This is a genomic window from Palleronia caenipelagi, from assembly GCF_007004065.1.
In the GTDB taxonomy this organism is placed as follows: Bacteria; Pseudomonadota; Alphaproteobacteria; order Rhodobacterales; family Rhodobacteraceae; genus Palleronia; species Palleronia caenipelagi.
Genome location: NZ_VFSV01000013.1, coordinates 1 through 56,578 on the forward strand (window position 1 = coordinate 1; position 56,578 = coordinate 56,578).

Consider the following 56,578-nt stretch of genomic DNA (forward strand, 5'->3'; position numbering starts at 1 on the left):
TCGAGCGCCTCAACAAGGAGGTCAAACGCCGCGCCGATGTCGTCGGGTTCGGGCCCTCCTTCGAACCGATGGCAGTCCGGCCCTCACTCCCGAACGAAGCCTCAATCATTCGCCTGATCGGTGCTGTGCTGTTCGAGCAGAACGACGAATGGCAGACCGCCAGCCGCTACATGCAGGTCGAAGCCTTCACCCAGATCGACCACGAGCAGACCGATCCCATTCTCAGCATCACGACACAAGCCACCTGATCATGACCTCAGGCCACCCGACCAATTACAACACCTTGACGGACGTGACCCGGCGGGCGGGAACGGAGAAGCGGTTACGTACGTCTGAGTGGCAGGACACATATCGTTGTGAGCCTCCCGGAGATCGAGATCCCTGCATGCATCGCTCTCGTTTGCGGAACGGCAAATGGCTGTTTTCGGCACGATTGTTCAGACCTTTGTGGGACCGGTGCTTGAGACCGGGCGCCACATCGCGTTTCGCAGCGCCGTACGATCTCAATTTGTCCGTCACGATCCGCCGGGGAATTCCGTAGCGCTTGATCAGCGACTTCAGAAGCCGTTTCGCAGCCCGTTTGTCACGTCTGGATTGCAAGAGCTCGTCCAGAACCATCCCATCCTGATCCACAGCGCGCCAGAGCCATAACACACGACCCGAGATCTCCACACGGACTTCGTCCAGATGCCAAATGTCGCCCGGGTGCGCCTGGCGGCGGCGTAGATTTCGGGCGATGCCGGGACCGAACTTCACCATCCAGCGTCGGACGGTCTCGTATGAAACGTCGATCCCGCGCTCGAGCAGCATCTCCCCCGGCTTCGCGCAGGCTCAGATTGAAACGGACGTAGAGCCAGACCGCGTGGCCGATGATTTCGGGAGGAAAGCGGTGGCGTTTGTAGCTGATAGGCGATGTCGACATCCGGGCCGACCATGCCGATCTCGGCAAGTTCGCAAACCTGAAACGGTTAATGTGACAACACCGCTGCGGCACCTGTCTGAGACGACCGTTGCACGCTGTATCGCAGAGGGTCTGGTCAGCGGCCAACGACTGGCGGTTGATGCGAGCCTGATCGAGGGCGAGGAAGATATGCGGCCAATCCAGTGGATTGGTCGCCTGACGAACGCGAACAAACAGAACTCGACACCGAAGGAGGATTGGGACCCATCGACCCTTGATCCAGCCGACGCGCCACGCGCTGTGCGGGAATATCTCGAAACGCTTGATGGTGAGCGCGGAAACGCCATCGGTCTGAGTGATCGAGCGAACGCGTTCGGCGCTGCCAGCGAGGTCCAGCCCAAGTTCACCTCTCACTCCGATCCTGCCAGCCAATGGACAGCAGCCCGCAAAGGGCCCGGCTTTCTTCAGCTATTCCAACAATTACCTGATCGATACCGATCATGGTGTGATCGTCGACGTTGAGGGTGCAGCGGCTCAGAAACCGATCCAGTGAATCGGTTTCCCGCTGCACGATCCATCCGGCAAGCCGAGGTCGGCTCCACAAAGACCATGTTGGACCGGGTGAAGGGCAAATTCGACATCGTTCCGGACTGGGTCATCGCCAACACCGCCTATGGCTCCGGGCCGATGCTGGGCTGGCTCGTTGACCGCAAGATCGACCCGTACATCCCGGTGATCGACCAGGCCGCCCGCCCCGACGGGACATGGGTCAGAACCGACTTCGAGTGGGATCCGGAGAACGACCAGTACATCTGTCCTGAGGGTCAGGAGCTGAAGCAATTCCGCCGCAACTATTCCGATCCGAACCGGCGACCGACGGGCAAGGGCACCGCCCGCTACCGCGCACTAAAAGACGTCTGTCAGGCGTGCCCCTCGAAAGCCAGATGCTGCCCGAACGCCGATGCCAGACAGATCACCCGTGAAGAGCATGAAGACGCCCGCCAGGTCGCCCGGGATCTGGCCGAGACCGACGACTATGCCATCGCGATGAAGCTGCGAAAGAAGGTCGAGATGCTCTTTGCCCACCTCAAACGCATCCTCGGGCTGGGACGACTTCGCTTACGCGGCCCATGCGGCGCGAGCGACGAATTCCTCCTCGCCGCAACCGCCCAGAACCTCCGCAAACTCGCAAAGATCTTTCCCGCACCGCAGCAAATGCGAGAAGCCTGATCAGAAAGGCATTCGCGCTCACTTCAGAGCCCCACTTGCTGCGCTCGCAATACGTTGTTTTTCCGCAGAATCGGCGGTAAACATCCCCAGCCGAGCCGATGAGCTGATCGGGGCGCTGATCAGCCTGCTCGCGGTCGATATCTTCAAGCTGGTGCTGCTGCCGGTCATGCTGATCGGTGGTCTGTGGATGGTGGCCCGCCGCGCGGGACGCGCGACGGGCTAAACGGACTCACCCGCTGGTCGCGGGTGAGACATTATCCTTGGCGCATCAGGGATAGGACAGCCCTGTGGCCTTTTCGGCGGTCTCCCAGAGGCGGGCGGCCACGTCATCCTTATGCGCGGCATCATCGATGACGCCCCGGGCGGGCCAGCCGCCCATCTCACCGGGACCGTCGGGGCCGAAATAGGCGCCTTGCTCCGTGTCAGCGGTGGCGGCGAGCAGGGTCGGGAGCGCGCCCTGCCAGGTGTCCATGAAGGTCAGGCTGGCGAGCATTTCCGGCGGGACGTGGCGTTGCAGCTCTGTCATCGTGAAACCCGGATGGCAGCCGACCGACAACAGGTCGAGCCCCTTCGCGTCAGCGCGGCGGCCGAGTTCGAGGGCGAACATCAGGTTGGCGAGCTTACTCTGGTAGTATTCGCGGCGGGGATCGTAGGGCTTTTCCAGTCGCAGATTGTCAAAGTCGATCTCGGCGCCGCGATGGGCGATGCTCGACAGGGTTACAACCCGTGCGCCGGGTGTGGCTGTCAGCAAGTCAAAAAGATGCCCCGTCAGCGCAAAATGGGAGAGCGCATTCACGCCGAACTGGCTTTCATAGCCCTGCGCCGTGGTGGCCGGGGGGCACATCATCACGCCGGCATTGTTGATCAGCAGGTCGAGAGTCTGCGTCTCCGTGGCGTAGCGGCGGGCGAAATCGGCCACCCGATCGAGATCGGCGAGATCGAAAACGGCACCTGCAACCTGCCCGTCAGGCGCAGCTTTGCGGATAGTCTCGACGGCAGAGGCCACCTTGGCTTCATCGCGGCCGGTCAGGGTCACGGAGGCACCTGCGCGGGTCAGGGCCAGTGCGGTGACATAGCCAATGCCGGATGTGCCCCCGGTTATCAGGACGGTTTTGCCGGACTGATCGAACAGATGCGCGTCGGTCCAGTCGGTGAGGGTGGTGTACATGAGGGCGCCTTTCGGAGGGGAGCAAAAAGAAAACCACCCGCCGGAGGGGCGGGTGGTTCCCTATGTCAGGTCAGGCTGATCTTATTCGGAGACCAGGCCGGCCTCCATGTAGTACTTCTTGGCGCCGGGGTGCAGCGGGGCCGAGAGACCGTCATTGGCCATTTCTTCCTTCGACAGGTTGGCGAAGGCGGGGTGCAGGCCCTTGAACTGGTCGAAGTTCTCGAACACGGCCTTGACCAGCACGTAGACGACGTCTTCAGACACGTCGGCGGAGGTCACGAGGGTGGCGCCCACACCGAAGGTCTTGGTGTCGTTGTCGTTGCCGCGATACATGCCGCCGGGGACGGTGGCGGTGCGGTAGTAGTCGTTCTCGTCCACGAGCTTCTGGCTGGCGGCGTTGTCGACGGTCACCAGAACCGAGTCACAGGCGGTGGTGGCTTCCTGGATGGAGCCCGACGGGTGGCCGACGGAGTAGACCATGGCGTCGATGTTGTTGTCGCAGAGCGCCTGGGACTGCTCGGCGGCCTGCAGCTCGGAGGCCTGAGCGAAGCTGTCGGCGGTCCAGCCCATCTCGGCCATCAGGCGGTCCATGATGGCGCGCTGACCGGAGCCGGGGTTGCCGATGTTTACGCGCTTGCCCTCGAGGTCGTCGAAGGTGCTGATGCCAGCATCGGCGCGAGCCACGACGGTGAAGGGCTCGGGGTGGATCGAGAAGACGGCACGCAGATTCTCATCCGCGCCCTGCTCGGCAAAGGAGCCTTCGCCGTTGGTCGCCTGATACTGCACGTCAGACTGGGCTACGCCGAACTCCAGCTCGCCGCCGCGGATGGCGTTGGCGTTGTACACGGAGCCGCCGGTGGACTCGACGGAGCAGCGGACACCATGCTCTTTGCGGTCACGGTTCACGAGACGGCAGATCGCGCCACCCGTGGGGTAGTACACGCCGGTCACGCCGCCGGTGCCGATGGTGATGAAGGTCTGGTTATCCTGAGCCATAACCGGAGCGGCCATGGTGGCGGCGACGGCGATCGCGGAAATGCGGGTGATAAAAGACATGGATTCTCCCTAAGTGTGATCGGGCCGTTGAAGCGGTCCCTGATGGTGGCGGACCATGGCGCAAGTCGCGCGAGGGAACAAGCGGATGGTAGCGCTAGCGCTGGTGGGGTGGCGGGTTTTCGACTACTGGGGCAGGAGGCCTACTTCGCGGAAGTAGCGCTCAGCGCCGGGATGGAGCGGGGCTGTGAGACTGGCGGTTGCCATTTGCTGTGGGTCGAGATCGATAAAGGCGGTGTGCATCCGCTGCATAGTGTCGAGCCGGGTAAAGACTGATTTCACCAGGTCATAGACCACTTTCTCAGGAACATCTGCCCGCGTGACCAGCGTCGCGTCGATCCCAAACGTGGTCTGGTCGTCATCATTGCCACGATAAACGCCACCGGGAATGGTCACGAGATTATAAAGAGGGTTGCGGTCCACCAGCTTGCGCACACCGTCGTTGTCCACGCGGACGATGCGTGAGGCGCAGTCGGAGGTGGCATCGACGATGGCAGCCGAGGGGTGGCCGACCATGTAGACCATGGCATCAATTTCACCGGCGCAAAGCGCAGCAGGTTGGTCGGCGGCCTGAATTCCGGGCATGGCGGCAAAATCATCCGCACCCCAACCCATGGCGTCGAGCAGAATCTCGGTGGTCGCGCGCTGACCGGAACCGCGTGCTCCTGCGTTCAGACGGAGATATTTCAGGTCATCGAAGCTCTCATACGGCGTGTTTTCCCGCACGACGACCGTGTAGAATTCCGGATGCAGCGAAAACACGGCACGCAGGTCGGTCATTGGCCCTGGCGCTTCAAAGATCGACGTTCCGTTATAGGCGTGGGCCTGCCAGTCGGCCTGCACGACCGCAAAGTCCAGATCGCCGCGATCAAGGTCCTGAAGGTTTGTTACCGATCCGGTGGTGGATGTGACGGAGCATCGGGTCCGGTGTCGCGGGCGGTCCATGTTGACGAGCTGGCAGATGGCGCCACCTGCCGGGAAGTAGATCCCGGCCACGCCACCCGTGCCGATCAGGATGGAGGTCGAGCCTTGTGCCTGCGCCAGACCGGCGAAGCACAGGAGAAAGAGTGCGAGAAGACGTCCCATGGTGCTGGCCTTTGTTATTGGATTTAAGCGATTTGCGTCAGATTGACGACCTATCCCCGGCTGGGCAAGGTGAAACGGCTGCGATATTTCGACCGCAGATTTGCTTTCAGGCGGCATGTCTGGGTGAAAACTCGGGCTGCGGCGTCGATGGCCCGTTACATCCTTGTCATGTTGCTTTAAGGATACCAACGCTCAGCTTTGGGCTGTAAAGACACGACATTGGTTACAGGTTTCACCCGCATTATGCTCGACACGTCTTCCACTGACATGGCCGGATCGTCGCTTGACGAAGTGATCGCCTGCCCGGAATGCGACGCGCTTTATCATGCGCGGATGCCGGAGGAGGGCGCGCGGCTGGTGTGCAAACGTTGCCATCACGTCCTCATAGCGCCCCAGAAGGACGCCTATCTGCACGTGGTTTCGCTGGCGCTGACGACGCTGTTCCTCATGGGAGGCGCGATCTACTTTCCGTTTCTCGGGATCAGCGCGGCGGGGTTCGAGAACAAGACCTCGGTGCTGAAGACCGTGATGGCATTCCTCGATGAGGGCTTCACCGTGGCGCTCTCGATCTTTGTGGCGGCGTTCATTATTATGATCCCGGCGATCCGGTCCATCCTCGTGATCTATGTGATCCTGCCTTTGATGATGGGCCGGAAACCCGCCCCTTATGCGCGGACGGCCTTCCGGGTGAGCGAGGACCTCCGCCCATGGTCCATGGCAGAAATCTTTATCATCGGCTGCGCGGTGGCGCTGGTGAAAATTGTCGCTTACGGCAAAGTGGAGATCGGGCCGGCCTTTTGGCTCTTTATTGTTCTGGTGATCGTGACGGTCCTACAGGACATCAGTATGGACAGGTGGAGCATATGGAAAGCTCTGGAACGCAGAAGCTGATCACCGCCCGCGAGGCGGGGCTGGTGTCCTGCACCCGGTGCAGCAAGGTCTGGCCCATGGAGCATAAGACCTGCGGTCGGTGTGGCGGCAAGCTCGTCTCGCGCGATATGATGTCGCTGCAGCGGGTCTGGGCGTGGATGGCTGTCGGACTGATGTGTTATATCCCGGCCAATGTTTTCCCAATGCTGAACACGCAGGTTCTGGGCAAGACGTCGGGCAATACGATCATCGGTGGCGCCATCACGCTGGCCCATCACGGCGGCTACTTCGTCGCGCTGGTGATTCTGCTCGCTTCGGTGGCCATTCCGGTGGGAAAATTCATCGCGGTGGCCTATCTGGCCGTGTCCGTGCGGCGGCCGGACATGCTGCGCAATGAGCAGCGGCACAAGCTTTACCACTTTGTGGAATTCATTGGCCGGTGGTCCATGATCGACGTGTTCGTCGTCATCATCACATCGGCTCTCATCCAGTTCAGCGTCGCGGTGACCGTGCGACCCGGCATTGCGGCGATCACCTTCGCATTGTCGGTGATCTTCACGATGTTCGCCGCGATGAGTTTTGATCCGCGGATGATTTGGGACAATGACGGCCGTGGATGGCCGGAGACGGGGAATGACAGGAATGAGTGATCAGGATCAGACGACGGGCGAGGCTCTCGCCGCAGAAGCGGACATGCAGGAGGCCGATAAGCGCACGTTGCGCGACCGGATCTCACCCGTCTGGGCTTTGCCGATCCTCGCGCTGGTGATTTCCATCGGCATTTTCTGGAAAGCGGAGAGCGATCAGGGGCCGCGGATCGAAGTGATCTTTGCCGACGGGGCTGGTGTAAAGCCGGACGGAACCAAGTTGCGGTTCCGCGATGTGGATGTGGGCGTCGTCGAGGACGTTGAGTTCTCCGATGACCTGAGCCACGTGATCGTCGGCATCCGGGTTGACAAGAAAGTGGGCCCCTATGTGGACGACGGAGCGGAATTCTGGATCGTCCGCCCTGAGGTTTCGGCCCAAGGCGTTTCGGGCCTGGAGACAGTCCTGTCCGGGGTGTACTTGATGGGCAGTTGGGACGGCGAGATTGGAGAAAAGCAGCGCAAGTTCGAGGGTCTCGACCGCGCGCCGCTGATGACCAATGATGACGAGGGCATCACCTTCCGGATCCGCAGCAATGACGTGTCGGGCCTGTCTGAGAACGCTCCGATCCTCTATCGCGGCATCACCGTTGGCAAGATCGGCAACCTGCATCTGGGGTCGGATGGGGTTTCCGTCTTTGCCGATGCGTTTGTCCGGACGCCGGAATCCCGGCTGATCAATACGGCGACGCGGTTCTGGAATACCTCCGGCTTCGATTTTTCCTTCGGGGCGAGCGGGGCGCGGCTGAACGTCAGCTCGCTCGCATCGCTGGTCACGGGCGGCATCACCTTTGAGACGACGGTATCGGGCGGACAGGAATTGCCCGAAGACGCGGTGTTCCGCCTCTACAGTGACGAAGAAGATGCGCGGTCCTCCGTGTTTGAAGCGGATTCCGACGGCCAGCCGGCGCTGTTCACGGTCGTGTTTGAGGATTCCGTTCCGGGCCTCGAAGTCGGTGCTGACGTGGAGTTCAGTGGCATCGTGGTGGGACGGGTCTCTGGACTCACCGGTGTCCTCGACGAGGACCGGTTCGGCGACCGGGGCGTGCGGCTGCTGACGACACTGGAAATCCAGCCGGGTAAGATGGGCCTCGACCCCAACGCCACCCCCGAAGAAGTGCTCGACTTCATGAAGTTTGCCGTTCAGGCGGGTCTGCGGGCTCAGCTCCAGTCTGCATCGCTGCTGGGCGGTTTGCAGGTCGCGCTGGTGCAGCTGGATGGTGCCGATGAGCGTGAGTTGGATACCACGGCGGAGCCCTATCCCGCGATTCCTTCCGTTGCCGCCGATCTTTCTGATTTTGCCGATACGGCCGAGGGTGTGTTCAACCGTGTGAACAACCTGCCAATCGAAGAACTACTCGACAGCGCCATCCTCGTGATGCAGTCGGCCAACCGTTTGCTGAACGAAGACGGGGTGCGTGAGACGCCGAACGAGGTGCTGGCGCTCCTCGGCGACGTCCGGTCTTTTGTGAATTCCGAAGGCATTCAGGCGATTCCGGATCAGGCCAGTGCCACGATGGGAGCTTTGGCCGAGACGGCTCAGCAGTTGCAACAGGTGGTTACGCAGCTGGATGAGGCCGGCGCCGTGCAGGCTCTGATCGACGCGCTGGAGTCTGCTGAGGAGGCCGCCGACTCAGTCTACGAGACGATGGAGGATGGTCCGGAAACGCTTGAGGCGATCGACACCGCGCTCGCCAGCGCTGACGAGTTGATCAAATCGCTGGACGGTTTGACCAACGATGTACGCGGCATGGCCATCGGCGATGTCGTGGACAGCACGAACCAGCTGATCATCTCGCTCGATGAACTGGTCAGTGAGCCTTCGGTCAGAGCGCTGCCGGGCAATATCGATCTGGCTCTTCAGGATCTGCGGAGCGTGTTCACCCGTCTGACCGAGCAGAACGGGACGCTCGATCAGGCCAACCGTCTGATGGCCGAGGGGTCGGATGCGGTGGACGAAGTCATGGCCTCGCTGACGCCGGTGCTCGAAGACGCACGGCAGGCGGCGCAATCCGTTTCTGAGGCGGCCAATGTGGCGCCCGAAGTCGCGGACCGGGCCAAGCGTGTGGCCGACCGGATTGAGGCGTTGGTCAATGATGTCTCCGACCTGCCGATCCAGCAGATTGGTGAACGGACCTCCAGCCTGCTGGCGAGCCTCGACGATTTGATCTCCTCGCCCGACACCCAGCGGGTGCCGGGTGCGCTGTCTGATGCGCTGAGTGAAGTGCAGCGAACTCTCATTCAGGTGCAGGAGGGCGGCCTCGTCGAAAACGCCAATGCCACTATGGCGTCTGTGCGGCGTGGTGCCGACCAATTGCCGCGCCTCCTGAACGACGTGAGCGTTCTGCTGACCCAGAGCGGCGTGGTGATCGAAGGCTACGATGCCAACGGAGCCGTGGGCGCGCGTCTGCAGTCCACGCTCCGCGAGGTGCAGGAAGCCGCTCAATCCATCGATTCGCTCGCGCGTCAGCTTGAGCGGTCCCCCAATTCCCTTCTGTTTGGACGTTGATCATGCTGAGACCTCTGCTTATCGCCTCAACCCTCGGATTTCTGGCCGCCTGCGGTGGGACCCCGTTGCGCTATGACGTGCCGGTGACTTCCGCGCAGGGTCGGATCCCGGTCTCCGTCGGCTCGGTGGAAGTGCGCGACGTGTCGCTGCCCCTCTACGCCGAGCAGGAAGTGATCTATTACGAGGACGAAACCGGCGCGGTGGTCGGCGACGATAACCTGCTCTGGGCCGACGACCCCCAGCGCCACTTCACCGAAAGTCTGGCGCAGGGCCTCGCGTCGCGCACCTCGGCGCGGGTCGCCGCGGAGCCCTGGCCGTTTTATGACCGTCCGGCGGCTCGTCTTGATGTCCGGATCAGTAAGGCACTGCCCTCCCGCGATGGCCAGTACCGTGTGTCCGGCCAATATTTCGTGAGTTCGTCCGAAGGCACGACGCCGGAACGGGCGCGGCGGTTCGACCTCGCGGCACCTTATCAGCCGGGAAATGTGGCCTCCATCGCGGCGGCCAAGTCGCAGATCATCGGCGAGCTTGTTGCGCTCATCGCGCGCGACGGGCTCTGACAGTAGGGGCTGACCTGAGCGGTCAGCCCAGCTCGGTCCGCCGCGGCGGGTTCGCGCCCGCGCGGGACACCGTCACCGCTGCCGCCTTTGCCCCCAGTTCCAATGCTGCGCGCAAGGTATCCTCAGAGACCCTACCGATGGCGCTTTTCGTCAGCGCACCCGCCTCGTGCAGCGCGGTCAGTATGCCCGCATTGAACGTGTCACCGGCCCCAACCGTATCGATCACCTCGACCTTCTGCGAGGCGACGCTGACCTCCAGCCCCGAGCGGGTGAAGCCCGTGGCGCCCTCGGACCCGCGCGTCAGGCAGATGATGGACGGCCCGCGTTCAAGGAGCGCCCGCGCGCCGTCATCGGCGCTCATGCCGGGAGTGAGCCAGGCCAGATCTTCGTCGGAGACTTTCACGATGTCGCAACGCTCCAGCATCCGGGTGATCCTTGCCATGTAGGCGTCGCGGTCGCGGATGAAATCGGGCCGGATGTTCGGATCCAGCATCATCGGCATGGCGGGCGCCAGCCGTTCTGAGAGCGCATCATAGGTGTCCGCAGCGGGTTCCACCGCGAGGGAGATGCCGCCGAAGAAACACGCGCTTGCGTCCATGGCGTCCGGCAGATCCGCGGTGGAGATCATGCGTCCGGCGGTGTTCTCGTCGTAAAACGCATAGCGCGCGTGGCCGTTGGTCAGGGTGACAAAGGCCAGCGTCGTGGGGCGGTCGGAGCGCGCCGCGTGGGAGAGATCGACCCCGTCCGCCTCCAGCCGGTCGGCGATCTGCTGGCCGAAGAGATCGGTGGAGATGCCGGAGAAGAACCCGCTGGGCGCGCCGAGCCGCGCCAGCGCCACCGCCGTGTTCAGCACCGCGCCACCCACATGGGGGGCAAAAGTGTCTTCTCCCGCGCTGGTCTTGCGTGGCAGCATGTCGATCAGGGCTTCGCCCGCACAGAGGATCATCGCGCTCTCCTTGGTCTCGGGCGCGCTGCGGCTCCCGTTATCGCTATCGGTTATTGAGGTACAGCCAGCCCAAGGCAACGGCAATCCCGAGCAGCACCAGCCCCGCAATTTTCCAGCGGGACCACGGACGTTCGCCGGTGACGCGCCCCGTTTGGCCGTTCACCACCACCTGATAGGTCTTGCCGCGAAAGCTGAAGGCCGCGAGCCAGATCGGCAAGAGCACGTGCTTGAACGTCACGCCTCCGATCTCGGTCTCCAGCGCCGATATCCTCTGCCGGTCCCCGCCGATATCCATCCGCACGTCCCGGGCGATGACCTTGTCCATCCGGACCTGCGCGTGTTGCCGCCCCTCCGGCAGGTCGATCCGGTAGCCTTCGGCGCTGAACCCTGCGAGGAAATCCGGCGTGTAGGGCGTCAGGTCCGACAGATCCCACGGCTCCAGTTTTTGCGTGGTCTCGGCGGGCAGGGAGGGGGAGGCGCAGACGAGCACATCGTCGAAATCCCGCGCCACCCGACCCGAGACCGGACGCCAGCGCACCTCGCTTTCGGTCCGGCTCTGTCCGTCTGCGCCCCGCACCGTCCGATGATAAACGGTGCCGCGCTGTCCACGATATTGGGTGCGGGTGCGCGCGTCGAAGGTCCAGTAGGGCAGGTAGACTCCCTGCATCTTCCGACCTTTGCGGGCGAATTTCGCCAAGCCCCCGGGGGCCAGCCAGAGGGAGCCCAACCAGTCCGTCATCGCTTTGCGCGCCGTTTCTTCGGCGAGGGCAAATGGCAGGACGGCGGCGGGTTTGATATGGCGGTGGGTGCCCGTATCGCTGACCACGGGTGTGGCGCAGAACGGGCATTCGGTTGCGTGCTGCGCCTCGTCAAAGGCGACCTCGGCCCCGCAATTGGTGCAGCGGGAAACCTGCGTGACCTCGATTTCCGCTTGAGGCAGGCGATTGGCAATCGCCGTTTCGAAATCGAGCTCGCGGATCGCGCTGGGGGCGGCCTCGGGGGTCAGGTGCTCCCGATGGCCGCAAAAGTCACAGGAGAGGTCGCCCGACCCCGGATCGAACCGCAGATCGGCACCGCATTGGGGGCAGGGAAAGCGCTGGTCCGTGGTCATCTCTTCGCGCGGGTTGCCTTAGTCTTCGGGACGCATCATGCGCAGGAGCGTGCCGTCTTTTTTCACATATTGGTGGTACAAAGCCAGAGCCGCGTGGCCGAGGATCAGCACAACGAGGATCTTGACGCCGACCTCGTGCCCTTCCTGAGCTGCGCCGATATTGCCGAACCACGCCGCCATACCGCCGATCGGAACCCCGATCATCAGCACGTAGAGCGCGATATGGCCCCAGTCGCGCGCCTTGGCGACCGCATCCGACGTGCCGGGCACGGCATCCGGGTGGCCGGTGCGCAGGCGGATGACGAGGCGGATGACCACCAGCGCCAGCACGGTCATCCCCAGTGCGGCATGGAGCGGCACAGTGGGCACCTCGCCCCCCTCAGCGCGGGTTTTCAGGAGTTTGCCCATCCCCTCGCCAAAGAACCATGTCAGCAGGATCGTTGCCGCGACCAGCCAGTGCATGGCGATCTGGGCGGTGGTGTAGCCGGTACGTTGGGACATGGGGAAACTCCTGAGACTGAAAAGGGCTTACGGGGCCGGTGGTGGCGGGGGCATAACGGTAAAAAGCCGCGCCAGCTCGTTGAGTTCCCCGGCCTGTGTCCATCCGTCGAGCCCGGCGCTCCACACCAACGTGTCGCGGGTCAGCTCGCCGCTGGCGGCCATGCGCCCGAGGCGGGCGGTGGAGTAAGGGCCATGGCTCTGGCCGCTCTCGGCGATATGCCAAACCCGTTCGGGCTGCGGCGGAGGGGGCGGCGGAGCAGCGGTCTGCACCGGCATCTGTCCGGGGCGTGGCCCCCAGGGTCCCGGAGCCATACCGCCCATGGCCATGCCAATCCCGGCGCCAAAGCCCGTCCCCATTGCGTTGCCCGCAGCCGATCCGGCCTGCGTCAGCGCTTCGGCCGCCTGAAACTGGGTGTAGCGGTTCAGGTCGCCCACAACGCCCATGGATGTGCGCTTATCCAGCGCTTTCTCCACGTCCTCGGGCAGGGAGATGTTCTCAACGTAAAGCTCGGGCAGGGTGAGGCCGTATCCCGCAATCGTCGCGCTGATTTCGCGCGCGACCACGGCGCCGAGCTGGTCGGTATTGGCCGCCATATCGAGCACCGGGATGCCCGCCTGCGCCACGGCACGGGAGAACTCCTGCACGATCACGTTGCGGATCTGAAAGGAGATCTCATCGGCGGTGAACTCCCCGTCGGTCCCGACGATCTCGGTCAGGAACAGGGCGGGGTCGGTGACCTTGACCGCATAGGTGCCGTAAGCGCGGATGCGGGTCGGGCCGAACTCGGGGTCGCGGAGGATCACCGGGTTCTTCGTGCCCCATTTCAGATCCGTGAACCGGGTTGTGTTGACGAAGTAGATCTCGGATTTGAACGGCGACCGAAAGCCGTGATCCCAATGCTGCAGTGAGGTCAGGATCGGCAGGTTGTTGGTTTCCAGCAGGTAAAGTCCGGGGGTAAAGACATCGGCGATCTGGCCTTCGTGGACGAAAACTGCGGCCTGACCCTCGCGGACCGTGAGCTTGGCGCCGTATTTGATCTCGTGCCCTTCGCGCTCAAACCGCCAAACCATCCGGTCCTGCCGGTCATCGACCCAGTGAATGACGTCAATGAACTGGCCCGAAAGAAAATCGAGAATACCCATGTCGTGCCTCCGATCCGATGCACCCGGAGGCTAGGTCCTTGGCCCGGTCGCGGCAAGAGGATTAACCCCCGGGACCTCGCCGGAGCAGGTAGGTGTCCATGATCCAGCCATGCCGCGCCCGTTCGGCCTCGCGCGTGGCGAGGATATCCGGCGTTGTGCCGGGCAGTGGGCCCGCGTGCAGGACTTCCTCTTCCATACCCAGATAGGCGCCCCACCAGATCCACAGATCATCCTGCGGCAGGGTTTGGAAGCTGCACTCCCCGTCGAGCATCACGGCGACCGTCTCCGCGCCTTCGGGCCAGCCCTCATCGCGTAGTCGTCGGCCGGTGGTGATGGTGACGGGGCCATTTACCCGGTTCAGGGGGATGGCGTGGGCGGCAGTGAGGGCCTGTAGCGCGGTGATGCCAGGGATGACGCGGACCTGCGGCGCGGGGTCGAGCCGTGCAGCAATGCGGAGGGTCGAATCGTAAAGAGATGGATCCCCCCAGACCAGCAGCGCCACGGGGCTTTCGGAGCCCTCAAGAGCGGCGGACCAGCGGCGGGCGATCTCGTCATGCCAAAGTTCGACCCGCGTGGCGTAATCAAAAGCGGGGTCACGGGTCGGATAGTCGAAGGTGACGATCCGCGCCGCCGTCCCGCTGGCCTCGATGATCCGCTCGCGCAAATGTGCGAGGTCTTCCTTGCCCGCACCTTTTTGCGGCAGGAGAATGGTCCGTACACCGCGCAGGGACTCCATCCCGTCGAGGGTCACATGCCCCAGCGCGCCCATGCCGATGCCGATCAGCCGCAGTTCCATCAAAGGTCGTCCCCGGCGAGAGGGCCGTAGAGAATCAGCGCAGGTGCGGTGCCGATCTCCGCTGCGAGGTGGTCCGCCAGTCCGGCCACCGTGGATCGGTGGATGTGTTGGTCCGGGGTGCTGACGGCTTCGGCCAGAATGGCGGGGTGATTGGCGGGCAGGCCGCGGGCAATGAGGGCTTCGGCCAGTTTGGGAAAGGTCCGCTTGCCCATGAAAACCACTGTTGTCGCACCCGGATCTGCGAGGGCCGCAAGGTCGAGATCGGAGGGCAGGGTGCCTTTGGCGTCGTGCCCGGTGACGAACTGTACCCGCCGCGCCGTCAGGCGCCGGGTCAGTGGAATGCCCGCCGCCGCGGCTGCCGCGATGGCGGAGGGGACGCCGGGGATGATCTCGTAGCTGAGCCCGGCTTCGCGCAGGGCGATCAGCTCTTCCTCCAACCGCCCGAAGAGGCCGCTATCGCCGGACTTCAACCGCACGACCCGCCCACCCTGCCGGGCGTAATCGACCAGAAGACGGCTGACATGGTCCTGTTTCGGCGAGGGGCGCCCGGCGCGCTTGCCCACTGCGACCAGCTCAGCCCCGGGGCGCACATGGCTGAGGATCGGGCCCGAAGACAGGTCGTCGAACAGCACCACATCGGCGCGGCGCAGGCGGTCTGCGGCTTTCAACGTCAAAAGCTCAGGGTCGCCGGGACCCGAGCCGACAAAACTCACCGGCGAGGTCATCAGTTTGGATCTGTCCCAGTGGGGGGCATCGGCGCGCTCCTTGCGGTCTGCGGACTCTTTGGCATTGACGGGTGGAGAGGTGCAACCGGAACTGCGAAGACAACGACCGTTATCCAACCGCCTCAGTCGTGAGCGCCTCAATCTCGACTTCCAGCCGCGTCCGGCTCTGCTCCCAGAGCGCCAGCAGATGACGGCGTTCCTCAGGCGTGGGGTCTTCGCCTTCGAGAGCTTTCGTTTCCATCTCGTTCAGCTTTTGCCGCATCGCAGTGAGGCCAAAGGAGGCCGCCGAGCCAGCAAGGCGATGGGAGTCCTGTTGAATATCTCTGAGGGACAGCCGGCCTTCGGTCAGGGCCTGCGTGAAGCAATCATTTTCCTCGACGAACTTATCCATCAGACGCGGCAGAGTCGTTGGCGGAAGCGAGCTGACCAGAGAGGCGAGGCGGGTCTGCTCGATCAGCTCCGGGAGGCGTGGCTCCACGGGCGCGCGGCGAATCTTGCCGCGAGACGCGCCCAGTGCCCAGACCAGATCTTCTCGATCAAGGGGCTTTGTCACACAGTCCGTCATGCCAGCAGCCAGGTACCGTTCTCTGTGCTCGGGCAGTGCATGCGCCGTGACCGCGATAATCGGAACGTCCGTATTTGGGCCGCTGCCCGCGCGGATCTGGCGGGTCGCTTCATGGCCGTTCAGGCCGGGCATGGCGATGTCCATGAGGATCGCATCAAACCGGGCCTCTTCGGCAAAGGCCACAGCTTCGTTACCGTCGGTGGCTTCGACTACTTCATGCCCCATCTCCATGAGCAGTTCGCGTAGGACGAGACGGTTGATATCGTTGTCATCTGCAACCAACACGGTCATCTGTCGGGATTGCGCGTCCGGGTCAATCTCTGCCGTTTCCCTGTCACACTCCAACGGCAGGAGAGGAATGGTGATCGAGAACGTGCTGCCTTCGCCGGGGGTGCTGTCCACATGGATCTGCCCTTTGAGCAGATAGGTCATGCGGCGGGCGATCCCGAGGCCCAGACCCGTGCCGATCTGAGGCTGTTGTTCCTTACCCGCGATTGTTTCGAAATCTTCGAAGATCCTGTCCTGATCTTCGGGACTGATGCCGATCCCTGCGTCATGGACGCGCAACTCCAGCCGACCTGCCGGGGTAGGGTCGGGATGAAAAAGGGCCTCGATCTGAATCTGTCCGTTCTCGGTGAACTTTATCGCGTTGCCGATCAGGTTCAGCATGATTTGCGACAGCCTGCGCGGGTCGGTGCAGATGCGTGGCACTGGTTGTCCAACCCAGCGCCAACTCAGGTGGTTCCCCGCCTCCCGCGCGAGACCGTCGGTTGCTTCAACGAGATCGTTTAGCAATGCCGTCGGATCGAAATTTCGGGGTGTGATGGAGATCTTGCCAGCTTCGAAGCTTGACAGATCCAAGACGTCATTCACCAGATTTTTCAGATGGTTGGCGGAAACAGCGGATGCTGACAGCAATTCGGACTGTCGGGACGACAGGTCTGAGTTCTTGAGCAGGTTCAACGTCCCGATCAAACCGTTGAGCGGGGTCCGCATTTCGTGGCTCATCATGGCGACGAAATTCGATTTCGCCTGTTGCCCGGCGAGGGCCTCGTCTCTTGCGTCGCGTAATTCCTGTTCGGCCGCTTTCCGGGCGGTGATATCCCGGATGAACAGCACGTAGCTGTTACTGTGGCCATCCACACCGAGATCAATCGAAATCTCGACGGGGACCTCTTTGCCCTTGGCTGTGACGGCGACGAGCTCCACCTGCCCCCCGCCGCGCCCTTCGCGCTGACGATTAGAGGCGTCTGTCAGGCGGCGTCGAATGTCTTTGGGGTCATGGGACGGAAAGAGACGTTTGACCAGATCTGCCGGAGCTCCGGGCCGCTCGCCCAGATGAAAGGTCTCTTCCGCAACCCTGTTCAATGTCAGGACCCTGAACCTGGTATCGGTCATCACCACCGCATCGCGGGAGGTCTCGACGATCGTGGTCATGCGCTCATGGGCTTCGTGGAGCCGGCGTCCACGGTTGTGGCTGATCCGGTCGGTGCGCCAAAGCCAGATGCCGAGCCCCGCCATGATGACGAAAAACAACAGGATCGCCCCGAGCAGGGCGGTGAGAAGCCGTCTTTCATGCAGGCGCTTGCTATCGGCATTTGAGGTCCGCGTCATGACCCCGTCGAACACCATCTCATGGATGAGGTCCGTAAAACCGGCGAGAGAGGTTTCGAGCCGCGGCAGCGACGCCCGCAACGCCGCATCCGGCGCATCGATATCATCGACAATGCTTTCCAGAAACTGTTTGGTCTGTGTCAGTGCGACATGAAAACGCTGGGTTTCGCGCATGAATGCGTAAGCGTCGGCCTCACAGAGCAGGTCGATTCGGCTGTAGAACACGTCGAACCATGTCCGGACATCGCTCAGCGATCCTTCGCCCTTGCTGGCCCGGGTGACGGCCAGCTGGAAGCGCAAAAACTCCAGTTCGGACTGGGAGAGGGACCAACTAACGCTGTCGTCTGGCGCAATCGACAGCCGCTCCATCTCCTGCCGTGCGGATGGCAGAAGTGAGGCCAGGACCAATGTCACCACGAAAAAGAGGATCGACAGGTGAAAAGCCGCCGGACGGTAGTTCCGGAGAGCATGTCGCGCCGAATGTGTCAGACCCCGCCCCCCTTTTTATCTGGACGCCGCTATTCGCCGGCCCTGATCTCCGCCAGCTGCCAGACACTCCGTGCGTATGTAACTTTTGTTTTGAACTGCGGAAACTCGTCATAAGGATAGATGATCCACAAAGGCCCCTTGCGTCGGAGCGGCATGGGTTTCCCGTTCTGCAAATAGGCGATGATCGGCCCGGGACCGGCCCAATCGGAGGCGGGGATGTCGATCTTGTAGTCGTTGACGGCGTAAGCCCGCACCGACTCCACGTCTGCACCAACCGCGTTCAGCAAATCGTTCAAAAGGACGCCGGTAAAGGTCTGTTCTCCGTTGGTCCAGATCGTGCGCGTGACGATTTCTTCGGCACCTAGAGCCTGTAGCATGTCGAAATCGAACTCGGCCGTCTGACCGTCTTCCGAGTTCGTCACGTCAATGTCGCCAGTGACCCGCAGAATCACGTCACCCATCGGAGTCGGCAATTCCATGCCGGGTTCACCTTTGCTGTCAGAGCCAGCAAAAACAAACAGGGTAGAAAACGTTAACAATGTAAACGTGACTATTGAGTAAGCAACAACTCTGATCATTTTCCATCCTACGGCTAATGGCACCTCGACCCCAATGCATACCATACAGGAGAAAGTGCATACCGGCAAAGCTTCTCAGCTAAAGGTAGACTTGAGGACAGGTCCCTATCCTTAGGGGTAGGAGTTTCCTGCTGCCAGACCGCCGTTTTCATTCCCGCTTAAAAAGATCATTTTATTAATATGATTTCTAAATGGTTGTATTTTGCAAAATTGTCCGCAATGTCTTCACCGTTTCGGTTAGTTTGGTGCATCAGCGGCTTCAGCAGCACAGCGCCCGACAGGGAAGAGGGAGCAGGATGCGTATTCTTATAGCAGACGACCACGGTCTACTCATCGATATCTTCAGTCAATATCTGGAAGGCACGGGCGAATTCACTGTGGAGAGCGCTGCGGATCTGGGCGGAGCTCTGGTAAAGGTCCGGACCTCCGGGCCGTTCGATCTTGTTCTGCTAGACTTTTCCATGCCGGGCATGCGCGGCCTTGAGGGCTTGCGGCGAATTCTTAAGCTTGAGCAGGGGCCTCGGGTCGCAATTATCTCCGGAACGATCAGCGCCAGCGTTGCACGGGAAGCCCTGTCTCAGGGGGCTGTGGGTATCATTCCAAAGGATATATCGGCGGAAGAATTCATCATGGCCGTGCGAAATATGGTAAATGGCAACCGATACTGGCCGCGCTCTCTCGGGGCTGAGGGTGACAAGGCGAATCGTTCTTTGCAGGAATTGCTGTCACCGCGTGAAATGCAGGTGCTTGAACGGCTGACGCGGGGCCTGTCGAACAAAGAGATCGGTCGCGAGCTGGAGGTCAGCGAAGCGACCGTGAAGCTGCACGTCAAGACACTTTACCGTAAAATTGACGCGGCCAATCGCACTCAGGCAGCGATGATTGGACGTGACGCAGGATTGTTCTGACGGCCGCCCCTCCTGCCGAAGGGACGGCGCAGAGTTTCAGAGATGCGGGAAAATCCGGTCCGGCGTAGCTGGGAAATCGCGGATCCGCACACCGCAGGCATTGTAGATCGCGTTCGCAACCGCTGCAGCGGCACCACAGAACCCTAGCTCACCGATGCCTTTTGCCTGCATCGGGTTCGCCATGTCGTCGCGCTCGTCGATAAAGAGCACGTCCAGATCGCCCACATCCAGATGCACCGGAACGTAGTACTCGCCTAGCGTATGGTTGGCGATGTGACCGGTTCTCGTGTCGAACTCCAACCCCTCGTGCAGAGCCGAGCCGATGCCCCAGATCTGGCCACCATAGACCTGGCTGCGCGCGGTCTGCTCATTCAGGATCCGCCCTGCGGCCATGGCCGCCAGCATGCGACGGACGCGGACTTCGCCGGTCACGGTATTTACGGCGACCTCGGCAAAATGCGCACCATAGCCCGCCTGGTGCGTGCCCTTGGTGAGCTTGCCCTTGTCGATCTTGCCCTCCTCGGAGATCGGCTGATCGATCAACTCGCTTAGGGCCGAGCGCTTATTGCCGCCGGTCGCCATGCCGTCCTTGAGAGTCAGCGCTTCTTCTTCGCAGCCCATGCGCTCGGCCAGCGTCTTGCGGATGGCGCGTGCGGCGATCAGCACGGAAGATCCCGAAGACGTCGCGCCCCAAGAGCCTCCGGACCCCGAGGCGGTCGGGAAATTCGAATCGCCCAGATGGACGGTGACGCTCTCCGTGGGCAGCCCAAGTGTCTCGGCGGCGATCTGGCCGAGAATCGTGTATGTGCCCGTGCCGATATCGGTCATGTCGGTCTCAACCACGGCCGTCGCATCCGGGTTCAGGGTCACCCGCGCGCTGCTGGGCATCAGCAGGTTGGCGCGGGCTGCGGCTGCGACGCCCATGCCGATGAGCCACTCGCCCTCGCGCCGCGTTCCGGTGGGCTGCCGCTGATCCCAGCCAAAGGCCTCCGCCCCCTGCCGGAGCGAAGAGGCCATGCCGTTGCTGGAGATCGGTTTGCCATTGCCCGGATGCACCTCAGGGATGTTGCGGATGCGCAGGTCAATCGGATCCATCTCAAGCGCTTCGGCCAGCTCGTCCATGGCGGCCTCAAGTGTCAGCATCCCCACCGCTTCACCCGGTGACCGGACGTCCCCAGTAGCGGGACTGTTCCGCCGCGCCATGTAATGGGCGCAGTAGCGGTTCTCGCCCGCGTAGAGGAACCGCGTGGCGGCATCGACGGGCTCGGCATGGCCTTCGCCGGGCAGGTTAGACTGCCAGTTCACGTGGGAGATGCCGGTCAGGCGCCCGTCCTGATTGGCCGCCAGCCGGATGTGCTGGCGGGTCTCGGTGCGGCGGATGGTGGTGTCAAACACCTGCGGGCGGGTGAGTACCACGCGCACCGGGCGACCCAGATCGCGGGCGGCCACGGCGGCGCCGACGCTGTCCGGGCCGATGCCGAGTTTGCTGCCGAACCCACCGCCCACGTAGGGCGACAGGAGCCGTACCTGCTCCGGTGGAACGCCGAGAGAATCGGCGAGTTCGTTGCGGTTGAAGCCCAGCATTTGCAGGGAGCTGCGCACCGTCACGTGGTCGCCGTCCCAGCTGGCGATCGAGCCATGCAGTTCCATGGCCCCAGAGTTGTGACCCTTGGTCGTATATTCCAAATCGACGCTCTTATGGGCCGCATCCATGGCCGCATCCACGTCGCCCAGTTCGATGCCGACCTTGAGTTCCCAATCGTCGTACTCCGACAGGTCGGTCACGGCGTCATCGTCGCGCGTGTATGAGACCTTGAGAGCAGCCGCCATATCGCGGGCCTGCTCGAAGGTTTCGGCGACAACCAGCGCAATCGACTGGCCGAGATAGTCGACTCTGTCGCCGGGCTGCACAGGGTTGGTGTTCAGCGTCCCCCGAGCGGAATTGCGGACGAGGTTGTCGGTATAGAGCCCTAGAAAGCCGTCCATTCCGGCAATCGAGTCCCGGTCGATGGTAAAGTGACCCTTGGGGATCGCGGCGCCGACAAAGACCCCGTGGGCCATGTCGTCCATTTGCCATTCAGCGGCGTAGGTCGCTTGCCCGGTGACCTTCAGCGCGCCATCGACCCGCGGGATCGGCTTGCCCAGAACGCCCTGTTGGGTCTGGTCGAGGAACCGGGGCTGCGGGACGTCCATCTTCAGTTCGGTGGTCATGCGCTCTCTCCGGTCAGGTCGTTGAGGACAGCGATCAGGGTGCGGCGGGTGAGCGGGATCTTGAAATCATTGCCGCCCGCGCCCTTGGCTTCGGCCAACAGCCGGTCTGCCGCTTTACCAAACAGCGCCTCTGAGGGCGCCTCGCCGATCAGGATCTCTTCGACGGCTCCATCCCGCCATGGGCGTGGGGCCAGACCACCAAAGGCCAGCGCGGCATCGGAAATCTTGCCATCCTCCATGGCGATCCGTGCCGCGACAGAAACCAGTGCGAAGGCGTAGGAGGAGCGGTCGCGAACCTTGCGATAGGTTTGCCGTCCGGCGGCTGGAGCAGGCAGGTGGACCGCGGTGATCAGGTCGCCGGGTTCCAGCACCGTTTCGCGGTCGGGTCGGTCGCCCGGCAGCAGGTAGAAGTCATCCAGCGCGAGACGTTCGGTCGTCCCGTCGGCGCGGGTCACGGCGATTTTGGCATCCAGCGCGCGCATGGCCACAGCCATGTCGGAAGGGTGCGCGGCCAGACAATGCTCTGACGTGCCCAGGACGGCCAGCATCCGGGTTACCCCACCCTGCGCGGAGCAGCCCTCGCCGGGGGTGCGCTTGTTACAAGCCTGATGCGGCTCGTAAAAATACGGGCAGCGGGTGCGCTGCAGGAAGTTGCCGCCGGTGGTGGCCTTGTTGCGGAGCTGCTGGGTCGCGCCGGACAGGAGCGCGCGGCTTAGAAGCGGATAATCGGTGCGGATCCGCAGATCAGCGGCCAGTTCGGAGTTGCTGACCAGCGCACCAATTTTCAGCCCGTCGCCCTCGGTGGAGATCCCGCGCAGGTCAAGGCGGTTGATGTCCACCAGCTTTTCCGGCGTCTCCACCTGCAATTTCATCAGGTCAATCAGGTTTGTCCCGCCTGCGATGAATCTCCCGGCGGCCTCATGGGCCGCGTCGGCGGTTTCGGGGCGGACGTAATCGAAGCTCTTCATTCCGCAGCCTCCCTTTGCTCTGCCGCCGCCTCAAGGATCGCGTCCGCGATTCCTTTATAGGCGGAGCAGCGGCATAGGTTGCCGCTCATGCGTTCTTTCAGCTCTTCGATCGTCAGCTCGGCCTTCGCGCTCAGATCTTCAGTCACGTGCGAGGGCCACCCTCGGGCGATCTCCTTCAGCATTGCGTGGGACGACATGATCTGCCCGGGGGTGCAGTAGCCGCACTGGAATCCGTCATGCTTTACAAACGCGGCCTGCAGAGGTGACAGATTTTCCGGCGTGCCAAGGCCCTCGATGGTGGTCACTTCGTCACCATCATGCATGACCGCGAGGCAGAGGCAGGAATTCACCCGCTCGCCGTTCACCAGCACAGTGCAGGCGCCGCATTGGCCGTGGTCGCAGCCTTTCTTGGTGCCGGTCAGGTGCAAATGATCCCGGAGCGCATCGAGCAAGCTCGTCCTCGGATCCAGATCCAGCGTCCGGGGGGTGTCGTTGACGGTCAGGCTGACGCGCATGGTAACCTCTCTCCCTGCAAGTCATCCGTTACATAGGACGGTGCAGATAGAAGTCCCGCAATATTTCGTGCGACATCTGGCGCTTGGTCGTCAGATCGGCAGGGGGTCGGTTTCGCCGCTGTCCTCCAGATCCCAGACCGCCGCCCATTGGCCCTCGCGCCGCCGCAGCAGCAGATAATTGCGCTGGGCGACATAGGGGCGCGTCTGGCCGGGTAACGGGTGCATCCGGATTGGATGGCCCTTGAGCGGCGCTTCGCCGAGACGGGCCAGCCAGCTCAAGGCAATCGCCATCTTTTCCGGTGGCGCAGGGTGCGAGATGCCGGAGGCCACGAGCTGATGCATATGGCCGGTGTCGGTCTTCATCGTCGCGCGCATGGCAAGGTGGATTTCACCCGACAGCACAGCCAGCGAGGTCTCTTCGCCATCATGGACGGCCATCAGGGCCCGAAGAAACCGGCACCATTCGTCCCGATGAGCGTAGCTCTGCCACTGGTCACGCAAGTCATCTTCGTACTCTTCCATCCGCCGGGTGAGCTTCATCGCCCGTTCGACCCAGGAGAGCCGGGGCCCGAGCGCGGGCACGGACGAGATCAGCAGGGTCTGCGCCTCGGTGCTGTGGAGCAGGCTATCCAGATCGGCCCAGCTATGGGCATCCATCACCTGTCGCTTTGTCCGGGTGGAGCGAAGATCCGGCGCGATCACACTCAGTCCCGGCAAATCCATCCGCCAGGAGAACGCGCTGGTTCGGCCGGAGCAAATCTCGGGGTGCTCATCGCCACGACAGCCAAACTGGAACAGCAGAAACGCCTCCCGCGCTGCCTCGAACAGGATTGTGGCCAGCTCGCTGTTCTGAGCCTTTTGAGGCAGCGATCCCCAGCCATCGCAGATGTCGTGGTCATCCCACATACACAAGGACGGAACGCGGGAAACCACGTCTCCATAACCGGCCTGCGCGCGTTGGGTGGCGTAGCGCAGAAAGAACCCATTGGCGAGCGTCTCCCGCAGATCATGCCGCTCGGCGGCGGAGATCTCCTCTGGCACCTCGTCAGGCCATTTCGCCGACAAGGGATGCGATTCCGTCACCTCATCGGCGTAGATCTGATCTCCCCCATGCAGCAGCAGGTGCACCGGCTCATGGCCCATCCGCCGGTGAAGTCGCGCCCACATGAGGTTGCGCTCCTCCTCTGACCTGTCGAGATCGCCTCTTTCCTGCCCGTTGCAGGAGGTGAATGCGACAGTCATGTCGCCCTCGTCGGGGATCGCGACCTCATAGGCCGTGCCGTCAACCTCGTAGCGGGGATGGCTTTCGGTAACCACAATCTCGCTGCGCCAGAGCGTCGTGCCCGCGCGGGTCGTCAGGGCTTCCACCGGCACTCTGTCGGTGGTGCGGATCACCGGCGCGGGGCTGTCTGCGGGTCGCAGGCAAGTGACAGCCAGTCGCAGGGCGCCGCCCTCGGCAGCCCGCAGAAAGAGCATGGGTCCGGAATGGATCGCGTGTATCGACATGCTCCACAGGTAACCGCGGTGTCGGCGGATGCAACGGTGTTTTCCAGTCGCCATGCCCGGATCGCGCGGATAAGGAAATCCCATGACCGCTCTTTTTGATCTTTTCGCGATCTGTGCGCCCGGGCTTGAGACGTATCTCGCCGATGAAATGCACGATCTGGGCTTTGTGCCGGGTGAGATCACCCCCGGCGGTGTGGCATTTCAGGGCGGCTGGCCGGAGATCTGGCGGGCCAATCTAGAACTGCGGGGGGCGACGCGGGTCCTGTTGCGCATGGCCAGCTTCCGCGCGATGCATGTGGCGCAGCTCGACAAGCGCTCCCGGAAGGTCGACTGGGCCGCGTTCCTGCGCCCTGACGTGCCCGTCAAGGTTGAGGCAACCTGCCGGGCCTCCCGCATTTACCACGCCGGTGCTGCCCGTCAGCGCGTGGCGCGGGCGATCACCGAGACGCTTGGCGCGCCGGTGACAGAAGACGCGGAGCTGGTCGTAAAGGTGCGGATTGCCGATGATCTGGTGACGATCTCGGTGGATACCTCCGGAGAGCCGCTTCACCGTCGTGGCTACAAGGAGTGGACGGGCAAGGCGCCCATGCGCGAAACGATGGCGTCCTCCATCCTCCGTGCCTGCGGATATACCGGGACGGAGCCGGTGCTGGATCCCATGTGCGGCTCGGGGACTTTCGTTCTCGAAGCCGCCGCAATTGCTGCTGGCCATCAACCCGGAGCGGAGCGATCCTTCGTTTTTGAGAGTTTGGCAGGCTACAATGCCGTTTCCGTTGCCGCCTTACGGCGTGCCTGGAACGCGCCCGAGAGCTCTGTGCGCTTCGTTGGCAGCGACCGCGATGCCGGTGCGATCCGCGGGGCTACGGCCAACGCAGCCCGGGCGCATTTGGCGGGTGTGACCGAATTTCTCGCTAGACCTGTTTCCGAGATCGTGCCCCCTGATGGGCCACCCGGTCTGGTTATAGCGAACCCACCCTATGGCGCACGGATCGGCAATCGGCGCCCGCTTTTTGCCCTTCACGCTTCCCTCGGCGCGGTTCTTCGGGAACGGTTCGCAGGCTGGCGCGTCGGGATCGTTACCTCGGATGGAGGACTGGCGAAAGCCACGGAACTGCCGCTTACCGTTGGCCCCGATATCGCCCATGGCGGCCTGAGGGTGCGCCTCTATCAGGCGCGGATCTCCTGAAAACGCGCCGCGCCGACATGGTCGGTCGGGGTTTGGGTATTTTGAAACACAAAGAATAGGAGGATAGCACCTTGCTTCTTTGTGTTCACAAATACCCATCCGACAGTTGAAAAAGACGGGGCGGATCAGCCGATCGCGCCGCGTGGGCCGTCACCGACCTGTCCGCGGTGAAGGAGCAGGTGATCGAGGATCACAGCCGCAGCCATTGCTTCGCCGACGGGCACTGCGCGGATGCCGACGCAGGGATCGTGGCGGCCTTTGGTGACGATCTCGGTGGGTTGACCGTCACGGGTGATGGTCTTGCGCGGGGTGAGGATGGAGCTGGTGGGTTTCACGGCAAAGCGCACGATGATGTCCTGGCCGGTGGAGATGCCGCCGAGGATGCCGCCCGCGTGGTTGGAGTTGTAGACCGGGCCGGATTCGCCCATCTCAATTTCATCGGCATTTTCGGTGCCGGTGAGGCCAGCAGACGCCATGCCTTCGCCAATTTCGACGCCTTTGACCGCGTTGATCGACATCATCGCGGCGGCGAGGTCGGTGTCGAGCTTGCCATAGATCGGCGCGCCCAACCCGGCAGGAGCGCCGGAGATGCGCACCTCAATCGCGGCGCCGACGGAATCGCCGGACTTGCGCAGGGCGTCGAGATAGGCGCCCCACACCTCGGCGGCTTCGGGATCGGGGGTCCAGAAGGGGTTTTGTGGGATCTGTTCCAGGTCGAAATTCGCCGGATCGGCTCGGTGTGGACCCATCTGGACCATATAACCCACAATATCGATCTCGGGGGCCAGCACGGCTAGTGCACGGCGCGCTACCCCGCCCGCAGCTACGCGCGCCGCTGTTTCGCGGGCCGAAGACCGACCGCCGCCGCGCGGATCGCGGATGCCATATTTCTGCCAGTAGGTGATGTCCGCATGGCCGGGGCGGAATTTCTCGGCGATGTCACCGTAATCCTTCGACCGCTGGTCAGTGTTGCGGATCATCAGCTGGATCGGGGTGCCTGTGGTCTGGCCTTCGTAGACGCCGGACAGGATCTCCACCGCGTCGGGTTCCCGGCGCTGGGTGGTAAAGCGGTTCTGGCCCGGTTTGCGCTTATCCAGCCAGTGTTGCAGGTCCTCTTCGCAGAGCGGGATGCCGGGGGGGCAGCCATCGACGGTCGCCCCGAGCGCCGGCCCGTGGCTCTCGCCCCAGGTCGTGACACGGAACAGGTGGCCGTAGGTGTTCATGCTCATGCGCTCGCTCCCGGTTCTGGCAAGTCCTGTTACGCGGGAGCAGCGGGGGCCTCAAGGGTCCCCGACCTCTCAATTGCCGAAGATCCGGCCCATCACATCGTTGATGATCCGCTCGGCCACATTGGCGGGCGTGTTGGGGACGCGCCCGATAAGCTTGTCATTGGGGGAGCGCACGATGCGGTCGTTATTCTGCGGTTGGGGTGCGGGTTCCGGAGCGGCCGGGGTGGTGGGACCCTCCATTGGCAGGGCATGGACCGGCATCCCATCATGGACCCGCAGCATCGTCTCGCGCCAGATTTCGGCGGGCAGACCGCCTCCGGTCACACCTTTGAGCGGGGTGTTATCGTCGTATCCCATCCAGACGCCCGCCACGTAATCGGCGGTGAAGCCCAGGAACCACGCGTCGCGGGCGGCCTGGGTGGTGCCGGTCTTGCCCGCAGCGGGACGTCCGCCCAGTTGTGCGCGGGTGCCGGTGCCCTCGTCGATGACCTTGCTCATCATATAGACCAGTTGCCGCGCGGCGGAGGTGGAGATCACCCGCTCGCCCAGGCCGCCGGTCTGACCGATGATTGGGCTGCTCTCACCCTTCATTCGCAAGTCGAGGATGCCATAGGGCGTCACCGAGGTGCCGCCATTCAGGATGCCCGCATAGGCGCCGCTCATCTCCAGTAGCGTCGATTCGGACACGCCCAGTGCCAGAGACGGCCCGTTGGCCAGTTCGTTGTCGATGCCGAAATCCGTCGCGACGCGGCGGACATTGTTGCGGCCCACGGCTTCGGAGACCTTGACCGCCGGGATATTCAGGCTGTCTTCCAGTGCCTCGAGCATAGTGACCCGACCGCGATAGTTGCGGGTGTAATTTTCGGGCTTCCAGGGGCCGGAGCCAGGGACATTGATTGTCGTGGGTTCGTCAACGACCGTGTCGAGCGGCGAATAGCCAAGCTCAAGCGCAGTGGCGTAGACGAAGGGCTTGAAGGCTGAACCCGTCTGGCGTTTTGCCATGATGGCGCGGTTGAACTGACCCGCCACGCCCTTGAAGCGGCGTCCGCCCACCATCGCGCGCACGGCACCGTCGGCGGACATGACCACGATGGCGGCCTGCGCTTTGGAGCCCGCTTTGACCTTGGTGTCGAAGACATGTTGCAGCGCCCGCTCGGCGGCGCGCTGGATGCGCTGGTCAAAGGTCGTGCGCAGGATCACGTCCTCGGTGGTTTTCGTGGTCAGGAAGTCGGGGGCCTGCGACATGACCCAGTCGGCAAAATAGCCGCCTGCCCTCGCCTCGGCCGCAGCCGAGAGGCGGGCGGGGTTCTGGCGCGCGCGCTGGGCTTCGGCGGTGGTCAGATAGCCCTGTTCCTCCATCAGCCGCACGATCACGGCCGCGCGGTTCTGGCTGCGTTCGAGGTTGGCGGTGGGCGCGTAGCGGGTAGGAGCCACGAGAAGGCCCGCCAGCATCGCCGCCTCTGCGGCGTCCACCTCATTGGCGGATTTGCCGAAATAGCGCTGGGCAGCGGCCTCAAAGCCGCGCGAGCCTGCGCCGAGGAACACCCGGTTCATATAGATCGTGAGGATTTCGTCCTTGGTGTATTTGGCCTCGAGCGCGAGAGCATAGACGGCTTCCTTGGCCTTGCGCCATAGGGAGCTCTCGCGGCAATCGGCCTCATATGCGGTCTCGTCTTCCCATTTGTCGGGGTCATAGGGCACGCCGAGGCAGATCAGTTTCGCTGTCTGCTGGGTCAGGGTCGAGCCGCCATGACCCGAGAGCGGCCCGCGTCCCTCGCTGAGGTTGATGCGGATGGCTGTCGCGATGCCGATGGGGTCCACGCCGGGGTGATATCGGAACCGTTTATCCTCCGTCGCGATGATGGCGTCACGTAGATAGGGGCTGACCGTCCCGGTGCTGATCTGCCCGCCAAACTGCTCGCCCCGCCACGCAAAGATCTCGCCGTTGCGGTCCAGCAGCGTGACCGACCCGCGGGAGCGCCCGTCGAGGAGCGCCTGATACTCGGGCAGGGTCGAGTAAATGTAGATCACCGCCGCCCCGATCATCAGCGCGACGATGATGCCGCCGCGGAGCATCAGCGCCATGAACAGGCGGAACACCCAGACGAAAGGTGCCGCGATCCAGCCCAGAAGACCGCGCCTGCGCCGCGGACCGCCACGACGGCGGCGCGTGCTGCGGCGCGGCGCCTGTTTGGCGCGCGCCGGGGAGGCTTTGCGGGATTTTGTCGTGCTCCGGCGGGTACGTTTCGGGGCGACGAGCCGTTTCCTGGCCATGGGTTCGGGTCCGTTTGGTCTGCTCTTTTGCGGGTCTTATACCCTCGGAGGTGGTGACGGAGAACCTCCAACGCAACGTCCTCGGCGGATATGCACCGCCCAAAAAACAGGCATCTCCCAAAAATTGCGCACAAATTGTGCAAGTTTCGCCTTTGCCGTGTTCGCTGCGCCTGCGGAATCATTGCTGCACTGCCGCCAGAGAGCCGAACTGGGTCGGAGGCGCTCACGCGCTGCCCGCAGCATGAGAGGGACCAACGTGAAACTGATCATAGCAGCCATCAAGCCGTTCAAGCTCGAGGAGGTGCGCGAAGCCCTTACCGAGATCGGCGTTCGCGGCATGATGGTAACAGAAATCAAGGGGTTCGGAGCCCAATCCGGCCATACCGAGATCTATCGCGGCGCCGAATACGCGGTGAATTTCGTGCCGAAGGTCAAGCTGGAGATCGTCGTTCCTGCTGAAATGGCCGAGCAGGTGGTCGAAACGATCCAGACCAAGGCCCGCACCGAGAAGATCGGCGACGGCAAGATCTTCGTCCTCGATGTCGAGAGCGCGATCCGTGTCCGCACGGGTGAACGCGATATCGACGCCGTCTGACGCAACTGAACCACTCCGAGAGAAGAGAAACATCATGAGACTTTTCAAGACACTTGCCGCGAGTACCGCGCTGATGCTGCTCCCGGTGGCGGCTGCGGCGCAAGAGGCCGCGGCACCGGGGTTCGACGAGATCGGCCCCTATATCATGACCACCTTCCTGTTCCTGATCTGCGGATTCCTCGTTTTCTGGATGGCGGCGGGCTTTGCCATGCTGGAGGCCGGGCTGGTGCGGTCGAAGAACGTCACAATGCAGTTGACGAAGAACATGGCCCTCTTTGCCATCGCCGCACTGCTTTATTACGCGGTGGGTTATAACCTGATGTATCCGGGCGACGGCTGGGCCATGGCCGGTTGGCTCGGCACCCTGTTCAGCCCCGCCTCGCTGGAGCCGGTGGGTCTCGCGGCGGCGGATGCGGATCTGGGATATGCCTCGGTGGCCTCTGACTTCTTCTTCCAGCTGATGTTCTGCGCCACCACCGCGTCGATCGTCTCGGGCACCCTCGCCGAGCGGATCAAACTGTGGCCGTTTCTGCTGTTCGTCGTCGTGCTGACGGGCTTTATCTATCCGATCGAGGCGTCCTGGCAGTGGGGCGGCGGCTGGCTGTCGGAGAAGGGCTTCAGCGATTTCGCGGGCTCGACCCTCGTCCACGCTGCCGGTGGCTTTGCCGCGCTGGCCGGAGCCATCGTCCTTGGGCCGCGCATCGGCAAGTATCGCGGTGGCCGCGTGAACCCGATCCCGGGCTCGAACCTGGCGCTGGCAACCCTCGGGACCTTCGTGCTGTGGCTGGGCTGGTTCGGCTTTAACGGTGGATCGCAGCTTGCGGCGGGCACCGTGGGCGATATCACCGATGTGGGCCGGATCTTTGCCAACACGAACACTGCCGCTGCGGGCGGTGCGGTGGCGGCGCTGATCCTGACCCAGATCCTCTACAAAAAGCCCGATCTCACCATGATCCTGAATGGCGCGCTGGCGGGTCTGGTCTCGATCACCGCCGAACCGCTGATGCCGAGCCTTGGGGGCGCAACCCTGATCGGTGCCGTGGGCGGTGTTATCGTGGTCTTCGTGGTGCCGATGCTCGACCGGATGCAGATCGATGATGTGGTTGGCGCGATCCCTGTGCACCTCGTGGCCGGTATCTGGGGCACGATGGTCGTGCCACTGTCGAACCCCGACGCGTCCTTCGTCACACAGGCCATCGGTGTGCTGGCCATCGGGCTCTTCGTCTTCGTCGTGAGCTTTATAGTGTGGACGGTGATCGACAAGGTCTTTGGCATACGGGTGCCAGAAGAGGACGAGATCAACGGTCTCGATGTGGCCGAGCTGGGCATGGAAGCCTACCCTGATTTCGGTAAGGGCTGAGATACCCCCCAAGTGTGAAAACAGAAGATGCCCGAGCCATGGCCCGGGCATTTTCTGTTTGGTCCGTCAGGTCCGTGGATCGAGCTGGGAAAGGGGCATTTCCAAACACAAAGAGAAACCGGTCAGGTCTCTCCGCCATCATCCGGGGGTTGGTCGAGGACGTGCTCGCTCCGCTGTTCTGGCGCGTCCGCAGAAGTTTGGTCCTGTGACTGAGGGGGGGCTGTCCGGTGTTTTTCGTGCGACACGATGTTCAGCGTTTCGGTCTCGCCGGATTTCGATTGCGCCATTGTCAGCGTTTGATGCGGGAAGGGGATCTCGATATCGCGGGCGTCGAAGATGCGCTTGCAGATTTCCATGTAGCGGCGCCCCACCGTCCATTGGGTTCCGGGGGCGCATTTGATCCGGACCCGCAGAATGACGGCGGAATCCGCAAGCTCCTGCACGCCGAACCACTCGAACTCGCCAATGATGTTGTCGGCGTAGTCCGGGTCACCGTTCAGCACGGCGAATGCGTCTTCCATCGCGGCTTTGACCTCGGATACATCCTCCCGATAGGCCACGCCCATGTCGCAGAGGTAATAGCTGAAATCGCGGACGAAATTTGAGACCAGATCCACCGAGGAAAACGGGATGATGTGGTAGACGCCGGAGACGTCGCGCAGGGAAACCGAGCGGATCGTGAGGCGCTCGACCGTCCCGGTCGTGCCGCCAACGGTGACCACGTCGCCCACATTCATCGCCCGTTCGAGCTGGATGAACACGCCGGTGATGATGTCCTGTACGAGCTTCTGGGCGCCAAAGCCGATGGCGAGACCCAGCACCCCGGCAGACGCCAGAAGGGGCGCGATGTTGATGCCGATTTCGGCCAGCACAAACATGAGGGTGAGGACCACCAGCGCGATATTGGCGGCGTTTCGGCCAAGGGCAAACAAGGTACGTTCACGGGCAGACGGCACGCTGCCATAGAACGGGTTCAGACGGTAATCGACGTAGGAGGTGAGCGTCAGCCAGATGACGAAAGCGATGGTCAGGATGACGATCACAGTGACCAGGCGCCCCATGAAAGTCGCGCCGATCCAGTCCGAGGGGTTGATGACGTTGATCGCTCCGAGGGCGACCACCACAACGACAATAGCGATGAGGGCGCGCAGGATCATCAGGAGCTTCGGCACGAAGCTGTTGAGGCGGCGCTCCATCATCGGGAAGCGCGCATTTACATCCTCGGGCAAGCTGATGCCCCGCGCCATTGCGCGGCTGATGAGCGTCGACAGCGCGATGCCCGCAAGGACCACCAGCAGCACTTCTCCGGAATTTTGAAGGCTCTTGAACACCAGCCAGGACGGGCTCACCAAAATGATCCCAGCCAGCAGGAAGAGGTATATCAGGACTGGCCAGTGCCAGCGTCGGGCGAGCCAGTGCAGCGCGCCCTGTCCCCCAATGATCCCGTTTTCGCCGGTCATCCAGTCGCCAAACCGCGTCTGGTACCGCAGCACAAGAACAGCGAAAAGGGCGATGGCCGTGAGGGCGATCAGCGTAATCAGGGAGGACCCGGCGGCATAAGAGACCTCGGAGCGCACGATGGGAACCACCAGCATCGCGCCGTAGCCCACGAAGCCGATGATCAGGCTGAGCCAGCGGGTCAGCCGGCGGGCGGTCTTTTGCGACATGGGCAAGACGCGCAATTCGTTGGCCCCCGGCGACAGGATCATCCGTAGACCCACGCGTACGGCGCCCACGACCAAGAAGGCGTTCAGATACATGGACTGACGCAGGCTGATCTGGCCGGCTTCGCCAATAGCCAGTGTTGCGATGCCGTAGCCCACCGCCCAGGCCACGAGGACCGTCATCAGGTCCAGCACTCCCGTGGCCAGCCACAGCACAAAGCTGCGCATCCATCCGGCCTCGCGCGCCGTATGTCCCACATTTCGGTAGATGGGCTTGGCGACACGGCGCAGCAGCCAGTAGACGATGACGGTCGAGACGATGATCAGGGCAAGACCCGAAAACGCCGAGAGCAGCGTTGGCAGGCTGATATCACCGAGAGAGCCGATCCGTTGAGGAAGGCGCATGAGCGCGTTCCAGAACCGTCGCATTGATCCGGCGATGTCCTGCGCGACCTGCTGAGTGGCCTGTGCCAGCTGCCGACCGATCGCATCGGCTTCTGTCCCCGGATCCTCCGATGCGGTCTCCCCGCTCGAAGCCGTTGCGCTGTCAGAAGTCTCAGTTTCGCTCTGCGCTGCTTCGCCCGCCTTCAAACGCTCCAGCAGATCCGTGCGCTTCTGATCGTCAGAGATGACGTCGATCAGCAGCTCCACGTCTGATTTGCCGGTGGCATCACCGGCTGCACCCGTATCCTGCGCCAGTGATGCGGTGACGAGGGTGAAAAGCGCTACGAGAGCGAGCGCGAGCGGCGAGAGAATCTGTCGCAGTGTCATCGGCGTACCTGTCGGAGCGGTCAGGGTGAGGCGGGCGCGACGTCGCCGTTCAGCCGCCAGATGGAGAAGTTGAGGGCCCAGGCAATGCTGACCCAGATGACGTAGGGCACAAACAGAAGCCCCGAGATAAGGTCGAGGCGCAGGAACAAGAGGCAGGTTGCGGCAACGGAGAGCCAGAGGAGGGTTATTACGATCAGCCCCGCTTTGATCCGCCTTGCGCCGAAGAACACCGGACTCCAGAGCGTGTTGAACGTGATCTGCGCCGTATAGGCCGCGATGGCCAGTGCCGATCCCTGGAGCAAAGAGACCCGCATGGCCGCGACGGCCATGGCGATGTAGAGTACGGTCCACACCACGGGGAAGACCCAGTTGGGCGGTGTGAAGCCGGGCTTGGCCAGCCGGTCATACCACTCGCCAGGTTGAAAGATCGCGCCGGTCGAGGCAGCGCCCGCCGAAGCTACGAAGAATGCGAAAAAAACGGTCCAATCCATAAAGGCTAAATATCCCATTGCCGGGAACCGTCCAGCCCTGTCGCGCTGCGTCCGATCTTTTCTCCCGGAGGCGGGCAGGGTAGTGCGGCAATATGGAGAGCTTTGAGACCATCTATGCCGAAGGCGTCGCGGCCGGGCGGATCACCGCGGATCCGGCGCAGAAACGTGTCTTGCCAGAGTTTACCCGGTTGGGGCGGGCCTTGTCGCAGAAACCCGCGAAGGGTGGGTTTTTCAGCCGGAAAACGCCGGAGGCGGTGCGCGGGCTGTACCTTTGGGGCGGGGTCGGGCGCGGCAAATCGATGCTCATGGACCTGTTCAATGATAATGTTGAGGTCGCGGACGGGCAGCGCCGGATACATTTCCATGCCTTCATGCAGGAGGTCCACGCGGGCATCACCGCCGCGCGCAAGACCGGCGTCGATGATGCGATCCGGCCAGTGGTCGAGAAGATGGCAGCGGATCTGCGGCTGCTGTGTCTCGACGAGATGCAGATCGGTGACATCACGGACGCGATGATCGTCGGGCGACTGTTTGAGGGGCTGTTCGCGCGGGGCGTAACGGTGGTCACCACCTCGAACCGCCCGCCCGATGATCTCTATAAGAACGGACTGAACCGAAATCTCTTCCTGCCCTTCATCGCGCTTTTGAAAGAGCGAATGGAAGTGGTCGAACTCGCCTCGGAGACGGACTGGCGCCAGCACCGAATGGAGGGGGAACAGCTCTACTTCACCCCCGCCGATGCCGAGGCCCACGCGGCCATGGATGCCATGTGGGCGCGCCTGACCCGGAGTCCTGCGCCGGAGCCGCTGCACCTGCGGGTTCACGGTCGGGACGTGGAGATCCCGCGCTTCGCCGATGGCGTCGCCCGTGCTCGGTTCTGGGATCTGTGTGGGCGTCCATTGGGGTCGGCGGATTATTTGGCGCTGGCCGAGGCGGTGGATGTGTTGATGTTGGAGGATGTTCCGCGCCTGTCGTCGGAAAACTACAACGAAGCCAAGCGCTTCGTCACCCTGATCGACGCGCTCTACGAGGCCCGGGTCAAGCTGGTGATCTCCGCCGCCGATATCCCTGACCGACTTTATTTCGAGGGCACCGGGTCCTTCGAATTTGAACGTACCGCGTCCCGGCTGGCCGAGATGCAGGCCGAAGGGTGGGGGAGTTAACCTCCCCGCTTGGCCAAGGCCGCAAAGCAACCTGGTTTCGCAAAGTGAAGCTGTGCGTAGGACACGGTATCGTCTTCGAACACGTCTTTGAGCCGCGCCGCGACGTCTGTGCCTGTGAGGACATCTGCCTCCGTCATCATGTGTTCATCATCAAATACGCGCAGAGAAATGAGGCGCGAGGTTATCATATACGGCACTTCATTTATGGATAGCCGGGCCTGCGGCGCGTTCTGTCGGATTGCGGCGCGTTCTGTCGAATAAAGATTACGTGGCTGGCATTGTAGGGGCCCTCAGCCGGCAGGTGGGTATAGTTGACGAGAATCACGGTCTCACCGACCTCTGCATCTGCGAGGCTGACCCGGCAGGGTGTTCCGGGCGTCTCGGTGACCTTCTGTCGACATGCCCTCTGAGTCGAGAGGTCCGCGTCCGAAAGTCCGAACAGATGCTCGAAATTGCGCATCTGTAGCGGTAAAATCTGAAAATCCATGGTGATATCAGTCCTTAGTTCCGGGCTCTGACATCTATTCTGCTCTCTTCGGTTCGATCGACCCGGTTCCTGCGCATTCCACACTCACTATCTTGCGCGCTTTTCGTCCGGCGACAGGGCGGGGGTTTGACACACATTCCGGCACAGCAGGCTTGCGCTCCAGCCTATCTGCGACTAGAAGGCGCCTGTCTAAGAGGCGGGACAGTCTCGGAAGGGGTGGGTCGGCAATCGCCGACCTTTTTTGCATCCCCGGACCCTGTGCCGTCTGACCAATCCCTAAAGACCCGCGGAGACAACCGTGTGGCCGGAAAACCCTAGTAAAGGACTCAAGAGACCGTATGGCTCAGAATACATCCATGGAGGAGTTCGAAGCGCTCCTGAACGAAAGCTTCGATATTGATACGCCTGAAGAAGGCTCTGTCGTCAAAGGCAAGGTCCTCGCCATCGAGGCAGGTCAGGCCATCATCGACGTCGGCTACAAAATGGAAGGCCGCGTTGATCTGAAAGAATTCGCCCAACCCGGCGAAGCCCCCGATATCAGCGTTGGCGACGAGGTCGAGGTGTACCTGCGTCAGGTTGAGAACGCCCGTGGCGAAGCCGTGATCAGCCGTGAAATGGCCCGTCGCGAAGCCGCCTGGGATCACCTCGAAAAGGCCTATGCCGACGAGAACCGCGTCGAAGGCGCGATCTTCGGCCGCGTCAAGGGTGGCTTTACCGTCGATCTCGGCGGCGCCGTGGCCTTCCTGCCCGGCTCCCAGGTCGATGTGCGCCCCGTGCGCGATGCCGGCCCGCTGATGGGGCTGAAGCAGCCCTTCCAGATCCTGAAAATGGACCGTCGCCGTGGCAACATCGTTGTGTCCCGCCGCGCCATTCTCGAAGAGTCCCGCGCCGAGCAGCGTGCCGAGGTGATCTCGAACCTGACCGAAGGCGCGACCGTCGACGGTGTGGTGAAGAACATCACCGAATACGGTGCCTTCGTGGATCTGGGCGGTGTTGACGGGCTGCTGCACGTCACCGACATGGCGTGGCGCCGTGTGAACCACCCCTCCGAGATCGTGACCATCGGCGAGACCATCAAGGTCCAGGTGATCAAGATCAACAAAGAGACCCACCGTATCTCTCTCGGCATGAAGCAGCTGCAGGACGATCCGTGGGATACGGTCGAAGCCAAGTTCCCGCTGGGTTCGGTGCATCAGGGCCGCGTCACGAACATCACCGATTACGGTGCGTTTGTTGAGCTCGAAGCCGGTGTCGAAGGTCTGGTGCACGTCTCCGAGATGAGCTGGACCAAGAAGAACGTCCACCCGGGCAAGATCGTATCCACCTCTCAGGAGGTCGAGGTGATGGTGCTGGAGATCGACGGCCAGAAGCGCCGCGTCTCGCTTGGTCTCAAGCAGACCCAGCGCAACCCGTGGGAAGTGTTCGCCGAAACCCATCCCGAGGGCACGAAGGTCGAGGGAGAGGTCAAGAACATCACCGAATTCGGTCTGTTCGTGGGCCTCGAGAACGACATCGACGGCATGGTACACCTGTCCGACATTTCCTGGGACGAGCGTGGCGAAGACGCCATCCAGCGCTTCCACAAGGGCGATGTGGTTCAGGCCGTGGTCACCGAGGTCGATGTGGACAAGGAGCGTATCTCGCTCTCCATGAAGGCCATGGACGACACCTTCACCGAGGCCGTTGGTGGCGTGTCGCGCGGTTCCGTGATCACCGTTGCAGTGACGGCGATCGAGGATGGCGGCATCGAGGTCGAGTACGAAGGCATGAAGTCCTTCATCCGTCGCTCCGATCTCAGCCGTGACCGGTCCGAGCAGCGCCCCGAGCGCTTCCAGGTGGGCGACAAGGTCGACGTGCGCGTGACCAATGTGGACCAGAAGTCCCGCCGTCTCGGTCTGTCGATCAAGGCTCGCGAGATCGCTGAAGAGAAGGAAGCCGTGGAGCAGTACGGTTCCTCCGATTCGGGTGCATCGCTGGGCGATATCCTCGGCGCGGCTCTGAAGGGCGACAACTGATTTAGATCTGATCGATCAGATCAGCGAAATCTCGCCCCCTCGTGGTTCCCGCGGGGGGGGTTTTTGTTTCTCGGCTGGAAAATGCCCTTATTTCCTGTAGGATTGGCGCGACGCGCACGTTTGTTTTCAGTTCTTTGCCGCAGTTGTTCGGCTGTGACCATGGGGGTCTTTCCAATGATTCGTTCCGAGTTGATCCAGAAGCTGTCTGAGGACAACCCGCACCTGACCCAGCGGGATGTCGAGCGGATCGTTGCGACGATACTCGACGAAATCACCGATGCGATGGCGTCCGGCAATCGTGTGGAACTGCGCGGCTTCGGGGCGTTCTCGGTGAAAAAGAGAGATGCACGAATTGGTCGGAACCCTCGCACTGGGGAATCCGTTGAGGTAGAGGAAAAGCATGTGCCGTTTTTCAAGACGGGCAAACTGCTTAGAGACAGGCTGAACGGAGACGAGGGCTGATGCGGCTGATCAAATATGCAATTCTGGCGCTGATCGCGGTGGTGCTGGCGACAGTGGCTCTGGCCAACGCGCAGATGGTGACGCTGCGCCTGATCCCCGAGGCGCTCTCTGGATATCTGGGCTTTGCGCCCACGGTGACCCTGCCCATGTTTTTGGTCATCCTCATCTCGGTCGCTGTCGGTCTGCTGATCGGCTACCTGTTCGAGTACATCCGCGAGCACAAGCACCGTTCCACGGCACGGGCTGAGCGTCGCGAACGGCAGAAGCTGGAGACGGAAATACGCAGTGGCAAGGCGGGAAAGCCCGCCAACAAGGGTGACGAAATCCTTGCGTTGCTTGAAGATGGATCAGTTCCGGCCCGGAAGGCGTCTTGAGTCAAACCCGTATCAAGATTTGCGGGCTGACCGACCCTAAGGGTGTCGCAGCGGCGGCTAACGCTGGTGCGGCTTACCTGGGGTTTGTGTTTTTCCCCAGGAGTCCGCGGAATGTTTCCGTTGCGCGGGCACAAGAGTTGGCCTGCGATGTGCCTCCGGGCCTGATGAAAGTCGGGCTGGTTGTTGATGCCGATGACGCGCTGCTGGATGAACTCTCCGCCCGTGTTCCGCTCGATATGGTTCAGCTCCACGGACATGAAACCCCCGAGAGGGTCGCGGAAGTCCGCACCCGTCTGGGCTTGCCGGTAATGAAAGCCGTGGGCGTGGCGGATGCGGACGATCTGCCCGCTCTCGACGCCTACGCTCAGGTGGCCGACCAGATTCTCGTTGATGCGAAACCACCACGTGATGCGACCCTGCCCGGTGGCAATGGTCTGTCATTCGACTGGCGGCTGATCGCCAACCGGCGCTGGGCGGTGCCGTGGATGCTGGCGGGCGGGCTGACCCCTGAAAATGTGGCTGAGGCGGTTCGGATGACCGGCGCGGCTCAGGTGGATGTGTCTTCCGGCGTCGAATCGGCTCCCGGCGTCAAGGACGCGGACCTCATCCGCAACTTCTGCACAGCGGCAAAAGCGGCCTGATCCGCGCGATTTCGGCGCATTTCTCTCACCTCCGCTTGTGCCTCTGCCACGCGCGCTTTAACGCTGAGCGGCGCGTGACAGGAGGAGCCCATGCCCGACGATCTGATCAATTCCTTCATGACCGGCCCCGACGAGAATGGCCGGTTTGGCGATTTCGGTGGCCGCTTTGTAAGCGAGACCCTGATGCCACTCATCCTTCAGTTGGAGGAGGAGTATGAAAAGGCGAAGACCGATCAGAGCTTCTGGGACGAGATGCATTATCTCTGGACCCATTACGTGGGTCGCCCCTCGCCGCTCTATTTCGCTGAACGCCTGACCGAGCGTCTGGGCGGGGCCAAGATCTATCTCAAGCGCGACGAGCTGAACCACACCGGCGCCCATAAGATCAACAATGTTCTTGGCCAGATCATCCTCGCGCGACGCATGGGCAAGAGCCGGATCATTGCCGAGACCGGCGCCGGGCAGCATGGCGTGGCGACCGCGACGGTCTGCGCGAAGTTTGGCCTGAAATGCGTGGTCTATATGGGCGCCCACGACGTGGAGCGGCAGCAGCCCAACGTTTTCCGCATGCGCCTTTTGGGGGCCGAGGTGGTGCCGGTGACCTCTGGGCGTGGTACGCTGAAGGACGCCATGAATGACGCGCTGCGCGACTGGGTGACCAACGTCCATGACACGTTCTACTGCATCGGTACGGTGGCGGGCCCGCACCCGTATCCGGCCATGGTGCGGGATTTCCAGTCGATCATCGGCAAGGAAGCCAAAGAACAGATGATGGCCGCCGAGGGGCGTTTGCCCGACACCATCATTGCGGCGATTGGCGGCGGGTCGAACGCCATGGGCCTGTTCTACCCCTTCCTCGACGACAAGGATGTGCGCATCATCGGTGTCGAGGCCGGCGGCAAGGGCGTGAATGAGAAGATGGAACATTGCGCCTCGCTGACAGGCGGTCGCCCCGGCGTGCTCCATGGCAACCGGACTTACCTCTTGCAGGATGATGACGGGCAGATTCTCGAAGGCTTCTCCATCTCGGCTGGTCTCGATTATCCGGGCATCGGGCCGGAGCATTCCTGGCTGCATGACATTGGCCGGGCGGAATATGTGGCGATCACCGACCGCGAGGCGCTCGATGCGTTCCAGCTTTGCTGCGAGACCGAGGGCATCATTCCGGCGCTGGAGCCCAGCCACGCGCTGGCCCATGTGGTGAAGATCGCGCCGGAACTGCCAGCCGACCATATCATCTGCATGAATATGTGCGGCCGTGGGGATAAAGACATCTTTACCGTGGCCAAAGCGCTCGGCACCGATATGAGCGCGACAGACTGAGCCTCCAGCCCTGAACCAAAACCGCCGCCTGGTCAGGGCGGCGTGTCACCCGAGGATCAGCTCCACCGCGTAAAGCCCGCCGCCAATCATGGCACCCAGCAGGGCGCCGTTGATGCGGATGAATTGCAGGTCGGGGCCGATCTGTTCCTCGAACCGTTCGTTGAGCTCTTCTGGCTCCCACCCGGCGATAACATCCGTGACATAGGACGCGATCTGCGTCCGTGAGCCCGCCACGACCTTGGCAGCCAGAGCGGCAAAGCGGGTGTCGAAAGCCTGCCGCGCGGCCTCGGTTCCGAGGGCGTGGTCGGTCACGTCGCGCAAGGTCTGTGCGAGATTTGCACGCACGGCTTCCGGCTGCGTGTCGAGCTTGCGGGTCATGCGGGCCTGAACTTCATGCAGGATCGCGGCAAAGGTCTGGTCGAACGTATCCGACTCTACCAGATGATGGCGCGCCTCGCGAACCGCCCCGGCGATGGCGCCATCTCGTTCGAGCCGGTCGATGATCAGATCGAGCGCCCGATCGAAATCCTGCCGCAAGGGCGCTTCGGGCCGCTGCAAGTCATCAAGCAGGGCCAAAACCGCGTTGAAGACCAGCGTGGCTACGCGGCGGTCCACGGTCGAAGCGATCCACCAGCGGCTGTTTTCCTGCACCAGCGCCACGGCCAGCTCCCGGTTTCCGTCGATGGTGTCACGGACCACGCGCAGGATCTCGTCAGTCGCCTGTCCCCGTAGGCCAGCTTTCAGGAGATCCGTGATCCGCTCAGCGATGGCGGCGTCTGGTACGGCGCTCTCGGCTTCATGGCGGAGCCAACGGCGCACGCGGACCAGCGCGCGCGGCGGGACGCCGTCGCGCATCACAGCCGACAGCGCGCTGACGGCTTCGTCAGCCAGTTGCTCGGCGTTACCGGGGGCGTCGATCCACTCTTTCAGCACTCGAGAAGGACCCAAGGCGCGGAGCCGACCTTCGAGTTGGACGGGATCCAGAAAGTGCGTGTCAAAGAACCGGCCAGCATTCTCTGCCGCGCGCTGCTGGTTGCGGGGCAGGAGCGCCGTGTGGGGGATCGGCAGGCCAAGCGGGTGGCGGAAGAGCGCCGTCACGGCGAACCAGTCCGCTAGCCCCCCCACCATCCCGGCCTCGGCCATGGACCGCAGAAGCAAAAGCAAATGCCCAGGCTCGGGCGCCACGTAAGTCAGCAGGAACAGAGCGGTGAGCGCGACGAGAACACCCGTCGCCCAGCGGCGGTTGCGTGCGAGGATCTCGCCCGCCGGAGGGGTGCCATCCGCGCCGGTCAGTGCCATCGGTCAGGCTGCCAGAGGCGCGCGGTCCCGCATGAAATCCTGCATCAGATCCGCCGTGCCTTGCGGGTCCGTCAGGATGAAGAGGTGTCCGCAATTCATCATCTTGAGTTCGGCATCGGGCAGGCGGGAAGCCATGATTTTACCGTTGACTGGTGGTACGATGGGATCGTCCTCACCCATCAGGATCAGCGTTGGCACCTTGATCTGCGGCAGGAACAGCCAGCTCGTCCAGCCCGCACCGGCCATAAGCTGGTACAGGTAACCGCGCTGGGTGCTGGCCTTCATCGCCTCGGTATGCTCGTGCAGCAGCTCTTGGTTGAACCGCAGCTCCCCGCCGTAGATATCCGGCGCGATGTTCAGCATATGGGCGGGGTCGGTGTACCGCTTGGGGGTCGCCATTTTCGACAGCACCGAGATGTTGCCCGGGACCATGACGAAGCCGGCCGCCGTGGCGGCGAGGGTCAGTGTCCGAACGCGGCTCTGATGATCCCGGACGAACTGCTGAGCGGCAGCTCCGCCCCATGACACACCGGCCACGTCCACCTCGTCGATCCCAAGATAATCGAGCATCCGCGCGATCAGACGGCTGAGCCACGTGAAGCGGTAGGGCAGCAGCGGGGCGGGAGAGCCACCCACGCCGGGCACGTCGAAAGTGATCACCCGCACGTCATCGAAGCAATCGGCGAACCCTTTGACCGTGTCGAGACTGGCCCCGATGCCATTGAAGATCAGGAGATTGCGGCTCGCATCCTCTGGTCCGAACAGGCCGACGCGCAGGTCCTGCGCGCCGATGGTGATCATGCGGATGTCTTCCTGTGCCACGGTCTGGCTCCTCGTTCAGCCCTCGAAGACGTAAGCCCCCGGTGCATCAGATATGGGCTTATACTTCGTCGAGCCCAAGGTCTTTCGTGCCTTGACCTTGCGTCCACCACGGGCATCCAGCCAGGCTTCCCAGTGCTCCCACCACGACCCTTGATGCTGGGTCGCGCCTTCGAGAAAGCTCTCGGGGCTGTCATGCTTGCCGTCATTGGTCATGTAACGGGCTTTGGGATTGCCCGGAGGGTTGATCAGCGACTGAATGTGACCCGCCTGACTCAGCACGAAGGTCGAGTCACCGCCCAGCTCGTTGCGCGTCAGGTAGCAGCCATCCCACGGGGTGATGTGGTCGGTCTCGCCGCCGAGAATATAGGCGTCGCAGGTCACGTCGCTCAGGCGCAGGGGGTGGCCGCCGATGGTCGGACCTGTCTCTGAGGTAAAGCCACCATGTTCCAGCATGGTGATGAGGTCGCCATGGAGCCCGGCGGCCAGATTGGTGGCGTCAGCGTTCCAGTAAAGGATATCGAAGGCCGGGGGGTTATTGCCCAGCAGGTAGTTGTTCACCCAATACGCCCAGATCAGGTCGTTGGGACGCAACCAGGCAAAGGCGCGTTCCAGATCCTTTCCTTCGAGGACCCCCTTTGACTTCGAGAACAGCTTGGCGACTTCGAGCACCTCGAAATTGGCGAACAAGCCCATGGAAGTGTTCTGCGCGCCGCGCACGTCAAGCACCGCGACCAGCAGGGTCAGTGAGTGCGCACGCTCGGTTCCCTTGGCTTTCCAGAGCGATGCCAAGAGCGCGGCGGTGATCCCGCCCGAGCAGGCACCGATGATATTCAGATCGTCGGATTTGCTCACCTGACAGGCCACTTCGGTGGCGCGGTCGAGCGCGTCGATATAGCTCTCCAGCGTCCAGTGGGATTGCTCTTCGCCGGGATTGCGCCAGCTGATGATAAAGACCTGATGGCCCTTTTGGGTCAGCTCCTCGATGATCGAGCGGCCGGGGGCCAGATCCCAGACGTAGAACTTGTTGATCTGCGGCGGGACGATGAAGACCGGGCGCTCGTAGACCGTGTCGGTCTGGGGGGCGTATTGCAGCAGCTCCAGATGCTCTTCTTTGTAGATCACCTTGCCGTCGCTCAGGCTGAGGTTCTTGCCGACCTCGAATTTCGACTTGTCCACCATCGACGGCAGGCCGCCGTTCTTGGTCATGTCGTGCAGCAGGTTTTGCAAGCCCTGAACGAGGTTCTTTCCCCCGTGTTCCAGCGTCGTCTTGGTCGCGGTCGGGTTGGTCAGCACCGCGTTGGTCGGCGCCACCGCATCGGTAACGAGGCTGGCGACGAGGCGGGCGCGCAGCTTGTCACGCTCGGGCACGTCGAGCGAATCGACCCAGTCCATGATCGCGCCGGACCATGCGAGGTAGGACTGCATCAGCGCCCGGTAGGCCGGGTTGGTCTGCCAGATCGGGTCGCGGAACCGCTTGTCCCCCTTTTCCGGCACAATCTCGGCCTTGCCGACGAAGCTCCGCATCATCTCCTGCCAGGCATCGAAACCGCGGGTCCAGGCATCCATGGGCTGGCTCAGGGCGGTGGTGTAGAACTTGGTCATCGACGTCGCCAGATCGGCGACGTTTTCCATACGATCAACAGGCATATTGGCCTCCCTTAACCCAGAACCATGGCGAGCACTTCGGCAATGACAGCAGGGGTGTCTCCACCCTCCACCATTGCTGTGGCTTCCAGATGGACCAACTGGCGACCGGGGCCTTTATCCTCGACCCCGGCAATCTTGAATTGAAAGGTCAGGCTGCTCCCGACGGGCACTGGCGCGAGAAAGCGCACTTTGCCCAGCCCATAGTTCAGCGCGCCCTGTGCGTCCGACGGGATACAACCCGCCGGAAAAGCCGCACCGGCCAGCATCGAAAGGGACAGGAACCCGTGGGCGATGGTGCCACCGAAGGGGCTTTCTTTCTTGGCCCGTTCCACATCCACGTGGATCCACTGGTGATCTCCGGTGGTTTCCGCGAATGCGTTCACCCGCTCCTGATCGACCAACACCGGGTCGGAGGCAGGAAACTCGTGACCGACGAAGTCTTTGAGAGTCTTTGTCGAATATCCTTCGGGGGCAGCCATGAATTTATCCTTTCAATTCTGGTCGCGCAGTTCCCGACGCAGGATCTTGCCGACATTGGATTTCGGCAGCGCATCGAGAAACACAATCTGTTTAGGAACCTTGTAGGCGGTGAGATTGTTCCGGCAGTGCGCCACGATGGCGTCTGACGTCACGTCGGATCCCGGCATCTTCACCACGAACACGCGCAGGGCCTCGCCGGTTCGCTCATCCGGGACGCCGATGCAGGCGCATTCGGCCACGCCTTCGCAGGCGGTCACGGTCGCTTCGATCTCGTTGGGGAAGACGTTGAAGCCCGACACGATCACCATGTCTTTCTTCCGGTCCACGATTTTAAGGAAACCGCCCTCCAGAAAGACACCCACATCGCCGGTGCGGAAGAACCCGTCTTTGGTAAAGGACGCAGCGTTGGCCTCCGGCTTTTCCCAGTAGCCTTGGGTCACCTGCGGTCCGCGGCAGCAAATCTCGCCCGACTCGCCCGGTCCGACCTCTTTGTCATCATCGCCAAGCAGGATCACTTCGCTCGACGGGACGGGTACACCGCAGGTGCCGGTGAAGTGGGTTACGTTCATCGGGTTGATGCACAGGAGCGGCGAGGTCTCCGACAGGCCATAGCCTTCCTTGATGTGATGGCCGGTGAGCTCTTTCCAGCGATTCGAGGTCGCCTCAATCACCGCCGCGCCGCCGCCGATGGCGAGTTTATACGCCGAAAGGTCGATCTCGCCAAACCGTGGGCTGGCCGAGAGCGCCTGAAACAGCGTGTTCACGCCCGGAAAGATCGTAAATTTCGACCCCTTGATGGTGTCGATCATCCCGTCCATGTCGCGCGGGTTCGGGATCAGCACGATCCGCGCCCCCAACGCCGCGTAGGCGACGAGCAGCATCAGGCCAAAGATGTGGTAGAGCGGCAACGCCATGATCACGACTTCCTCGCCCGGTTCCGTCGCGCCGGGGAGCATCGCCTTGAACTGCTCGCTGTTGGCTACAATGTTGCGGTGGGTCAGCGTCGCGCCCTTGGAGAGGCCGGTCGTGCCGCCAGTGTATTGCAGGAAAATCAGATCGTCGCCGGTCAGTTCGACCGGATCGAGGGTAAGCTCACGACCTCTCGTGATCACTTCAGCCAATCCGGTTGTGTCTGTCAGGCGCGAGTCGACCTCGGGAGAGGGTATCGGCAGCCCGGCGCCGTCACCGAGATTGATGGTGATGACGGTCTTGATTGGCGTCTCGTCGATGATCTCTGCCAGCACGGGCGTCGAGCCGGAGAAGATCAGGATCATCTCGGACCCCGAATCGTTGAGCTGGTGAGAGAGTTCGTGAGGCGTGTAGAGCGGGTTCACGTTGACCTGACAGGCGCCCGCCTTGTGGATCCCGACCATGACCACTGGAAAGGCAAAGGTGTTGGGGCACATCAGGGCGATCCGGTCGCCGCGCTTTACGCCCAGTTCCTTTTGCAAGTAGGCCGCAACAGCGTCAGACGCCTCGTCCACTTGCTTGTAAGTCATGGTCTGGCCGAAACATTCGAGGGCAACGTGATCGCCGAACTCACTGGCGGCGTGCTTCAGAATGGCGACAGCAGATGGGTACTGATCGGGGTTCACCTCAACAGGTATGCTATCCCCATAGGTTTCGATCCAAGGTTTGCTCACGGCGCTCTCCTCCCGGTTGTCTATCCAAACTGGATAACCGATTAGATAGGGCTTGTGTGCGCAAACGTCGCGTCAGTCGGTTTTTTCTCGTGACGTCATCTGCCTGATGGGGGCCGCGATTTCGCTGGCGTGGAGGCCGGCGAGATCGAACATTTCCTTGGTATAGGTCGCGGACATTTCCAGTCGGTGCTGCAGATAGGCCGCGTGAAGCTCGGCAACCTGGCGAATCGACTTTGCCTGAACGATATTCCGCACGTGATCCTTCGTCTCGGACAACACTTCACGGCCGATCGCCCAAAACGCGCTGCCGAGACTCGTGGTTGCGCGCAGCCCGGCGGAAGAGGACTGGTGAAGCGGGTGCAGCAGGCGAATGGTTTCTCCATCCGGTTCAGTCCCGACTGTCTCAGCGATCTGGTCTGTCATCGAGGTCTCCGAATCATCTGTCAGCGACGCGCGCCCCCTGCGGTGCCTTATCGTACAGCCCGCCTCGCAGTGCATCTTAGCTCAGATCGGGGGGAATATGCTATCGCGCAAGGGGGCTCAGCGCGATGACGTTGGGTGAGTGCCGTCAAATCCCCGCCTCGATCATCGCTTCGATCTGTGCGATGCGCGAGCGCGGAGCGGGGTGGGTCGCGAGGAATTCCGGCGGTCTGCGATCGCTTGCGGCCTCCATCCGGCGCCACAGATCAACCGCTTCACGGGGCCGGTACCCCGCCTCATCCATCAGTACCAGTCCCGCAGCATCCGCCTCCAGTTCCTGATCGCGGGAGAAGGGCAGGAGCAACCCGACCTCGATCCCCAAACCCAGCGCCGCTGCAATCTCATTAGCATAGCTCACGTCCCCAAAATTCAGCAGCATGGCGATGAGGCGCAGACCCGTGCTTTTGACGATCTCCGCGCCCATGCGCTCTTCGGCGTGCTTGGCCGAGAGATGGCCGATTTCATGGCCGACAATGGCAGCGAGCTGGTCTTCGTTGGCGATAACGTCGAACATTCCCTCATAGACGCCGATCCGTCCGCCGGGCAGGGCAAAGGCATTGGCACGGGGATCCGCGAAGACCTCAATCTGCCAGCCGTCTGTGCTTTTCCCCGCGGCTTGCAAAAGCTTCGCCGACGTGCGGCGCAGGGTCTTTTGATAGGTCGCATTGGTTGAGACCTGCGTGCGCGCATTGATCTCGGCCCACGCTTCCGCCCCCATCGCGTTGGCCGTTCGTGCCGAGACCAGCATCGCCACACTGTCACAGCCCGAGAGGGCCATGGGCGCCGCCGCAACGGCTCCGGTCAGCAGGCTGCGACGGGTGAGGCAACTGGTGCACATGTGGCGGTCCTGTCTGGTGGCACGGGCCGGAACATATCCGGCCCGCCACCTGAGGCAAGTCTAGCCGCCCGTGGTTGGCACCAGCTTTTCGCCCATCCGGGCATGCCAGAGCGCTTGGGGCTGGTCCGCAGGGCGGTGGGCCTCCGCATCGGCAAAACCGTGATACGGATCCTGTCCGCTGGCCATGTTTAGCGCGACGGCGCGGGCGGCTGCCGCTGATCCGGCCGATGTCCCGGAGAGCCGCCCGTAGGACCCGCCCAGCACGCCGATGGATGCGATGCCCTGAAGAATGTCCCCGTCTTCGGTAATGACGGACAGCACCGGTTGGGCCCCGTCGGTGCTGTAGGTGCCCGCGTTCTCCACCACGCTGCCAGCGCTGCTGTATTTGGCTGGGTCGCCCGTAAGTCGCTGTCGCCCGGCCACCCGGGTGATCGACGGCGCCGAGGAGATGCCGTTATAGCTGCCATATCCCCGTACAAAGCCCAGCTCTCCGGAGGTGGCGGGTTGCTCCGGATCGGCGACCAGCCAGCTTTGCCGCCCGCCGCTGCCCAGCTCCACGGGGTCGTCGTCGCGCTGCACCCAGACCCGGATCGCTTCTCCGGCGGGCAACGGCGCTCCGGCGTTCTGGTGCAGGTCCACCCGCCAGTGTCCCGTCGGTGCGTGGCGGGCCTCGTTTTTGCAGTAATCCGTTGGGATCACCGCCACCATTGCCCGCCAGCGGCTGCCCCGGTTCTGATCTGCCGAAAGTTGAGCCACATGCGCCCCGCCTATTGTCGGATCGACGAACCGCCGGGGATCGCCACCCTTCTGGCTCGGATCGGCGCGCATCTCGAGAATGGCTGGCGCGTCAAAGAGCGTGAGCGGCGGGGTCAAATGGACTTCCCACCCGTCCGGATCGAAGCCCTCAGGGAACCAGATCTCCAGATAGGAGGAGGTCCGGTCACCCGGCGGCAGCGCCCAGTCAAAGGAAAACCTGCCATCTGTCACGTCGTCAGGTTCAATCCGACCATGCATCTTGTTCTCGAAGGTGTTGCCCATGGGCAGAAGGACTTGCGTCGTCGCGTGGCCCCGGGCAGAGATCAGGTCTTCGATGCCCACATCCATGTCGGAGTGCCCGTCATGACGGCTCGCGCCCCAGCCATAGCTGAAATTCACGATCAGGGGCAGCGCGTTGGGGGCGAGGCCGTGGGCCTGTGCAATTTGCCCTGCGCGTTCGAAGACATAATGCAGGGCCGAGAGCATGAACATCTCCTTGCCAAAGCCCGAGGTGTCCCAGGCGATGGTATTTGGGAGCTGCACCGCGACAATCTCGACGTCGTCCGGGACTGTGTCCAGAGGCAATCCAGTACCGTTCCCGGCGGCCAGACCCATGATATGGGAGCCGTGTGTGATCGGATGGCAGAGCGTCATGCCGATCTCAAAGCGCTCCGGATCGATGGCCCGCGCCTCGCGATAGAGCGCCATAGTGTCAGTGCCATGGGTCTGTCGCAGAGCGTCGATCTGGTCGTTCGTAAACTCCCGTCCAAAGGGGACCGCAGCGGTGGCGCGCGCCTCGGCGGCCTGGAGCCAGACATGGGAAACCCGTGTCCGACCGTCCGCGTCCAGATAGGCCGGATGTGCAAACGGCAGCCCGTCATCGATTACGCCGACGATTGCTTTGGGCGGCGTGCTCCGTGTGCGCGCGGTGCTGTCCGGCGCGTCGGTGCGATAGTCGGGCGTCCAGGCGCTCTGATCCACCGGGAAATTCACCGTGAACCGGGCGGCGCTGTCAGGCTCGGCCTCCTGCACCGCCGCGAGAAGCTGGGCCACTTCGCGGTCGCCCTCGATCCGGTCCACCTTGTCCACGCCTTTGGGAGCGTGAAAGGCAAAGGGGACAATCCGGGGCGCGCCCCCGGGATAGAGAGGCGGCACGCGGACGGTCACCTTGTCCGACGACACTGGCATCACACCGTCCGCGTCGAGCGTTGCCGTATAATAATGGGACTTGCCTTCCCGGATCGCCGGAAAGGCCCAAGGGCGCCCTAGTTCGGGGCTGAAAACCCATCTCTCATAAGGACCGGCGTAGCGCTCGATCCGTTCCTCGTCCGGGCGATTGACGGCCATCAGACCAGCCCCTGATACTCAGCGACAGCCTTCTGCCAGAGCCAGTGGAAGGTCGGGGTCTGGCTGGCCTGAACGGATCCGCTGGTTGGGCTGAGGCCTGCCGCAGCCGCCTTGGTGCTGTCTGCAAAGTCCTGATCGAAGAAGTCAGTATTTTTTGCATCATAGCTGTAGCCTTCGATCGGCACTGTCTGACCGCAGCGTCCCAGCACCGCCTGACCCACTGCACGGCCCAACGTCGCGCCGGCCCAGCTGTCGATGGGGTAATGGACGCCTGCCACGGTGCGGTTCACCGCGATGCGTTCTGCGAGACCGCGCAGCATCTTCTCTCGGCCTGATACGTCCGCGAAATTGCCCCAGCCTTTCATAAGTTCAGACAAAACGGTCATCACGGCATAGGCCTCGGTCGCGTGTGCCGAGGGGAACGACCCGTGACCCGGCGTGGGGATCATCGGCAGGATGCGCGTGTCGATCTGATCAGGCCGGCGCACCGCGAGCGCTTGTTTGACGATCATCGCTGTGTGCGCGGCCGCCACTTGCGTTGCGGTGATCAGTTCCAGCGTGCGCTTCCCCTGTGCCGTGTTGATCCCCAGGATCATCTGGAAATAGGGCGTCGGAAAGCCGAGTTGCGAGGTGATCTCGGCGGTCCGGTCATCCCGCAGCGAGGCGTAATGCCGGACCAGCGCGCATTGTTCAGCGATCAGCGACGAGGACGGGCGTTTGATGCGGACAGTGTCCTGACCGTCGATTTTCAAAGTCGCGGTTTTGGTGCCATCATCGGCGGTCCATCCGACATTCGACAGATACTCACTGACATAGAGCGAGCCGCGCACCCAGACCGCAAGCCCGTCCAGATTATCCGGGCTGTTAAAGGGCAGTTCCTCGCCCGCAACCGCCGGACCCGTGCCGCCCAGATGAGCAAAGGCTTCGGCAGATGTCTCAAGACCCCGCGTCGTGATTGGGTCGTAGCCGCCGGTGTCCTCGACCCCGAGAAAACTCCCCAAACCGGTGAAGTCGGCCAGCGATCCTACTCCCCCAACGCCACCGACACCTCCTACGCCACCGACTCCGCCATACTGTGCCATAAAAAAACCTCCTCTATTTTGAAATTACTTAATGCCCGAGGCTGCCAGCGCGTCGAGCACCATCCGTCCCATCTTGATGTCCGCCGCAGGATGGGTACGGCGATACTGATCGAGCGTGAAGCTCGGGAATGTGGTCTGCAAAATCCTGGCCGTGTCACGAGCCTCTTCGCCGCGGTCCAGCATATGAAGTGCCGTAATCTTGGCGCGTAATGTGGAAATATGCTTGTCATTTATCCCGAGAGACCGATTTGCGAGCGTCAATGCCGTTTCATAAGCCCCATTGGCTAGGTTCGCCGTCGCGGCGAGGCTGTCATAATAGTAACCAAAGGGATCAATCGGGGAGAGCTGTCGGGCCTCATTCGTGGCGCGGACCGCAGCGCTGCCTTCAGACTGAAACGCCATGAGCGAACCGCGCAAAAGCCACGCGAGACTCTCGTTGGGATTGATGTCGAGAGCGGCATTATAACGTTGATCTGCGGCGTTCAGTTCGCCCAGAATATTACTGCGCAAAAAGCCATCGATGGTCAGGCCGAAGCTGCTTTCCGGGCTGAGATCGAGCGCCGTATTCGAGCAATCGAGCGCGAGTTGCGTGTCCCGTTCCCGGTCCACCGAGTACCCTTTGAACAGCGACAGCACGTACCATTTGGCCTGCCAGGCCCAGATATCAGACCGGTTGGGCGCGCGGGTGGCAGCCTCTTCGAGGTAGCTGCGCGCGTTCACAAAATCCCTCAATGTCCGTCGATGCATGGAATACACCGCTGCGATCAGCAGTTTCTGGTCTGAGATGCGGGGCAGGGCAAGTTCGCGGGCCTCGGAGATGGTGGTTTCCGCAACTGAGCGGCCAATGGCGCGGACGATGTTGATCAGACGTTGGGGCAGCACCTCACCAACTGTCGCCTCCGGACAGCGGAGGCTGCGATTGAACAGGACTTCGCCGTCCTTCGCATCGACAAAGTTCACATTGATCGACAAGTCGTCTCCAGTCTGACGAATGGAGCCTGCCAGAACAAAGTCGGCATCCAGCTTGTTTCGCAGCGAGTTCATGTCCACCAACGTCCGACCCGCAACCCGACCGGACAGGTGAGAAATCACAGTCAGCAGGTTTGAGCCCGACAGCATTCGGCTCACCTCTTCGGAGGCCCAATCGCCAATGATGTTGAGGTTCGGGCAATCTCCGACCGGCGTCAGTGGCAAAACCGCGATCCTCGGCCGCAGCCGGGTACGCTGCGGGTGCTGGCTCATCTGGCATCGCGCGGTGATGTCGTCCGGGGACGCGCGCACTGCCCCCACCCAATCCTGGAATTGGCGTTCGCGCACCGGCAAGTCGGCTAGAAACGGGCCGTCAGCAGAGCTACCCTTCAGCGCGACACGGTCAAGATTGATCTCGACCTCCCCGGTCGTCGTGCTGATTACCTCATCAAAGGCGGCCCCCATCTTTTTTCGCAAATCGCTCAGCGCGCGACGAAGGTTCTGATGACCGCTGTCGTAGTCCGTGCTGCCCCAAAGCAGTTCCTGCAAATAGCCACGTGTCCGGCGGCCCAGAGGAGAGGTGACCAGCACGGCAAAGAGGGCGCGGTGCTTGGCACCGCGGATCTCGGTCGGAACCGGCCCACAGACGCGCACAGCGCACGTACCAAAAAGAGAGACCTCTAGGACTTTGTTCACAGTTTTGCTCTATAAAATAATTTACACGAGCCTACGCGTCTCGCGCTGCTTCCAAAAGACATTCACACTGTTTTCACAACAAGCTCACCGGTTTGGATTCTATCCTCTGAAAGCAGAGGCAGAACAGTAGAAGCAGACTCGGGTGAGAATGATAAAAGTAAACGAAATCAGAGATCTGTTTGAGTTCTATCAGAATTGGGACGAACTTCGTCCGATGTTGGAGGCGCTCACACGTGATCCGCGACTCTCCGAACAGGAGCGAAGGTTGGTCGGGCAGTTGATCGAACTCGTCGATCGCGTTGGTCCGCAGGCTCGCCCGAAAGATGGTTGACCTGGCGGTGATTCGCCCAAGTCGATAGATTTTTCACAGTCATTTCACTCCAGATCCGGCGCAGCTTTCTCTTAAGATGTCAAAGGATTTAAGAGGTCTGAATATGTCTGAGAAAATTTTATTTACCGTTGGAAACGACAATGTGCCGCCGTTCCGGGATATTTGGGAATTCTACGAAACCTGGCCACGAACGCGGGATCGGGTCGTTCATCTGGGCCAAAACGGGAACCTGTCTCCTGATGAGAGGCTCCTCATTCAGTGGATGATCCGCGTTATGGATCGGGTCAGCCCGAGCGATCTTGATCAGCTTTGCGGGTGATCTGCTGACGTCCCGCCCGTTGAAGAACGGTCGCGGACTGACCCGGCGGGTCCTCTCCCGCCTGCCGGGGTTCTCGGGCGGCGCGATCTGAGCGCCGCCCGCTTTTCAGGCAGAGAGATCTTCGCGCGGGGCCGCAGCGCGGCGTAGACGGTCATTGATCGCGCGGCCAATCCCGGTGTCCGGAATGGGAGCGATCGCAATTTTGTCCGCGCCCCGCCGATCAAGCTCTTGCAGGGATTCAAAGAGACGGGCTGCGGCTTCGATCAAATCACCTCGATTCGAGAGGGTCAGATCGCCCTCAACTCGCCCAAACCCCAACAACGTCTCGCCGTCCCGAGGCTCCGTTGCGTTCAGCCGAACGGTCCCCGCCGGAGCGTAGTGTGAGCTGAGCTGCCCCGGTGCGGTGGGAGTCGATGCGTTTGGAGCTGGCAGCACAGGCTGACCGAGCACCGCGGCGATGTCTTCGTCGGTCAGTCCGCCCGGTCGCAAGAGGCGCGTGCCTTCCGGGACTGGTGCAAGGATTGTGGACTCAAGCCCGACATCACAGGCTCCGCCATCGAGAACGGCATCAATCCGACCGTTCAGGCTCGTCAGCACGTGGTCGGCACGGGTCGGACTGATCCGACCAGAGCGATTCGCCGAAGGGGCCGCGATGGGACATCCCGTGCGGGCGATCAGCTCTTGAGCCACCTCCTTGGCAGGTACACGAACGGCGAGCGTTGGCAGGCCTGCCTTAACAAGAGGCGCAATGCCAGCGGTCGGACGCAGAGGCAGCACCAGAGTCATCGGGCCGGGCCAGAATTTCTTGGCCAGTGTTCTCGCCGTCTCGGTCATCTCCACAAGATCCGCCGCCTGATCAAGATCTGCGCAGTGGACAATAAGGGGGTTGAAGGACGGGCGCCCCTTGGCAGCGTAGATGGCGGCCACCGCCTCGGCGTTGCGGGCATCGGCGCCGAGTCCGTAAACGGTCTCGGTGGGGAAAGCGACGAGCCGACCTTGCCGCAGCAGGTCGGCGGCCCGGTCCAACCCGGCAGGATCCGGTGCGAGGCGTTCTGTTTTCATCACCATTCCATCGCTTGACGCAAATTGCGAAGTTGACGTTACGCCGCGTTTCAATTGCCCGCGCGTCTTGGCACGGTCATGTACAGGGTGTGAACCGAGGAGACCAGACAGATGCCATACCGTGCCCCGCTGAAAGATTTCCGTTTTCTCTTCGACAAAGTTGTGGACATCTCGCAGGTCTCGGCCACCGAGCGCTACGCCGAGGCGACGCCGGAACTGGTTGAGCAGATTCTGGGCGAAGCAGGGCGTCTGTGCGAAGAAGTGATCGCGCCCTTGCAGCGGGCTGGTGACCTGCACCCGGCCAAGCTGGAAAACGGTGTCGTGCGGACTTCGCCGGGTTTTGCTGACGGGTTCAAGGCGATTGCCGAGGGCGGCTGGGTCGGCATGTCCGCCGATCCTGACTATGGCGGCATGGGCTTGCCGATGACGGTGACCACCGCCGTGAACGAAATGATGTCATCGGCCTGCATCGCGCTGCAGCTCTGCCCACTTCTCAGCCAGGGCCAGATCGAGGCGCTGGAGCATCACGCCAGCGATGCGATCAAGGATCTCTACCTGCCCAAGCTCACCAGCGGTGAGTGGACCGGCACCATGAACCTGACTGAGCCGCAGGCCGGGTCTGACGTGGGGGCGCTGAAGACCAAAGCCGAGCCCAACGGCGATGGCACCTATGCGATCTCTGGTCAGAAGATCTACATCACCTGGGGCGATGGCGATTTCATTGAGAACGTTGTGCATCTGGTGCTCGCCCGGTTGCCCGGCGCGCCAGAGGGAACAAAGGGGATCAGCCTCTTTGTTGTGCCGAAATTCATCCCCAATGAAGACGGCTCCCTCGGGGATCGCAACGATCTGCGGGTTGTAAGCCTGGAGCACAAGATGGGCATCCACGGCTCGCCGACCGCTGTCATGCAGTATGACCGTGCCACTGGCTGGCTCGTGGGCGAGGAAAACAAGGGCATGGCCGCCATGTTCACCATGATGAACAACGCCCGTCTGGGAGTCGGTGTGCAGGGTGTCGGCGTGGCGGAGGCCGCCTATCAGCACGCGCTAGCCTATGCCATGGACCGCGTGCAGGGCAAGGCGGACGGCACTGGCACCATCGTCGAGCACCCTGACGTGCGCCGCATGTTGACCACCATGAAGGCCGATATCTACGCGGCCCGGGCCATCGCGCTTTATAACGCAATTTCCATCGATATGGCCGAGGCCACCGGTGATGCGGGCTGGAAAGCGCGGGCAGGGCTTCTGACCCCGATCACCAAGGCCTTCGGCTCTGATGTGGGCGTCGCCGTCTCGCAGGAAGGTCTGCAAGTCCATGGGGGCATGGGCTTTATCGAAGAGACGGGTGCGGCCCAATATGCCCGCGATGCGCGTATCACCACCATCTACGAAGGCACCAACGGCATCCAGTCCATGGACCTTGTGGCGCGGAAGATGATGGATGGGGGCGAGGAAGCCTACCGGATGATCGAAGAGATGGAAGAGTCCGCCGAGGCTGCCCGGGCCAGACTCCCCGAGCTTGCTGGCGACGTCTGGAGCGCCGCCGAAGCGTTGCGCGAAGCTACCGAATGGCTGGTGGCGCAGCAGGACCTTCAGGACCGCTTTGCCGGGTCCGTGCCCTATTTGCGGGCCTTTGCTCGTGTGCTGGGCGGCTTTGCCCATCTGAAATCGGCACTGGTCGGCGACGACAGCCACAAGGCGCTGGCGCGGTTCTACATCAAGCGTCTCCTGCCGGAGCACGTGTCCCTGCTGGCGCATATGCGCGAGGGGGCCGAGGGGCTCTATGACATCAGCCTCGACGATCTGTCGGCGGCCTGATCGCGGGTGGCCGATGATGTGGCAGGACGCCGTATGACGGGCGGGATCAGCTATCCCTGGGATAGCCCGCCCGAGTTTGGCGTCCCGGTGCAGGTCGCCGAAGGGATCGAGTGGGTGCGCATTCCGCTGCCGATGAAGCTCGACCACGTGAATTGCTACCTTCTCGATGGGCCGGACGGCGTGACGCTCATCGACACGGGCCTGAATACTCGCAAAACACGAGACATCTGGAGCAATGTGCTGGGAGACCGGCAGGTGCAAAAGGTGCTGATCACCCATCACCATCCCGACCATGTGGGGCTGGCGGGGTGGTTCCAGACCGAGTTCGGGGCAGAGCTTCTGTCTTCGCGCACCTCA

General features: G+C 62.4%; 51 protein-coding genes and 2 pseudogenes (1 of these 53 cut by a window edge). 20 read left to right on the forward strand and 33 right to left on the reverse strand.

The genetic code is table 11. The annotated features are described in order from the left end of the window. A partial coding sequence (locus FEV53_RS09435; protein ID WP_185962153.1) for a transposase occupies positions 1-248 on the forward strand: 248 nt, incomplete at its 5' end. A gap of 25 nt (positions 249-273) precedes the next feature. Here the strand turns inward: FEV53_RS09435 and FEV53_RS09440 are convergent. Continuing rightward, a pseudogene (locus FEV53_RS09440) lies at positions 274-922 on the reverse strand (IS6 family transposase). A 63-nt stretch (positions 923-985) separates the two neighbouring features. On the opposite strand from FEV53_RS09440, the pseudogene FEV53_RS09445 reads away from it, so the two are divergent. Next, positions 986-2,131 (forward strand): annotated as a pseudogene (locus FEV53_RS09445) (transposase); the annotation flags it as partial. A gap of 268 nt (positions 2,132-2,399) precedes the next feature. Here FEV53_RS09445 and FEV53_RS09450 read toward each other — a convergent pair. The 3 genes from FEV53_RS09450 to FEV53_RS09460 form a co-directional block, all read right to left on the reverse strand. Continuing rightward, a complete protein-coding gene (locus FEV53_RS09450; RefSeq protein WP_142834570.1) occupies positions 2,400-3,299 on the reverse strand; it encodes an oxidoreductase in 900 nt (299 codons plus the stop codon). A gap of 81 nt (positions 3,300-3,380) precedes the next feature. Then, the gene (locus FEV53_RS09455; protein ID WP_142834571.1) at positions 3,381-4,355 is read right to left on the reverse strand and encodes a TAXI family TRAP transporter solute-binding subunit; all 975 of its coding nucleotides are present in this window, start codon (positions 4,353-4,355) and stop codon (positions 3,381-3,383) included. A 123-nt stretch (positions 4,356-4,478) separates the two neighbouring features. Next, on the reverse strand, positions 4,479-5,438 hold the full coding sequence (locus FEV53_RS09460; RefSeq protein WP_142834572.1) for a TAXI family TRAP transporter solute-binding subunit: 960 nt from the start codon (positions 5,436-5,438) through the stop codon (positions 4,479-4,481). 219 nt (positions 5,439-5,657) lie between these two features. Between FEV53_RS09460 and FEV53_RS09465 the strand changes: the two genes are divergently transcribed. From FEV53_RS09465 to FEV53_RS09480, 4 genes are read left to right on the forward strand one after another with little or no spacing between them, the layout of a single operon-like run. Beyond that, entirely contained in the window at positions 5,658-6,329 is a 672-nt protein-coding gene (locus FEV53_RS09465; protein WP_246100770.1) for a paraquat-inducible protein A, read from the forward strand. Beyond that, positions 6,302-6,958, forward strand: coding sequence for a paraquat-inducible protein A (locus FEV53_RS09470; RefSeq protein ID WP_142834573.1), 657 nt, complete (start codon positions 6,302-6,304; stop codon positions 6,956-6,958). The genes FEV53_RS09465 and FEV53_RS09470 overlap by 28 nt, the downstream gene beginning before the upstream one ends. Continuing rightward, positions 6,942-9,461 carry an MlaD family protein gene (locus FEV53_RS09475; protein WP_185962154.1) on the forward strand — a complete coding sequence of 840 codons (2,520 nt, stop codon included), beginning with the start codon at positions 6,942-6,944 and terminating at the stop codon, positions 9,459-9,461. Before FEV53_RS09470 ends, FEV53_RS09475 begins: the two co-directional genes overlap by 17 nt. Positions 9,462-9,463: 2 nt before the next feature. Continuing rightward, on the forward strand, positions 9,464-10,021 hold the full coding sequence (locus tag FEV53_RS09480; RefSeq protein WP_142834575.1) for a PqiC family protein: 558 nt from the start codon (positions 9,464-9,466) through the stop codon (positions 10,019-10,021). Between the two features lie 22 nt (positions 10,022-10,043). Here the strand turns inward: FEV53_RS09480 and FEV53_RS09485 are convergent, their stop codons facing one another. The 8 genes from FEV53_RS09485 to FEV53_RS09520 all read right to left on the reverse strand — a co-directional run bounded on the left by FEV53_RS09485 (position 10,044) and on the right by FEV53_RS09520 (position 18,489). Continuing rightward, positions 10,044-10,967 carry a carbohydrate kinase family protein gene (locus tag FEV53_RS09485; protein ID WP_142834576.1) on the reverse strand — a complete coding sequence of 308 codons (924 nt, stop codon included), beginning with the start codon at positions 10,965-10,967 and terminating at the stop codon, positions 10,044-10,046. Positions 10,968-11,010: 43 nt separating this feature from the next. After that, complete coding sequence (locus FEV53_RS09490; protein ID WP_142834577.1) at positions 11,011-12,078, reverse strand: TFIIB-type zinc finger domain-containing protein; 1,068 nt, start codon at positions 12,076-12,078, stop codon at positions 11,011-11,013. An 18-nt stretch (positions 12,079-12,096) separates the two neighbouring features. Then, on the reverse strand, positions 12,097-12,579 hold the full coding sequence (locus FEV53_RS09495; protein WP_142834578.1) for a cytochrome b: 483 nt from the start codon (positions 12,577-12,579) through the stop codon (positions 12,097-12,099). A 27-nt stretch (positions 12,580-12,606) separates the two neighbouring features. Further along, the gene (locus tag FEV53_RS09500) at positions 12,607-13,722 is read right to left on the reverse strand and encodes an SPFH domain-containing protein (protein WP_142834579.1); all 1,116 of its coding nucleotides are present in this window, start codon (positions 13,720-13,722) and stop codon (positions 12,607-12,609) included. Positions 13,723-13,783: 61 nt separating this feature from the next. After that, positions 13,784-14,518 (reverse strand): precorrin-6A synthase (deacetylating), encoded by a 735-nt coding sequence (gene cobF / locus FEV53_RS09505; protein WP_142834580.1) that lies wholly within the window; start codon positions 14,516-14,518, stop codon positions 13,784-13,786. Beyond that, positions 14,518-15,243: a uroporphyrinogen-III C-methyltransferase gene (gene cobA / locus FEV53_RS09510; RefSeq protein WP_142834581.1), complete on the reverse strand. Its 726-nt coding sequence runs from the start codon at positions 15,241-15,243 to the stop codon at positions 14,518-14,520. The genes cobF and cobA overlap by 1 nt, the downstream gene beginning before the upstream one ends. Positions 15,244-15,352: 109 nt before the next feature. Further along, positions 15,353-17,839, reverse strand: a complete 2,487-nt coding sequence (locus FEV53_RS09515) for a hybrid sensor histidine kinase/response regulator (RefSeq protein ID WP_142834582.1) — start codon at positions 17,837-17,839, stop codon at positions 15,353-15,355. A 101-nt stretch (positions 17,840-17,940) separates the two neighbouring features. Continuing rightward, positions 17,941-18,489, reverse strand: coding sequence for a putative pterin-binding protein (locus FEV53_RS09520; RefSeq protein ID WP_142834583.1), 549 nt, complete (start codon positions 18,487-18,489; stop codon positions 17,941-17,943). Positions 18,490-18,785: 296 nt separating this feature from the next. On the opposite strand from FEV53_RS09520, the gene FEV53_RS09525 reads away from it, so the two are divergent. After that, positions 18,786-19,397 (forward strand): response regulator transcription factor, encoded by a 612-nt coding sequence (locus FEV53_RS09525; RefSeq protein ID WP_142834584.1) that lies wholly within the window; start codon positions 18,786-18,788, stop codon positions 19,395-19,397. A gap of 36 nt (positions 19,398-19,433) precedes the next feature. Here FEV53_RS09525 and FEV53_RS09530 read toward each other — a convergent pair whose 3' ends face one another. From FEV53_RS09530 to FEV53_RS09545, 4 genes are all read right to left on the reverse strand, one after another. Further along, a complete protein-coding gene (locus tag FEV53_RS09530; protein ID WP_142834585.1) occupies positions 19,434-21,608 on the reverse strand; it encodes a xanthine dehydrogenase family protein molybdopterin-binding subunit in 2,175 nt (724 codons plus the stop codon). Then, complete coding sequence (locus tag FEV53_RS09535; protein ID WP_142834586.1) at positions 21,605-22,576, reverse strand: FAD binding domain-containing protein; 972 nt, start codon at positions 22,574-22,576, stop codon at positions 21,605-21,607. Before FEV53_RS09535 ends, FEV53_RS09530 begins: the two co-directional genes overlap by 4 nt. Next, positions 22,573-23,091, reverse strand: coding sequence for a 2Fe-2S iron-sulfur cluster-binding protein (locus tag FEV53_RS09540; RefSeq protein WP_142834587.1), 519 nt, complete (start codon positions 23,089-23,091; stop codon positions 22,573-22,575). Before FEV53_RS09540 ends, FEV53_RS09535 begins: the two co-directional genes overlap by 4 nt. 90 nt (positions 23,092-23,181) lie before the next feature. Further along, positions 23,182-24,681, reverse strand: a complete 1,500-nt coding sequence (locus FEV53_RS09545) for an alkaline phosphatase D family protein (protein WP_246100771.1) — start codon at positions 24,679-24,681, stop codon at positions 23,182-23,184. Between FEV53_RS09545 and FEV53_RS09550 the strand changes: the two genes are divergently transcribed. Beyond that, entirely contained in the window at positions 24,680-25,783 is a 1,104-nt protein-coding gene (locus FEV53_RS09550) for a THUMP domain-containing class I SAM-dependent RNA methyltransferase (RefSeq protein ID WP_142834588.1), read from the forward strand. The two genes, FEV53_RS09545 and FEV53_RS09550, sit on opposite strands and share 2 nt — an antisense overlap. A 125-nt stretch (positions 25,784-25,908) precedes the next feature. Here FEV53_RS09550 and aroC read toward each other — a convergent pair whose 3' ends face one another. Both aroC and FEV53_RS09560 read right to left on the reverse strand, forming a co-directional pair. Next, the gene (gene aroC, locus FEV53_RS09555; RefSeq protein WP_142834589.1) at positions 25,909-27,012 is read right to left on the reverse strand and encodes a chorismate synthase; all 1,104 of its coding nucleotides are present in this window, start codon (positions 27,010-27,012) and stop codon (positions 25,909-25,911) included. 69 nt (positions 27,013-27,081) lie between these two features. Beyond that, positions 27,082-29,286, reverse strand: coding sequence for a transglycosylase domain-containing protein (locus FEV53_RS09560; protein WP_142834590.1), 2,205 nt, complete (start codon positions 29,284-29,286; stop codon positions 27,082-27,084). 256 nt (positions 29,287-29,542) lie between these two features. Between FEV53_RS09560 and FEV53_RS09565 the strand changes: the two genes are divergently transcribed. After that, complete coding sequence (locus FEV53_RS09565) at positions 29,543-29,881, forward strand: P-II family nitrogen regulator (protein ID WP_142834591.1); 339 nt, start codon at positions 29,543-29,545, stop codon at positions 29,879-29,881. A gap of 34 nt (positions 29,882-29,915) precedes the next feature. Further along, complete coding sequence (locus tag FEV53_RS09570) at positions 29,916-31,241, forward strand: ammonium transporter (RefSeq protein ID WP_185962156.1); 1,326 nt, start codon at positions 29,916-29,918, stop codon at positions 31,239-31,241. Positions 31,242-31,363: 122 nt separating this feature from the next. On the opposite strand, the gene FEV53_RS09575 is transcribed toward FEV53_RS09570, so the two are convergent. After that, entirely contained in the window at positions 31,364-33,676 is a 2,313-nt protein-coding gene (locus FEV53_RS09575; protein WP_142834592.1) for a mechanosensitive ion channel domain-containing protein, read from the reverse strand. A 20-nt stretch (positions 33,677-33,696) separates the two neighbouring features. Then, positions 33,697-34,167 (reverse strand): tryptophan-rich sensory protein TspO, encoded by a 471-nt coding sequence (gene tspO, locus FEV53_RS09580; protein ID WP_142834593.1) that lies wholly within the window; start codon positions 34,165-34,167, stop codon positions 33,697-33,699. Positions 34,168-34,259: 92 nt separating this feature from the next. Here tspO and zapE point away from each other — a divergent pair, with 92 nt between their 5' ends. Next, a complete protein-coding gene (zapE, locus tag FEV53_RS09585) occupies positions 34,260-35,330 on the forward strand; it encodes a cell division protein ZapE (protein ID WP_142834594.1) in 1,071 nt (356 codons plus the stop codon). Here the strand turns inward: zapE and FEV53_RS21455 are convergent. Continuing rightward, positions 35,327-35,518 carry a DUF1203 domain-containing protein gene (locus FEV53_RS21455; RefSeq protein WP_246100772.1) on the reverse strand — a complete coding sequence of 64 codons (192 nt, stop codon included), beginning with the start codon at positions 35,516-35,518 and terminating at the stop codon, positions 35,327-35,329. The two genes, zapE and FEV53_RS21455, sit on opposite strands and share 4 nt — an antisense overlap. A gap of 14 nt (positions 35,519-35,532) precedes the next feature. Next, positions 35,533-35,817: a DUF1203 domain-containing protein gene (locus FEV53_RS21460; RefSeq protein WP_246100773.1), complete on the reverse strand. Its 285-nt coding sequence runs from the start codon at positions 35,815-35,817 to the stop codon at positions 35,533-35,535. A 338-nt stretch (positions 35,818-36,155) separates the two neighbouring features. On the opposite strand from FEV53_RS21460, the gene rpsA reads away from it, so the two are divergent. From rpsA to trpB, 5 genes are all read left to right on the forward strand, one after another. Beyond that, a complete protein-coding gene (rpsA, locus tag FEV53_RS09595; protein WP_142834595.1) occupies positions 36,156-37,832 on the forward strand; it encodes a 30S ribosomal protein S1 in 1,677 nt (558 codons plus the stop codon). A 174-nt stretch (positions 37,833-38,006) separates the two neighbouring features. Continuing rightward, positions 38,007-38,294, forward strand: coding sequence for an integration host factor subunit beta (gene ihfB / locus FEV53_RS09600; RefSeq protein ID WP_142834596.1), 288 nt, complete (start codon positions 38,007-38,009; stop codon positions 38,292-38,294). Then, positions 38,294-38,668, forward strand: a complete 375-nt coding sequence (locus FEV53_RS09605) for a LapA family protein (RefSeq protein ID WP_142834597.1) — start codon at positions 38,294-38,296, stop codon at positions 38,666-38,668. The genes ihfB and FEV53_RS09605 overlap by 1 nt, the downstream gene beginning before the upstream one ends. After that, on the forward strand, positions 38,665-39,309 hold the full coding sequence (locus FEV53_RS09610) for a phosphoribosylanthranilate isomerase (protein WP_142834598.1): 645 nt from the start codon (positions 38,665-38,667) through the stop codon (positions 39,307-39,309). Before FEV53_RS09605 ends, FEV53_RS09610 begins: the two co-directional genes overlap by 4 nt. 90 nt (positions 39,310-39,399) lie before the next feature. Then, positions 39,400-40,632: a tryptophan synthase subunit beta gene (gene trpB, locus FEV53_RS09615; protein ID WP_142834599.1), complete on the forward strand. Its 1,233-nt coding sequence runs from the start codon at positions 39,400-39,402 to the stop codon at positions 40,630-40,632. A gap of 45 nt (positions 40,633-40,677) precedes the next feature. Here trpB and FEV53_RS09620 read toward each other — a convergent pair whose 3' ends face one another. The 10 genes from FEV53_RS09620 to FEV53_RS09665 all read right to left on the reverse strand — a co-directional run bounded on the left by FEV53_RS09620 (position 40,678) and on the right by FEV53_RS09665 (position 52,691). Then, positions 40,678-41,931 (reverse strand): DUF445 domain-containing protein, encoded by a 1,254-nt coding sequence (locus tag FEV53_RS09620; RefSeq protein ID WP_142834600.1) that lies wholly within the window; start codon positions 41,929-41,931, stop codon positions 40,678-40,680. A gap of 3 nt (positions 41,932-41,934) precedes the next feature. Further along, complete coding sequence (phaZ, locus tag FEV53_RS09625; protein WP_142834601.1) at positions 41,935-42,753, reverse strand: poly(3-hydroxyalkanoate) depolymerase; 819 nt, start codon at positions 42,751-42,753, stop codon at positions 41,935-41,937. A gap of 15 nt (positions 42,754-42,768) precedes the next feature. After that, positions 42,769-44,400: an alpha/beta fold hydrolase gene (locus FEV53_RS09630; protein WP_142834602.1), complete on the reverse strand. Its 1,632-nt coding sequence runs from the start codon at positions 44,398-44,400 to the stop codon at positions 42,769-42,771. A gap of 11 nt (positions 44,401-44,411) precedes the next feature. After that, positions 44,412-44,879: a MaoC family dehydratase gene (locus FEV53_RS09635; protein ID WP_142834603.1), complete on the reverse strand. Its 468-nt coding sequence runs from the start codon at positions 44,877-44,879 to the stop codon at positions 44,412-44,414. A gap of 12 nt (positions 44,880-44,891) precedes the next feature. Continuing rightward, on the reverse strand, positions 44,892-46,523 hold the full coding sequence (locus FEV53_RS09640) for an AMP-binding protein (protein WP_142834604.1): 1,632 nt from the start codon (positions 46,521-46,523) through the stop codon (positions 44,892-44,894). A 72-nt stretch (positions 46,524-46,595) separates the two neighbouring features. Next, positions 46,596-46,946, reverse strand: a complete 351-nt coding sequence (locus tag FEV53_RS09645; RefSeq protein ID WP_185962157.1) for a phasin family protein — start codon at positions 46,944-46,946, stop codon at positions 46,596-46,598. A gap of 145 nt (positions 46,947-47,091) precedes the next feature. Further along, complete coding sequence (locus FEV53_RS09650; RefSeq protein WP_142834606.1) at positions 47,092-47,841, reverse strand: M48 family metallopeptidase; 750 nt, start codon at positions 47,839-47,841, stop codon at positions 47,092-47,094. Positions 47,842-47,901: 60 nt separating this feature from the next. Next, the gene (locus FEV53_RS09655) at positions 47,902-49,944 is read right to left on the reverse strand and encodes a S8/S53 family peptidase (RefSeq protein WP_142834607.1); all 2,043 of its coding nucleotides are present in this window, start codon (positions 49,942-49,944) and stop codon (positions 47,902-47,904) included. Beyond that, the gene (locus FEV53_RS09660; RefSeq protein ID WP_142834608.1) at positions 49,944-51,026 is read right to left on the reverse strand and encodes a vanadium-dependent haloperoxidase; all 1,083 of its coding nucleotides are present in this window, start codon (positions 51,024-51,026) and stop codon (positions 49,944-49,946) included. Before FEV53_RS09660 ends, FEV53_RS09655 begins: the two co-directional genes overlap by 1 nt. A gap of 24 nt (positions 51,027-51,050) precedes the next feature. Next, positions 51,051-52,691 (reverse strand): hypothetical protein, encoded by a 1,641-nt coding sequence (locus tag FEV53_RS09665; RefSeq protein ID WP_142834609.1) that lies wholly within the window; start codon positions 52,689-52,691, stop codon positions 51,051-51,053. A gap of 148 nt (positions 52,692-52,839) precedes the next feature. On the opposite strand from FEV53_RS09665, the gene FEV53_RS09670 reads away from it, so the two are divergent. Together FEV53_RS09670 and FEV53_RS09675 are read left to right on the forward strand one after the other, a co-directional pair. Then, positions 52,840-53,022 (forward strand): hypothetical protein, encoded by a 183-nt coding sequence (locus FEV53_RS09670; protein WP_142834610.1) that lies wholly within the window; start codon positions 52,840-52,842, stop codon positions 53,020-53,022. A gap of 103 nt (positions 53,023-53,125) precedes the next feature. Continuing rightward, positions 53,126-53,341: a hypothetical protein gene (locus FEV53_RS09675; RefSeq protein WP_142834611.1), complete on the forward strand. Its 216-nt coding sequence runs from the start codon at positions 53,126-53,128 to the stop codon at positions 53,339-53,341. 105 nt (positions 53,342-53,446) lie between these two features. On the opposite strand, the gene FEV53_RS09680 is transcribed toward FEV53_RS09675, so the two are convergent. Further along, the gene (locus FEV53_RS09680; protein WP_425465478.1) at positions 53,447-54,403 is read right to left on the reverse strand and encodes an L-threonylcarbamoyladenylate synthase; all 957 of its coding nucleotides are present in this window, start codon (positions 54,401-54,403) and stop codon (positions 53,447-53,449) included. Between the two features lie 111 nt (positions 54,404-54,514). Between FEV53_RS09680 and FEV53_RS09685 the strand changes: the two genes are divergently transcribed. Next, complete coding sequence (locus FEV53_RS09685; RefSeq protein WP_142834613.1) at positions 54,515-56,221, forward strand: acyl-CoA dehydrogenase; 1,707 nt, start codon at positions 54,515-54,517, stop codon at positions 56,219-56,221. A 33-nt stretch (positions 56,222-56,254) separates the two neighbouring features. After that, on the forward strand, positions 56,255-56,578 hold the 5' end (the start) of the coding sequence (locus FEV53_RS09690; RefSeq protein ID WP_142834636.1) for an MBL fold metallo-hydrolase. The gene runs 696 nt beyond the window's last position; the window shows 324 of its 1,020 coding nt (coding positions 1-324); the start codon lies at positions 56,255-56,257; its stop codon lies off the right edge, out of view.

Excerpts from the sequence above, each read along its gene's own strand:
- FEV53_RS09450 (WP_142834570.1), bottom strand. The coding sequence starts at position 3,299 with ATGTACACCACCCTCACCGACTGGACCGACGCGCATCTGTTCGATCAG.
- FEV53_RS09455 (WP_142834571.1), bottom strand. The coding sequence starts at position 4,355 with ATGTCTTTTATCACCCGCATTTCCGCGATCGCCGTCGCCGCCACCATG.
- FEV53_RS09460 (WP_142834572.1), bottom strand. The coding sequence starts at position 5,438 with ATGGGACGTCTTCTCGCACTCTTTCTCCTGTGCTTCGCCGGTCTGGCG.
- FEV53_RS09470 (WP_142834573.1), top strand. The coding sequence starts at position 6,302 with ATGGAAAGCTCTGGAACGCAGAAGCTGATCACCGCCCGCGAGGCGGGG.
- FEV53_RS09475 (WP_185962154.1), top strand. The coding sequence starts at position 6,942 with ATGACAGGAATGAGTGATCAGGATCAGACGACGGGCGAGGCTCTCGCC.
- FEV53_RS09480 (WP_142834575.1), top strand. The coding sequence starts at position 9,464 with ATGCTGAGACCTCTGCTTATCGCCTCAACCCTCGGATTTCTGGCCGCC.
- FEV53_RS09485 (WP_142834576.1), bottom strand. The coding sequence starts at position 10,967 with ATGATCCTCTGTGCGGGCGAAGCCCTGATCGACATGCTGCCACGCAAG.
- FEV53_RS09490 (WP_142834577.1), bottom strand. The coding sequence starts at position 12,078 with ATGACCACGGACCAGCGCTTTCCCTGCCCCCAATGCGGTGCCGATCTG.
- FEV53_RS09495 (WP_142834578.1), bottom strand. The coding sequence starts at position 12,579 with ATGTCCCAACGTACCGGCTACACCACCGCCCAGATCGCCATGCACTGG.
- FEV53_RS09500 (WP_142834579.1), bottom strand. The coding sequence starts at position 13,722 with ATGGGTATTCTCGATTTTCTTTCGGGCCAGTTCATTGACGTCATTCAC.
- cobF (WP_142834580.1), bottom strand. The coding sequence starts at position 14,518 with ATGGAACTGCGGCTGATCGGCATCGGCATGGGCGCGCTGGGGCATGTG.
- cobA (WP_142834581.1), bottom strand. The coding sequence starts at position 15,243 with ATGACCTCGCCGGTGAGTTTTGTCGGCTCGGGTCCCGGCGACCCTGAG.
- FEV53_RS09520 (WP_142834583.1), bottom strand. The coding sequence starts at position 18,489 with ATGATCAGAGTTGTTGCTTACTCAATAGTCACGTTTACATTGTTAACG.
- FEV53_RS09525 (WP_142834584.1), top strand. The coding sequence starts at position 18,786 with ATGCGTATTCTTATAGCAGACGACCACGGTCTACTCATCGATATCTTC.
- FEV53_RS09530 (WP_142834585.1), bottom strand. The coding sequence starts at position 21,608 with ATGACCACCGAACTGAAGATGGACGTCCCGCAGCCCCGGTTCCTCGAC.
- FEV53_RS09535 (WP_142834586.1), bottom strand. The coding sequence starts at position 22,576 with ATGAAGAGCTTCGATTACGTCCGCCCCGAAACCGCCGACGCGGCCCAT.
- FEV53_RS09540 (WP_142834587.1), bottom strand. The coding sequence starts at position 23,091 with ATGCGCGTCAGCCTGACCGTCAACGACACCCCCCGGACGCTGGATCTG.
- FEV53_RS09550 (WP_142834588.1), top strand. The coding sequence starts at position 24,680 with ATGACCGCTCTTTTTGATCTTTTCGCGATCTGTGCGCCCGGGCTTGAG.
- FEV53_RS09545 (WP_246100771.1), bottom strand. The coding sequence starts at position 24,681 with ATGGGATTTCCTTATCCGCGCGATCCGGGCATGGCGACTGGAAAACAC.
- aroC (WP_142834589.1), bottom strand. The coding sequence starts at position 27,012 with ATGAGCATGAACACCTACGGCCACCTGTTCCGTGTCACGACCTGGGGC.
- FEV53_RS09560 (WP_142834590.1), bottom strand. The coding sequence starts at position 29,286 with ATGGCCAGGAAACGGCTCGTCGCCCCGAAACGTACCCGCCGGAGCACG.
- FEV53_RS09570 (WP_185962156.1), top strand. The coding sequence starts at position 29,916 with ATGAGACTTTTCAAGACACTTGCCGCGAGTACCGCGCTGATGCTGCTC.
- FEV53_RS09575 (WP_142834592.1), bottom strand. The coding sequence starts at position 33,676 with ATGACACTGCGACAGATTCTCTCGCCGCTCGCGCTCGCTCTCGTAGCG.
- tspO (WP_142834593.1), bottom strand. The coding sequence starts at position 34,167 with ATGGATTGGACCGTTTTTTTCGCATTCTTCGTAGCTTCGGCGGGCGCT.
- zapE (WP_142834594.1), top strand. The coding sequence starts at position 34,260 with ATGGAGAGCTTTGAGACCATCTATGCCGAAGGCGTCGCGGCCGGGCGG.
- FEV53_RS21455 (WP_246100772.1), bottom strand. The coding sequence starts at position 35,518 with ATGATAACCTCGCGCCTCATTTCTCTGCGCGTATTTGATGATGAACAC.
- FEV53_RS21460 (WP_246100773.1), bottom strand. The coding sequence starts at position 35,817 with ATGGATTTTCAGATTTTACCGCTACAGATGCGCAATTTCGAGCATCTG.
- rpsA (WP_142834595.1), top strand. The coding sequence starts at position 36,156 with ATGGCTCAGAATACATCCATGGAGGAGTTCGAAGCGCTCCTGAACGAA.
- ihfB (WP_142834596.1), top strand. The coding sequence starts at position 38,007 with ATGATTCGTTCCGAGTTGATCCAGAAGCTGTCTGAGGACAACCCGCAC.
- FEV53_RS09605 (WP_142834597.1), top strand. The coding sequence starts at position 38,294 with ATGCGGCTGATCAAATATGCAATTCTGGCGCTGATCGCGGTGGTGCTG.
- trpB (WP_142834599.1), top strand. The coding sequence starts at position 39,400 with ATGCCCGACGATCTGATCAATTCCTTCATGACCGGCCCCGACGAGAAT.
- FEV53_RS09620 (WP_142834600.1), bottom strand. The coding sequence starts at position 41,931 with ATGGCACTGACCGGCGCGGATGGCACCCCTCCGGCGGGCGAGATCCTC.
- FEV53_RS09630 (WP_142834602.1), bottom strand. The coding sequence starts at position 44,400 with ATGCCTGTTGATCGTATGGAAAACGTCGCCGATCTGGCGACGTCGATG.
- FEV53_RS09635 (WP_142834603.1), bottom strand. The coding sequence starts at position 44,879 with ATGGCTGCCCCCGAAGGATATTCGACAAAGACTCTCAAAGACTTCGTC.
- FEV53_RS09645 (WP_185962157.1), bottom strand. The coding sequence starts at position 46,946 with ATGACAGACCAGATCGCTGAGACAGTCGGGACTGAACCGGATGGAGAA.
- FEV53_RS09650 (WP_142834606.1), bottom strand. The coding sequence starts at position 47,841 with ATGTGCACCAGTTGCCTCACCCGTCGCAGCCTGCTGACCGGAGCCGTT.
- FEV53_RS09655 (WP_142834607.1), bottom strand. The coding sequence starts at position 49,944 with ATGGCCGTCAATCGCCCGGACGAGGAACGGATCGAGCGCTACGCCGGT.
- FEV53_RS09660 (WP_142834608.1), bottom strand. The coding sequence starts at position 51,026 with ATGGCACAGTATGGCGGAGTCGGTGGCGTAGGAGGTGTCGGTGGCGTT.
- FEV53_RS09670 (WP_142834610.1), top strand. The coding sequence starts at position 52,840 with ATGATAAAAGTAAACGAAATCAGAGATCTGTTTGAGTTCTATCAGAAT.
- FEV53_RS09675 (WP_142834611.1), top strand. The coding sequence starts at position 53,126 with ATGTCTGAGAAAATTTTATTTACCGTTGGAAACGACAATGTGCCGCCG.
- FEV53_RS09680 (WP_425465478.1), bottom strand. The coding sequence starts at position 54,403 with ATGAAAACAGAACGCCTCGCACCGGATCCTGCCGGGTTGGACCGGGCC.
- FEV53_RS09685 (WP_142834613.1), top strand. The coding sequence starts at position 54,515 with ATGCCATACCGTGCCCCGCTGAAAGATTTCCGTTTTCTCTTCGACAAA.